We start from the raw sequence: 56,011 nt of genomic DNA on the forward strand, positions 1-56,011 counted from the left end.
GGGCATGGCGAAGCGGCGTCCGTATCCGAGTGATCTGTCCGATGCCCGCTGGGAGTTGATCGAGCCCGTGCTCTCGGCCTGGCGCTTCGAGCGCCGCGGCAGGGCCCTGGACTTCGGCCGGCCGCCCGGGCACGACCTGCGCGACATCATGGACGCGATCTTGTACGTGGACCGGACCGGCGTTCAGTGGCGTTACCTACCGCACGATTTTCCACACTGGAACACGGTCTACGGCTACTTCGCCAAGTGGGTGGACGAGGGCGTGTTCGCGCAGCTGGGCGGCTTGCTCCGGCAGTTGCTGCGGGAGAAGGAGGGGCGGGATGCCGAGCCGTCGGCCTGTGTGATCGACGCCCAGAGCGTCAAGACCTCCACCAGTGTCCCCGCCGCCGGCCAGGGCATCGACGCCGGGAAGAAGATCGTGGGCAGGAAGCGGAACATCGTCACCGACACCATCGGGCTCCTGCTTGCCGTGCTGGTCACCGCGGCGAGTGTGCAGGACTCCGTCGCCGGCACCAGACTCCTGGACCAGGTCGCGGCCGAACACCCCGGCATCCGCAAGGTGTGGGTCGACGGCGGCTACCGTCAGCACCTCGTCGAGCACGCGGCCACCCTCGGCATTGACATGGAAATCACTCAACGCAAGCCCGGGACCAGGGGATTCACCCCGATCCCGAAACGCTGGGCAGTCGAGCGGACCTACGGCTGGCTCATGCTCCACCGCCGACTGGCCCGCGATTACGAGACCCTGTCCGTCCGCTCCGAAGCCATGATCCACATCGCCATGACCGACCTCATGGCCTGCCGCCTCACCAGCGAGAACGCCATCTCCTGGCGCGACCCGACACCGCAGACCAAACAGCAGATCGGGATGAAAACAGCGGGAGAAAACGACCTCTTAAGGCGGCGTGGTCGTCCTGCCACTGTCTGGTCAGTCGGGTCACCGTGGCTGGGGACAGGCCGGCCGCGGAGCCGAGGAACTGCTCCAGCGCGGGCACAAAGTCCCCGGAGGACAGTCCGTGCAGGTAGAACAGAGGCAGCACCTCGGAGACCTTCGGGGACTTGAGGCACCACGGTGGCAGGATCTTCGAGGAGAACCGCTTGCGCTCGCCGGTGGCCTCGTCGACACGGCGGTCGTTCACGCGCGGGGCCCGGACCTCGACCGGCCCGGCCGCGGTGACCACGGTCCGGGGCAGGTGGTGGCCGTTGCGGACCACCAGCCGCCGCCCGTGATCGTCGGTCTCAGCCGCCAACTCGGCTATGTACTGGTTGACTTCCGCTTCCAAAGCGGCGGCCAGCATGCGGCGGGCGCCCTCGCGGACGATCTCGTCGATCAAGGAGCCGGACTGGGTGGAACCGTCGTCGGTGACTACGCTGAGCACGGGGCGTGCCTTCCCGACCCGCGCTGCGAACGCGGGCCTACTCGGTGACCATCACAGGATCATTCGGGAAGGTGCGCCTTCCGCGTGCCCTCCAGCGTGTCAGTTAGCCGCTGTGAGCCTGCTCGTACTTGAACTCTTTCTCTCCTCCCCCGCATGCGGAGTTGAACGGGTCATCCACGCTGCCGAATATGACCCACCCGTCATCGGAGCTGTGTTGCACGCCTACCTGGGCCTCGCTCTGATCACCCGGCGCGCGATCCTTGAACGGGATCGCAACCACGGGGTCACCGTCCTTGTTCGTGCCCTTGACATACGCGGCGGAGAAGTCGAGAACGTTGTCAAGTACGCCGCCACATGCCTTTTCCCGTGCCTGTACTGCTGCCACTGCTGCATCGCCATCGCTGCCGCTGGTGACCAGGGTCACGACCATGACCAGCGCAGCGATGGTCCGTATACGGATCACGTCGTAGGCGCGGACGACGGCCGTGCGGATGGAGCCGATGATCGCCTACGTCACCACGGGAGGACGACTGCCCGCTCCCGCAGCAACTGCTCTTCGCGCGGGTTCAGTTCGGCGTAGAGAACAATTTCTTCGACACTGGAAAAGAGCCCACCGACTCGCGCACGCGCCCCGACGATCCGAGAGGCTGCGTCCGCCGAAAGGCGGAACGCCCGGCTCAAGGTCTCCGCCTCCACGCCGTTGATGTCGATCAGTCCACCATCGTCGAAGCCGGCGTGCCGATTAGGATCTCCGATACCGAGTTCGAGTGCGAGACGGGGATTCTCCGATGCAATGCGCTTCCCCTCATCCCGCTTACGCATCTCCGCCTCGACCGCAGCAACCGTTGCGGCAGACACGCTCACCGACTGGGATGCCGTCGCACCAGCCGCGGTAACCGGAGCGGCGTCCGAGTGGACAGTGCTGGACAGACGGCCTACCCATACGCTGGACAGCGTGGTGAGATCAGGCTCGAGGTAGATTTTCGAGTCGAGCTCGACGTGGTCTCCCCACTTCTTCTTCGAAGCGAAGACGAAGTATCCCGCCAGACGCCGTCCCGGGTGGAGCACCACATCGAACAAGGCACCATCAAGAAGCTCCAGTGCCGTCGCCTGACGGGCCGGATCGCCGACGCGTGCGTAGTGGTACTGGTAGTGCAGGTCGAACTTCAACTTCTTTGAGCCGATGTTCTCCACAACGGCATCAATTTGGAAGAAATTGAGCGAATCCATCGATCCGTTCATTCCTTCATCCTTGGCTGTCCTCTTGAGGGTTTTTTCAGGAAGGTCGGGCGCCTGGATGTTCGTAAAGCTCAGCTGCAGCCCACAGTCAAAAGTATGTGTGTCGCCTACCTTCAGCAGGTCCGGCGCCGTCTCGTCACGCTTTCCCACGCACTATCCTCCTCCAGTATCGGGGCAGGGGCACTCGCCCTCTGATTGTTTGATCCCGAATGTGTACATGATCATGGGTGACGCCATGAACGGCCGGGGGATGATCGTGTCACCTTCCGTCATGTTCCGGCCCCGGGGTGGGCGACACAGGGATGTGTGCTGTGCCCAGTGCATGTAGGTCGACGGTGAGATCAGGCCGACGCCCCAGCGATCGGTGCAAGGCGCCCCTATCCGAGGGTTCCGCCGAACTCGCCATTCTCGGCTTCCTTCGAGGTGAGCTGTAGCGTGCCGCGGTGCGAGACTTCCACTTTGTAGAACTTCTCACCCCTAGGGACATCGGGGACGGCCACGTCGAAGGAGCAGTTGTAGGAGTCCTCGTCGTAGTGGGGAGTGCTCAGGGCTCCAGTGGCGACGACGCTCCCGGCGGCGTTATAGACGGTGACGGACGTGCCCTCGCGGATGTCGTCGTAGCCGCGGGTGCCGGCGCAGCCTCCGTCGCCGTCGGGCACCACGCTGTCGGTGAGTTCGAAGTTCCCCTTCAGCGTGAAGGTCTCAGGAGCGTCGGGCCCGCTGATCGCGGTGATGACCCACGCTGCACCGACGAGGCCCGCGCCCACAAGGAGTCCCAGCAGGGCGGCGGTGAGCGGCCTGAGGCGCTTCCATGCCGGCTCGGGTATGGGCCCGGTTGGGGCACCGCCGGAGGACGGCGGGGTGATGGACGGCGGGGTCGTCGGCTGCGGCCGAAGCTGGTCGGTCATGGTCTCCCCAGAAAATGATCGGAACGCGAAGGAGGCCCCGTCGGCCCGGGCAGGCGTGGGCGGGGTGTGTGGGACGCCTAGTCCCAGCTATCGAGCAGGCCCGAACTCAGCTGCGCGTCGCTGATGTTAGGCGGCGTGCCCCAGCCCTGCTGCGGGCCGCCCCATGGTCGAGGCTGCCCGGGCTGTTGCGGGCTGTTCCACCGGGCTGCAGGGGCTGCCGCGGGTAGTGGTTGCTCATGGTTTCCCCTGGGACGCGCTTGTGTCTTGCGGGTGTGTGACTTGCAAAGATGATGTGTGGTTGCCCTGGGCGAGTGACATACACTCAATCGTGATCAAAGTTGCCTTCAAGGCAAACTCGAGCAGCCGGCTGCCGCAGGCTGACACTCGATCGCTCCCGCTCAACCACTCCTGTCTGGCTCGGTAGACGACGTAGGCATCCGGGCCGGCCTTGCATGCCACCCAGGCGCATCTGAGCCGCAACGCTCTCGCTTCCTTCGGCGACAACTGATCTGGTCTTCGCGTCCGCGTTGGTGGGCGCCCGGTCAGCGCGGGCTGTTGATCGGGGTTGGTGGGATTGGTCGGTGGGGGTGGGGGATTGGCCTGTGTCGTTGTCGCGGTGGGCGCTGGCCAGGGGAGGGACGAGAGTGCGGGTTGAGATGTGGGTTGAGCCGGTTGCGGGGGAACTGCGTTCGTTGACGAGCTGCGCCAGCTGCTCCTGCGACAGCCGGGATGTGTCAGTGCGTCGGCTTACGCTCGATCGCATGACCGACGCCCCCCACAGACCGTTCAACGCGCTCGACTTCCCCGCCGACCTGCGGGCCGCCCAGCGCGTGGCCGCCGAGCTGTACGCCGCGCTCCACGCCTACCAGGCCGCGCTCCCGTGGTTCCGTGAGCCGCACCCCGGCTGGCCCGACGGCGTGTCCGTCGGCGTCGGATCGGCCGCCGGGTTCGTGGTCGCGGTGGCCGCCGGGTCCTGCCCGGGCGTGCCGCCGTCGGCCGCGTACGCCAGCGCCGGCGCGGCGAGGAGCGCGGCGCCCAGTGCGGCGGACACGGCCGCCGACACCAAAGAGCGTGATCTCACTGCTGGATTCCCCCCACGGGAATGGCGTGGCCTCGCTGCCCTGGATATCCGGAGACCGGCCGCGCTCTTTGTACGGTTGCTGTGAACATAACGCAACGCATCGGACTCTAGCGGCCGCCCCCGACACGGGAGCAAGGGGGTTTACGCAACCGGCCGATGACCTCAACTGCCCCTACCTGCACGGCTGTTAAGAATCCTGCCCGGAGCGGACCGCCGGTGTCAGGGCGCCCCGATGACGACCGCTCATGCTCAGTCGGGTGGTGCGTCCGGTACGTAGTCGGGATTTCCGCCATGGACGGCACGACGCCGCAGGGGGATGCGAACGGCGCTGCGCGGACCGGTCATCCAGGTGTATCCGGTGGCATGCTCGGGGCGAAACCGCTCTCGTCGAGGCTTCGGCTTGGGCGGCGGTTGTGACAGGTGTGGCTGCACCCATGGACGGCCACCACCCGCCCAGGTCTGCTCGGCCTGCCGTTCACGCGCTGGTCGGTGCGGAAACTCGCCGCCGGCCACGCGGGCCCAGCTGGAGGCTTTACGGCTTTACGGCTGGACGCGCACCGGGGCGTGAGGGACCTGCATGAAGGCGCCGTGTGCGCAACAGCCGCAGCGGTACCTGCGCCCAGTGCCACCCGCAATACGCCAGCGATGGTGACGCCAGCAAGCCCGGCTCCCCGAGCTGCTGTTGCGGCTGCTGCTCGCACCGACGCCGTGCTCCTCGCCACCATCGACTTCGCGGTGCACCGGCTGCTCGACGTCGTCACCCTGCCGCTCGCGGCGTCCGCGCTCATGCTGCTCGGAGGGGTGCCCGGAGCCGGCGGCAGCTGGAGGATCGCGCCGCTCGGCTTCCTCACGCTCGGCGCCGGCTATTTCGTGCCGTTCCTGATCAACCCCAGGGGCTTCGGCTTCGGCGATGTGAAACTCGCCCCTGCGCTCGGCGCAGTCCTGGGCTGGTACGGCTGGGGAATCCTGCTGATCGGCACCTTCGCCGGGTACTTCTTCGGTGCGCTGTACGGCGGCGGCCTCATCCTCGCGCGCCGCGCCGGACGCAAGTCCGCGATCCCGTTCGGCCCGTTCCTCATCGCCGGAGCGTTTGCCGGGTGCCCCTAGGCTCCTGCGCCCATTGAGTCCGGGCTCGCGAACCGAGGGGACGTTGGGTCGGGGTGCTCGGTGGCGTCAGGACCTGGCCGGGCTGCCGGCCGCGCGCGGTGCGGCGGACGGGTCCGCAGGGGTGGTGGCGCAGACGCTGCCGCGCGAAGTGCGGGCGCACGCCTTCGCGTCGTCGGGGTTGAGGGCCTCGACCATCGTGGTGTGGGCGTCGCGGCCCCATTGCTGGGTGTAGTGGCGGGTGCGCCCGGCATTGTTGGTGACGCGGACGACGTCGCCCTGCGATGTGCCGCTGATTTTCGCCCAGGCAGCCTGGCAACTGGGGCTGAAGCGAAGCTCGACGAGGACGCCGGGCCCTTGGCCCGTGTAGTACGTGTCCGCATCGTCCCGGCATGTGGAGTGCTCGGGGTCGATCCCGTAGCAGGACTCGCTCCTGCACTTGATCGGGGACATCGAGGGCGACGAGGCCGCGGAACTCGATGGGGAAGGGGTCGCTGAGGATCGTCCCGTCGCAGCCGCGTCATCGTTTTTGAATGCCGCGGGGACGATGAACCACAGGGCGCCCGCGACGACGAGTGCTGCGACAGCGAGCCAAGGCCACTTCCGGCGTGCGCCGGCGGTGACGGGAGCTGACGTCGTCTTGTCGGCGGGTTGAGCCCCGGTCGTCGAAGGCCGGCTGGCCTTGGCGTGCAGGTTCAGGGCCGCAGTGAGCTCTTCCGGTTTGCGGGCGAGGACCTCGTGCATCGCCCTGATCACGTCGACTCGGGCGAGGATCGGATCGGTCGGGGTCAGATAGCGGGACAGCATCGCCTGGCTGATCTTCACACCGCGCAGAGTGAGCTGACGAGCCAGCGCCTTCTGCGTGATCTTGTCTTGGTCCTCTTTCCACCAGGCTCTCAGTAGCTGGGCAAGTTCGTGTCGCGGAGTCGACTCCTGCCCGTCCTGCTGAGCTTCCATCTGATCAATTCCCTTTCATGACCCATGCATTAATGCAGGTCAGAAGCGTGCATGAGGGTTCACCGATGCATGAATGAGGTGACTCGCCGGAAGTGTAGGTGCCGGCAGAAATGTCGGGGCAGGGTTGAGCCATCCCCCCACTCGGTCGATCGACCTCCTCTTCCCATGTCTTCCACACCCATGTTCGAAGGAGACCCGACTATGCCTGCGCACTCGTCACGTGCTCGGCGCTTCACCGCCGTTGCCCTTGCGGCTGCGGCCCTGGCGGGCGGCGCTGTGGTCACGTCAGCGAACGAGAGTTCCGCCGCGTTACCGGCCACGTACGCCGTGAAAGGCGTCGACACCAGCCACCACAATCACGACGCGACCGGCCAGGACATTGACTGGAACCGTGTCGCCCAGAGGAACTCCTTCGCCTTCCTCAAGGCGACGCAAGGCGACCACTACCAGGACCCGTGGTTTGCGCGTGACTTCAAGGCGGTCTCCCGCACAAGCCTGCTGCGCGCGCCCTACCACTTCTTCGATCCGGGGAGCACCAAGGACGGTGCCGCCCAGGCCGACCACTTCATCCGGACCGCGCGGTCGGCTGGCTACACGGGACACGCCGCGGGCGAACTGCCGCCGGTCCTGGACGTGGAGAGCGTGCGGCGGAATGGAAAGGAGGTGTGCCCCACGCCGCTGCGTGCCGACCAGCTCGATGCCTTCCTCAGACGGGTGAAGGCGGCATTCCAGGTGACGCCGCTCGTTTATACGCGGGCCTCCTTCGTGCGTAACTGCATGGGCGGCATGCGGCAGGTCTTCAAGGACTATCCCCTGTGGCTGGCCAGGTACGGCAGCGGCGCCAGAGAGCCGCAGCCTGTGCCAGGGGCCGGCGCCTGGACGTTCTGGCAGTACACGGAGACCGAACCGGTCCCCGGCATCCCGGGTAAGGACGGCACGGTTGGCACCGCCGACCGCAACGTCTACCGCGGATCCCTCGCCCAGCAGCGGGCTCTGGCCAACGCGGGCGGCGCCCGGCTGCCGCAGCCCGGAACGTCCTGGCCGACGGTCAAGGCCGGCCGGCGTGGCCTTGACGCCGCGACGGTTCAGTGGCTGCTGACCGCCCACGGCTACACAACCATCCCTGATGGCGTGTTCGGTCCGCGCACCGTCGCGAAGGTGAAGGCTTTCCAGAAGGCCAACGGCCTGACCCCCGACGGCATCGTCGGCCCCCGCACGTGGGCCCAGCTCATCCTCACCGTCAAGTCCGGCTCGAGGGGAGCCGCGGTCAAGGCCGTGCAGCAGCAGCTCTCCGCCCACGGCTACCCCCTCACCGCCGACGGCCTCTTCGGCCGACGCACGACGGCGCAGGTCACCGCATTCCAGAAAGCCAACCGCTTGCGCGCTGACGGCATCGTCGGCCCCCACACCTGGGCCGCACTGATCCGCCACTGAGCCCCCTGTCCAACCCACTCTCACGGAAGCGATTCCGTTCACGAAAGGAAGCAAGCCCATGCGTACCTCCACGCAGAACCGACGCGTCGTCTCCACGGCCGTCTGGTCCGCCCTCCTTGCGGCCGGCGTCACAGCGACCGAGGCACCCGCCGCCCTGGCTCATCCCGTCACGACGACTGCGGCCGTATCGCAGGCCTCCTGGCCCACCGTCGAGGCTGGTCGGCGTGGCGTCGATGTGACAACGGTCCAACTGCTGCTGACCGCGCGCGGTTACGCGACGAATGCCGACGGCGTCTTCGGCTCGCGAACGACAGCGAAGGTCAGGGCCTTCCAGAAGGCCAAGGGCCTCACCCCCGACGGCATCGTCGGCGCCCGCACCTGGGCCCGGCTCATCCTGACCGTCAGGTCCGGCTCGAAGGGGGCCGCTGTCAAGGCCGTGCAGCGGCAGCTCACCGCCAACGGCTACGCGACGAACGCGGACGGCGTCGTCGGTCCGCGCACCGTGGTGAAGGTCAAGGCCTTCCAGAAGGCGAGGCGCCTCACCCCCGACGGCGTCGTCGGCGCCGGCACCTGGGCCGCGCTGGTCAGGGGCGGCAACGGCGGCAGCACCCCAGGAGGAGGCGGGGCCGTCTCCCTGAAGTTCGACAAGAATCCGAACGACGTGACCTCGGCCAGGCTCTATGTCATGCGAGGCAACCGGGTGGTCGCCAGCTACCGCGCCGGATCGGGCGTCAACAAGAAGGTGTGTACGACAGGACAGGGCTGGCTGCCCAACGCGACCTACACCCTCGGCCTGCACTCCCAGACCTACAACGGCCGGCTCATCAAGGGCTACGCGATCCGACTGGCCGACAAGCGCTGCAATAACAACGGCACCACCGGTCGTAAGCGGACAGAGCTGTTCATCCACAGCGAGATGACCAGGACCGGAGGCCAGGGCAGCGGTGAGCATCAGAAGTGGACCGAACGCAACCCGAACGACTTCTACTCCAACGGCTGCATCAAGCTGCGCCCGAACGACATCAAGAGCATGTTCCGTCTGCTCGACCAGATCGGATGGCCGAAGTCGCTGAAGGTCGTCAGCTAGACCCCACCGCGGTCGTGCTGACCAGGCCCGCGCGCCGGAAGCGGCGGTAGCCGCCGCCACGGCGTGCCAGGCCCGGAAGGCTCCGCAAACAGAAGGGGCCTCGTACCCGCGGATACGTCCGGGGGTACGGGGCCTGTCCGTGGCTGTGGGCCTATTCCGGCGTCCGGGCAGCATCGAGAAGCTTGTGGTCGCACGCCTTCATCCGGTCTTCGAAGACGGCATGGAGGGGACTGGCCGCAGGGGTTGATGAGGATTCCTGAATTGGCTCTGACCGCGTTTTCGTGAACAGGCGCGCTGGCAAGCCGGTGCTGTCCCTCACCTGTCAGTAGGCTCACGACGTGACGGATCACGGCATTGAGTTCCCGGTCTTCCGGCTTCGTGTTGTGCCAGCGGTTCTCGCCCTCGCGAGTCCCTCGTGGCAGCGCGATGTCCGGCTGCGGCCGGAGGAGTTCGGGGACCTGGACTACGTGGTCACCGTTCTGTTCGACGACTTCTGCAACGCAGACGATCCCGCGCCGTGGCTGGGCAAGAGCCCGCGGACCGAGGAGGAAGTCGCGCTCATCAAAAAGCTGGGCGAGGTCTACTAGGGCCTGTTCCGGGTTCGGATCATTGGTTTTGGGATTGAGCCGAAGCACGATGGTTGTCACCAAGGCAGGCTTGTTGTCATCAAGATCGACAGCGCAGTGTTGGGAGATCCGGAGCCGATGGCCTGGTCAGCTGCCTCCCGGCGTGCCGCGGTCTGCGTCGCGGGAAGATGAACCATGAAGTTCCTGAAGCGGCACAACCGCCGAGCCCAGCACAATGACTACGTTCCGGTTGACGATGATGATGAGGACGACGACGAATTCGCCCGCGGCGGCTACGTGATCAGCATCGAGCCGCAGGCGCCGACGATGACGCTCGTGGAGCCAATTCGAACCATGCGCTCGGAGGAATTCCCGGTCTCTGTACCTGCACAAGAGCTGAAGCCAGGCGTGAACTACCTACTTGGCGGACCCGGGGAGCCGACATGCGAGGTGGTTCAGGTCGCGGCAGGCGAACCGTTGCCGGGCAGGAGTCGGCGCATTCGGCGAGGCAGGTTTAGGACCGTCGCTTCTGCTCATCCGGCGGGCACGTTGGTCACACCGGTCACCGCTGAACGCATCGAGGACTGGTCGCAGTGGATTCAGGCGGGTCGGTGACAGCCACCCTACTGGCCGCGCTCTCGGTGACAGGTAGCGTGCCGATTCGATGACGACTGCGATGCTTCACCCACACGAAACAGCAGTTCAGCGAAGATATTGGTGACAACTGTCGTACGTCGGCACAGGGATTCGCCGGTGGCGGGCGGCTGGGCCTGGTAGTTGTCGAGGGTGGCGCGTGGTGATCTCTCGGATGTCGAGTGGGAGTTGGTCGAGCCGTTCTTGCCGTTGGGCGAGCGCGGCCCGGTCCCTGACCTGCGGCGGGCATCCAGCAGCTGCGGCCCCTCCTGGCACTCGAGCCCGCACGGCCCGTCGATGCCGCAGACCGGCTGCGGATCGTGGACGGCACGCTGGTCCCGGTCCGCGACCGCAAGGTCGGCGCCTCGAGCCGCAACTACCGGTTCTCCGCGAACGTGCAGGTCATCATCGACGCCGACACCCGCCTGGTCGTAGCCACCGCCCGCCCGGCCCCGGGCGACAGGGCCGACGCCCATGTATGGCGCGACTCCGGCCTGCCGCAGCAGTGCCAGGGCGTCACCGTGCTCGGCGACGGCGCCTACATCAACACCGGCCTGGTCGTCCCGCACCGCAAGCGACCCGGCCGGGCCCTCCTGGCCGGCGAGGAAGCCGACAACGCGGAGCATCGCCGGGTCCGTGCGCGGGTCGAGCATGCGATCGGCCGGCTGAAGAACTACAAGATCCTCCGCGATTGCCGACAGCACGGCGACGGCCTCCACCACGTAGTCCAAGCTCTCGCCCCCATGCACAACCTCGCCCTGGCCACGTGATCAGAACAGCCATGATCGCCCTCTGGCCTGCAAAAACACGGCCTTCTGCAACACCCTTTAGGGTGCGTTTCATAAGCGGCCGTCCGCTGATGTCCGCAGCATGATCGGCCAGTACAGTCACCCTCATGGCAACACCGGTACTGCGGGCGATTGAGTGGGACGGGACGTCATGGGACGACCCGTCTGACGAACAGCTGCACGATCTGCTGGCCGACCTGAGCCTGACCTGGCGATTTGTAGTTGTCCAGCGGCTCGACCTCGAACCTGTCGGCCAGCACTACATGCAGGTCTATCTCAACGACGACCTCAGCTACCGGGTTGAATACCGCGAGGGTGGCCCAGACAGGCACTTCCACGCCCGGGTGCCGCGCGAGCACGAGGTGTTCGCCGTGGAACCTGTAGCCGAAGTGCTTCAGGACTGGGCTCGGGGGCGGCCGGGCTGGCGTAAAGCTCTTCCCTGGGCTCCGTGGCCACCGATGGAACCAGCGCGATGAACCTCGTGCGGCGCGATGCGCGCCGCTCGGCCCTCACAGCCACTCGTTGATCGCCGCGATGACCACGGTGACTTCGTAGCGGACGGCGAGTTTGTCGTATCGAGTCGCGACGGCCCGGTGCCTCTTGAGGCGGTTGATTCCGCATTCGACAGCGTGGCGTTCGCGTTAGTCGGCCTTGTCGAACTTCGGTGGCCTGCCGCCGCGCATGCCACGCTTCTTTCGGTTGCGGATCTGGTCGGTCTTCTCCGGGATGGTGCAGCGGATGCCGCGGCTGCGCAGGTAGGCGCGGTTCGCGCGAGAGCCGCACGCCCTATCCGCGCGGACCTTGCGGGGCTTGGTGCGCGGGCGTCCCGGACCGATGCGCGGGACACTGACGCGGTCGAGCACATTCTGGAACTGCGGGCTGTCATGGCGGTGGCCGGCGGTGATGACCAGCGACAGCGGCTTCTGCCCCTGCTCGACCGCGAGGTGGAGCTTGGTCGTCAGTCCGCCCCGGGAGCGTCCGAGTCCGTGGTCGGCCGGTTCGGTGTCGACGCCGCCGGGCGGTTCTCGTTGGAGAGCCCCTTTTTTCGGGCGCCGGCGGCATGCTGGTGTGCGCGGGCGATGGTGGAGTCGACGCTGACGTCCCAGGTGATCAGCCCGTCGGCGTCGGCCCGGGTCTGGACCTGCTTGAGGATTCGCTTCCAGGTCCCATCGCGCTGCCAACGCCAGAACAACCCATAGACGGTTTCCCACTCGCCGTACCTGATCGGCACGTCCCGCCACGGCGCACCCGTCCGTGTCCGCCACCGAATGCCGTCTATCAGTTGCCGCTTGGACCAGACCGGAGGCCGTCCCGGCTTCTTCCCCACCGGTAACAACGGCTTTAGCCTGGCCCACTGTGCGCTCGTCAGATCCCCACGTCCCACGCGGTGATCATTACAGAGCTTGATCGACTTCTAAAACGCACCCTAGATGCTCCAGCATGGAGCAACGTGATCGCAGTCGCGGGCAGGTCGGCTCAGATGATGGTAACCAATGACCTCCAAGCTGCGGCTCTCCCGCATGGACAACTCAACCTTCCTCACCATCAGAGGCCCACTGAAGGGACATCGACGGCTGAATGAGGATGCGAGTGCGGAGGAGTTCGAACGAGGCCCGGCCATCCATGGCTCGCTTGAGGGTTTTCACCCGGTTCACGTGACCTTCGACAACGCCGGAACTACACGGGAGGGTGAGGCCGGCGGTGACGGCGTCGAGGTCCTGGCGGAGGGAGCCGGCGAAGTCCCGCATCGGCTTCGGGGCGCCCCGCTCGGCTTGGCGGATTCACTCCAGAAGAAGGTGTCCGCGCCGGTGAAGGACGAGATCGGCGAACGTGCGGGGGAGGTCGCAGGCCCAGGTGATGTCCGGTCAGGCGAGCGGGACTTCCAGCAGCTGCTTGTCCTGGCTTTCGGTGAGGGTGTCACTGGGTCGCATGATCCATGAGGTGATCTTGCGCGGGCTGGGGATGTCGGCCCGGCCCTGTGCGGCGGTGCCCGCCCGCAGTGCTCGCGCAACGGCAGCAGATCGGCGAGTTGATGGGAAAGCTCCGCGACCTCGACCAGATGGTTCCCGGGGAGTTGGTTCAGGCTATGGCCTCCGAGAACATCACACTCAAGCGCCGCGTCCAGCAGCTCACCCGGGAACACCGCACCTTGCAAGAACGCCTTGAAGGCGCCAGATCGAACCTGTGCCTCGCCGACTGGCGCATCGCTGACCTCGAAGCTCGGGTCCTCGAACTCCAGCAGACTTCCTGAAGGCTACCGCGGCAGCAACATCCTGACCCCGTGGACACCACAACTTGCAGCCGCCGGCGTCGGCGGCTGACCACCGGCCAAGGCACGTGAAGCGCCCGTCGCGTGGAGACACGCACGGCGGGCGGGTCGGGGAAACGGACTGGTCGCAAGGCCAGTACCGCGCCCCGGCCCGACCCAACCAGCGGCAGACGGGCGGTGTCACGTCCGGCGACGTGCGGCGGGGTTCTCACCCTCGTAGCCCTGATCACCTCGGCTCTGACGACTCCGCTGCTGCGCGCCATCGGCTTCGCCCCCGCCGGTGGCCGCTCCGCGCCGCCGAGCACCGCCCGGCAGCACGACGCTCACCTGCCCGCGCCGGCGCCCGAACCGCCGGGCGCAGTGTCGACGCCGTCAGGCATGCCCGAGGCGCCGCAAGACGGTGGTCACGAGGCCGGCGATCACCGGGCCGACGGATGCTGAGGGTCCGCTGGGGACGGACGCTCCAGCACCCCGGCCGCGCGGTGCCGACCGGGGTCCTGCCCACCAGCGGAGACGAAGCGGAAGAACTCCAGCGTCCACGCGCGCTGCTCCTCGGTGTCCGGCACTCTCGTCCCCCTGGCCCGTTCCATGGCCGCCCAGGCGGCCTCCGGCGCGAGGTCCAGGAGGATCATCAGGGAGACCGCGATCAGGGAGGACCGTCCGATGGCGCAGCGGCAGTGCGCCACGACATGGGCGCCGGCCCGCAGCTTTGCGGCGAGCTCCCGCAGCGCCGGCAGCACGACGGGGATCGACGGGACCGTGAAGTCGGGGACGGGCAGGGCGACGAACCGCAGCCCGGCGGCCTCGGCGAGGCGGGGCTCGTCGGTGAGCCCGAGTTCGGCGCGCTCGGCGTCGGGGAGGGCGCAGACGAGGGTGTCGGCGCCGGAGCCGCGCAGGGCCGCCATGTCGGCGGCCAGGAGCCCGTGACCGCGGGGCCGGACCATGGTGCTCAGGCGCCCCGGTCCCCGCGGACCGGCGACAGTGAACAGGACGGGGGCGGACGGCTCGGTCATCGGGCGGACGAGCCCGGCGGGAGCCAGCGGTAGCAGTCGCCGCACTCGTCGGCGAGCCAGCCGTTGAGGCTGCTCAGGCCCCGCTCGTTGATCTGCCCGTCGTGGATGCCGTAGGCCCGTTCCGGCTGGACGGCGCGGACGAAGTCGATGGCCTCGTCCGTCTTCATCCACGACCCCTGCAGGGGGACCAGCAGGGTCTCCACCGGTCGGTCGGGACCGTACAGGGAGTCCCCGGGGTGGTAGACGCGGTCCTCGACGAGGTATCCGAGGTTGGCGCAGTCCGGGAGGTCGCCGTAGATGCGCGCGTGCCGCCCGCCTTGGGCGGTCACCCGGAAGCTTGCCGCGGTGAACTCCTCGCCGGGGACGACGCCGGTGAAGTCCAGGCCCGGGATCCGCGCCGACTTGGGGGCGTAGACGGGCACGCCCAGCCCCTTCAGCCGCAACAGGTCGACGTGATCGTCGTGCTCATGGGTCACCAGGACCGCGTCCGCGCCGGCGAGTGCCTCGGGCTCGCTCCAGACGCCGGGATCGATGACCAGCGTGCCACCGCCGTCGTGCTCCAACCGGACACAGGAATGGGTGTACTTGATAATCCGCACCCGCGTGAGCATAGTCCGGAGGCTCTGCGAATTCGTTCGGCGAATGGCCGGAAAAGGTCGGCCGGGCGCATCCTGGGGTGTTCCTGGGTGAGCAGCGACAACCAGACGCCCCGTGCGTTCCGGGGAGTCGATATCTCGTCAACTTCCCTGTGTACACCAGGAGTTCACCTTGTGGTCAGAAGTGCTCGCTGTTAGCGTCGGAACATGGACAAAACTAACTCGAACGTCGAGGAGCTCGCCGACCTGGCCGAGCTGGAATTCTCTCCGATCACCCCGGAGGATGCCGCTGACCTGGACGACCGTGTATACCTGCTCGGTGTCCGCCCGGAGTTCGTGAGCCGTTAGATTCCGCTCGTCACCCGCCGCCCCGCCTGTGCCGGGGGCCTGTTGTCACACGAGGTTCACCACCGGAAAACGGTGCCGGGCCTCGCACTTGGGGGATGGGGATTCAGCGCGTGGTCATGGATCGTCCGCCGGTCGGTTTTTCCGCTGATTCAGTGCTGTGGCTGCCGGTCGACGCCGCTGACGACACCATTCATGAGGCGATCGTCGCGCTCGATCCCGACCGTCGCCTCGGGAGTGCGAAGCGCCCCGTCTTCCTGACAGCATGGCTTCCCTGCCTGAAGGGAAGCTGTCTGTCGTTTCTCGGTCTGAGCCCTGCCAGCCACCAGTGGCTGGCAGGGCTCGCCGGTGACGGCTTCGCCGCGGCACGCCGGGCCGAACTGAGCGCCGCGCTGGCCGTCGCGGACCCCGGCGCCGCGTTGCCGGACGACCCGCTCGAGCAAGTAACCGCCCTGGTGCGGGTGTTGACCAGGGCCGAGACCGGTCCGGCCCAATTCGGGCTCGGGCGACAGCCGCTGTGGTGCGGCCCCGAGGGAGGCAGCGGCCTCGCCTGCTCCTGCGATCCGTCGACCGGCCGGCCCGGCGTGACGGGCTCCTTTCTTGCCGGGGGATCAGGAGCCCAGCTGCTGACAGCGGGCGGCGCGGATCTCGCCGAACTGATCGACACGCAGCCCTGGGGCCCGCAGGTACGGGAGGCGGTCCACGCCGCCGAGGCCGAACTCGACTGGCCGGCGAGGGTGGAGTTCCTCGTCGAGGAGGGCAGGCCCCACATCGTCACAAGCACCCGAGCATCCCTGCGCGGTGCCGCTCTCCTGCACGCTGTGGCCACCCGGTACGAACGCGGCCGGCTCACCCCCGCGCAGGCGGTGTCGCTGGTGGAGCCGCTGGACGTCGAACGGGCGCGTTCCGGGGCGACGCAATCCCTGGATCTGCTCGTGGCGGCGCGCGGCCTCGGCGTGTCGCCCGGCATCGCCTCCGGCGCCGTCGTCTTCAGCGCGACCGACGCCGTCGCCGCGCGGGCGAACGGCGGGCAGCCGGTGCTGGTCCTCACCGAGTCGAGGCCGGAGGACCTTCCGGGCCTGCTGGCCGCGACGGCCGTCGTCACCGAGCGGGGTGGACAGACGTCGCACGCCGCGGTCGTGGCGCGCGGACTGGGACTGCCGGCCGTCGCCGCCCTCGTCGACGGTGTCCTGGACGCCGACGCCAAGGTCCTGCGCACCACGCACGGCGACACCGTCCACGCCGGCGACCTGGTCACGGTGGACGGCCACGCCGGAGTGATCCACCTCGGCGGCCGCGCGGGGCCCACCGCCGAACGGCAGGTCGCTCCGCAGCTGCCCGGCTGGCTGGACGAGGCACTGTCGGGACTGCCCGGCATCGCCGTGCGGGTGAACGCCGACACCGGCGCGGACGCCGCCGCCGGGCGGGCACTGGGCGCCGACGGGGTGGGACTGTGCCGGCTCGAGCACATGTTCCTCGGCGAGCGCCATCAGATGCTCCAACGGGTCCTGATGGCCCGGCCCGGCCCTGACATGACGGAGGACCTCGCCACCGTGCACGCCCTCCTGCGGGCGGAGATCACGGACGTACTTGCCGCGATGGACGGACGGCCTGTCACGATCCGTCTGCTCGACCCCCCGCGCCACGAGTTCCTCCCCGACCTGACCGAACTCTCCCTGACCACGGCGGCGACGGGCGCCCCCGCCGACCGGGACCGGCTCGACATCACCCGCCGCCTGCACGAGCACAACCCCATGCTGGGAGTGCGCGGCGTGCGGATGGGAGTCCTGCTCCCGGCGCTGACGGCCGTACAGATCAAGGCGCTGGTGGAAGCGACCCTCGCGTTGCGCCGCGCCGGCCGGGACCCGCGGCCCGAACTCCTGGTCCCCATGGTCAGCGCACCGGCGGAACTGGACTTCGTCCGGGGCATGCTCGACGACGTCTGCGCCCACCTGGGAACCTCACGGGCCCAGGCGGGCATCTCGCTGGGCGCCATGATCGAGACCCCGCGGGCCGCGCTGCTGGCTGGGTCGATCGCACGCCGTGCGGACTCCCTGTCCCTGGGCACCAACGACCTCACCGCACTTGTCTGGGGCCTGTCCCGCGACGACGCCGAACAGCACCTGCTGCCCGCCTACCGGGACGTGGGCCTCCTCGCCGAATCCCCCTTCGCCCGGCTGGACGTCGAGGCGGTCGGGACCCTGGCACGCCAGGTCGCCGCCGAGGCACGGGCCGTACGCCCCGACATCACGCTCGGCGTCTGCGGCGAGCAGGCGGCCGATGCGGTGGCCGTGCGGTTCTTCGCCGAGGCGGGCTTCGACCACGTCTCGTGCGCGCCGCCACGGATCCCACTGGCCAGACTCGCCGCCGCGCGGGCCGCCGTCGCACAAGGAGCGGCGGACGTTCATCCGACGGGGGCCGGGCGTTGAGCGAACCGGCGATCGTCGTGGAACGGCTCGGCCGTACCTTCATCGACCGCGGACGCGAACTCGTGGCCCTGCGGGACGTCAGTTTCCAGGTCGGGGCTGGCGAGATCGTGGGCCTGCTGGGCAGCAACGGCGCGGGCAAGACCACCCTCACCAAGATCCTCGCCACCCTGCTGCTGCCCACGGCCGGTGCCGCCCGGATCTTCGGCCACGACGTCACCCGCGATCTGCGCGAGGTACGCCGTATGACCGGCGTCGTGCTGGGCGGCGACCGTGGCCTCTACGCCAAGCTGAACGGCCGCGACAACCTGCGGTTCTTCGCCATGCTCGCCGGCGTGGGCCGGCGCGGCCTGAGCGCGAAGCTGGACGCCGCGCTGGAGGAGGTCGGCCTGGTCGGCGCGGCAGACCGCGCGGTGGAGACGTACTCCAAGGGCATGCGCCAGCGCCTCCACATCGCCATCGGCATGATCGCCGAGCCGCGCGTCCTGCTGCTCGACGAACCGACCGTGGGCCTCGATCCGGTCGAGGCCGAACGGCTGCGCGGCACCGTCGCCCGACTGCGGGACACCGGGGTCTCGGTCCTGCTCACGAGCCACTATCTGCTCGACATCGAACGCCTCGCCAGCCGGGTGATCATTCTCGCGGACGGCACTCTGGCGGCGGACCTGCCGGTCGAGGAGTTCGCCCGGCAGGCCGGCTACACCGCCACGGTGACCGTGCGCGGCACCGGCAGCCCGCCCGACAGCGACGCCCTGTCGTCGCCCGACATCGCCGTCGGCGGCGTCGAGGTGGCCGACGGGTCGTGGACCCTCCGGCTGCACGTCCGTGACTGGAGTGTCGGCTCGTTCGGCCTGCTGGAGCAGGCGCTGGCGCACGTCAGCGTGCTGGACGTGCGCATCGACCCGGTGCGACTGGAGGACGTCTACTCGCACGTGGCCGCGCGCCTGGCCGACGGCCGCCAGGTCGGTGGAGTGAAGTGAGGGGCGCCGCGTGGATGTTCCTGACCGCGTTCCGCATGGAGCAGCGGGCGATGCAACGCAATCCGCTGCTGCTGGTCAACTCCGGGATGCTGCCCGCCGTGTTCCTGGTCATCGCGGTGGAGACCGGCCGCCCCGCCTCCGACGGCGCGGCCGAACTCATCGTGGCCGTGATGCTGACCGCGCTGTGGGGCTCCACGGTGTGGATGAGCGGAGGAGTCCTGCGCCGCGAGCGCACCTTCGGCACCCTGGCCCGCTGTGTCTCCGGAGTCTGGTCGCCCTACCTGGTGCTGCTGGGCAAGAGCCTGGGCGCCACCGTCACCAGCGTCGGCGCGATCCTCGTCAGCACCGGCGTCACCGCGGCGGCGCTGGGGCTGCCGCTGAGCGTCTCGCACCCGGCGTGGGCCGTCGTGTCGCTCGTGGTGCTGGTGTGCTCGGGCACCGCTCTGGGGGCGCTGGTGTCCTGCCTCTTCCTGGTGACCCGCAACGGTCTGGTGTGGTCCCACGCGCTGATGTACCCGGTCTTCGCCCTGGGCGGACTGCTCATCCCCACGGACGCGCTGCCCGAGTGGCTGCGCTGGGCGCCCGAACTGCTCAGCCTGCACTGGATCAAGGACTGTCTGGTCGACGCGAGCACCGGGGGCGTCACGCTCGCCCCGCTGGGCGTCGCGATGCTGTTGACCCTCGCCTACCTCTCCGCCGCGGGCTTCGCCTACCGCCGGTCCGTCGAGAGGTCCCGGAAGGAGGGGACGCTTGACCTCGCATGACATCGCCCCCACGCGCGCCGCAGCCCCGGCCCACGCCTCCCTGGCCTGGCGGTCGGCCGAGGCGGCCCGCATGGGCTGGCTGGAGTACCGGGTGCTCCAGACACCCGCCGGTCTGCTCGGCGCGACCCTGCCGCGCGGGGTCCTGCAGATCCTGTTCTTCACGACGCTCGCGGGCGTCCTCGCGGGTCCCGGACATCGCGAGTACGCCTTCGCCGGATCGCTGGTGCTGGCGCTGAGCAGCACCAACGTCAACGGCGTGGTCGCCGTGCCCGTCCTGGACAAGCAGTACGCCACCTTCGCGCGGGTCCGCACCGGCGCGCTGTCGCCCACCGTCACCCAGATCGCCCGGGTGCTGCCCTACCCCGTCATGGGCTGGGTCCTCCTCGTCGTCCAGGGCGCAGTCGCGGCGCCCCTGCTCGGCATGACGGACTTCGCCCTGCGACTGCTGCCCTGGGCGTGGGTGTACGCGCTGATCGCGCTCACGCTCAGCGTGCTGGGGCTCGCCGGGGCGACGATGACGGTCGGCAAACGGGCCGACGTGGTGGCCCCGAACGTCCTGTCCTACCTGGTCATGCTGTGCAGCGGCGCGATCGTCCCGCCCGGCCGGGTGGGATGGGTGGACGCGATCGGCCAGGTGCTGCCGGCCCGGCACGGCCTGGACGCCGTCCGCGCGGGGATGGAGGGCCGGCCGTGGCTCGGCGACCTGGGCCTGGAGGTCGCCGCCGGTCTCGGGTTCACCGTCCTGGCGGCGCTGTCGATCCTCCTCCAGGCCCGGCGCGCGAGCAGACACGGCCACGACGACTTCGAGTGACTGATGTGCCCAGACCCGAGGGGAAACCGATGAGCATCATCCGCCCGCCCCTGGCCGTGCGGACCGAAGCGGACCACGCGGCGTCCACTTCACCGCCCGGCAAGGCTCTGCGTGTCGCCCTGGTCAACATGCCTTGGGCGCGCATCCACGCGCCCTCCATCCAGTGCGGACTCTTGCAGTCGATCACCCGCGAGGCCGGGCACGAGTGCGACAGCCACTACCTCAACATCGAGTTCGCCTCCTTCTTCGGCAGCAAGGCCTACGACACCATCGCCAACGTCGCCTCGGAACGGCTGCACCTGATGGGGGAGTGGCTCTTCTCCTACGCCGCGTTCGGCGAAGTGACCCCGGACGACGACTACTTCGCCGAATATCCGGAAGTGAAGTCCATCTGGGACGAGCTCACCGGAAAAGGCCTCGAGCACCTCGTGGAGATGCGCCGCGAGACGCTGCCGGACTGGGTCGCCGCATGCGCGGCCAAACCGGTGTGGGGGGAGTACGACGTCATCGGGTTCACCTCCACGTTCATGCAGAACACGGCGTCCCTCGCGCTGGGGAGGAAGATCAAGGAATTCCACCCCGGTGTGACCCTGGTCTACGGAGGCGCCAACTTCGACGGGGAGATGGGCGCCGAGTACGCGAGGAAGCTGCCCTGGCTCGACTACGTGGTGGCCGGCGAGGGCGACATCGCGTTCCCCGCCCTGCTGAAGAACATCGCCGACGGCACGGACACCCCGATTACCGGCGTCCTGCGGCATGCCACCACGCACGCGCCGCAGGCCGCCGACGCGCAGCGCCCGCAGGCCCTCGACGACCTTCCCACCCCGGACTACCGGGACTACTTCGCCTGGCTGGAGCGCTTCGACCGCGCCCGGCTGCTCGGCCGGGCGCCCGTACGACTGCCGGTCGAGTTCTCCCGGGGATGCTGGTGGGGCCAGAAACATCACTGCACCTTCTGCGGTCTCAACGCGCTCGGCATGGCGTACCGCTCCAAGTCCGGCGAGCGCGCGTTCACCGAGCTCAGCGCGCTGCTGCGCGACTACCCGGTGGTGCACGTCGACACCGTCGACAACATCCTGGACATGGGGTACTTCTCGTCGCTCTGCACGCTGCTGGCCCAAGAGCACTGGGACGTGAACCTCTTCTTCGAGGTGAAGGCCAATCTCACCCGGGAGCAGCTCGCGACCCTGAGAAGCGCCGGGATCCTCCGCATCCAGCCCGGCATCGAGAGCCTCAGCACCCATGTGCTGCGACTGATGCGCAAGGGCGCGAGCAAGCTGATCAACATCCGGCTCCTGAAGTGGGCCGGTTACTACGGGATCGACGTGGCCTGGAACATCCTGGCGGGATTCCCGGGGGAGACCGAGGAAGACTACGCCGAGCAGCTGCGCCTGCTCCCGCTTCTGCACCATCTGCAGCCGCCCGGGGGCTGCGGAAGGATCTGGCTGGAACGCTTCAGCCCCTATTTCACCGACCCGTCCTTCCCCATCGACAAGGTCCGGCCCCGGGCCAGCTACGGCCACGTCTACCCGGCCTCGTTGGACCCCGAGAAGATCGCGTACTTCTTCGACTACGAGGCGTCCGGCACCGTGTCCCACGAGACGGTCGCCGCGCTGAACGCCGCTGTCTCCACATGGCAGACCCGCTTCGCCGAGTCGAAGCCCAGCCTCGTCTACCAGCGGCTGCCCGGGAAGCTGACGCTGATCGACCGCAGGACCGACCAGCCCAAGCGGGCCGTCCTCGCGGGCTGGAAGGCGGAGGCCTACGAGTCCTGCGGAGAAGCGCCCCGTTCAGCGGCGGCGATCGCCCGCCTGCTGGCGGCACAGGACGTGTCAGTCTCCGAGGACGAGGTGACGGCCTTCCTCGAACAGTGCTGTCGCGCCGACGTGATGGTGTCGGACGACGGCAAGTACCTCGGGCTCGCGCTGCCGGAGAACCCCGGCTGGTAGCCGTCGTGGCCCCGTGCCAAGGAGGGATGAGCGCATGACAGCAGTCGCATCGGCCCGGGACAGGGTGCGCCTGGGCAGGAGCATAGCGTCCCGCCTGGCCGCGTCGACACGGGCGGACGCCGCGTTCCTCGCCGGGAGTTCGGCGGTCGGGCTGGGCAGTGCCACCAGCGACATCGACGTCTATCTGGTCGGCGCCCCGGTGGGAGAGAAACGGCAGCAGATGTTCGCCGACGACATCCGTGTCGACGTACAGCATCTCTCCCTGGCCACCCTGGAGTCGCTCGTCGACCGAGTCCTTGGCACGGGACTGCACTCGGACCCGGCGGGGGAGACGCTGTCGGACCGTGAGATCGCGCTGACCGTCCGGCTGCGCACCGGTGACATCGTGACCGACTCGGGCACGCTGGCCGCGCTGCGTAAGCGGCTCGACGAGCATCCTCTGCGGCTCTCCCGACTGGTCATGAACAACTGGATGCTCGCCGCGTTCTTCGCGGCCGAGGACTGCCTCGGACTGCGCCAGTCGGACGACCCGTCCGACCTGGACGCGGCCGCGCTCGCCGGTCGGCGCGCCCTCGTGTGCGCGGGGAAGGCGCTGGCCGCGGCAGGCGGGGACCTCTACTTCGGCGAGAAATGGGTGTGGCGGCAGCTCGCCCGCAGCGGCCCCGACGGGTTCCCTTTCCCGGAGTTCCAACGGCTCTTGCGGGACGACCCCCTGGCCGTCGACCCCTCCGCGGGCCTGACCGCGCTGACGACGTTCGCTCAGACCTGCCTGATCGCCACGGCCACGCTCGGCTGGCAGGGCGTCGACCTCTCCCGCTGGCCCGCCTGGCCGGCGGGGAGCGGTCCCCTGCGCAGGTCCCCAGCGTTCCTCCCGCGCGCCTACGACGACATGGTGACACTGGTCCAGCCCGCCGGCCGGCACTTCCGCCTGTCGCCCGAGGCGGCGCTGGTCTGGGGCCTGAGCGACGGGCGTTCCGCGCAGACCGTCACCGAGCACTCGCTGCGCCTGTCGAAGGAGGCGCCCGCGTTCGCCGGACTGACCGACGAGCGGTGCCGGCGCATCACGACCGAGTTGCGGGAAGCGGGTCTGCTCACCGAGCCGGGCGGACAGTGGGGAGCGATGTGAAGTTCCGTCAGAAGCGCAGCACCACCCTCGACCTCGCACTCGCCCTGCAGCGCGAGCTGATCGGCCGCACCGGCTCCTGGGAGCCCAACTTCCTGCCCCGGCCGGTCACCCCCCAGACGGACGCGTTCCTTGACGGACTGCGGTCATGGGCGCGGACCGTCGGCTCCGGCCTGCCCGCCTTCCTGGCCGCCGCCCGCCAGCCGGAGGACCTCATCGCCCTCGTCGACGACGACCGCCTCCGTCCCGGAACGGAACTCGTCACCACCGCGCTGACCGCCGCGGCGCCGACCCTCGCCGAAGCGCTCCCCCTGTTCGAGGAGGTCCGCAAGCAGGCGACTGCGGAGATCAACGATTTCCTCCCGCCCGAGCGTTACCTGGCTCCCCTCTGCGCGGCGCTGGGCACCAACGAGACCGAGCGGACGCTGGACCTCCACCTCGTGCCGCTCGCGCCCGCCCCGCCGGCCACGGGCTTCCTGATCGACAGGGGCAAAGCCACGGGCGTCTACGTTGACTGCCGCCGCTTCCGTGGATCGACGCTCGCGGACGCCGTCCTGACCATGCTGGGCTGGGCGCAGCTGAAATCCGGGGCCGTCCCCGACGGCCACCTGTCCACCGAGCTGGTCCGCCGCCTGCCCGGTAGCTCTCCGTACCAACGTCGGCTGCGGGTTCTCCTCACCAAGATCCTCGTGGAAATGACCGCCGGCCATCTGGCACGCGCGGTGGACTTTGCCCACCGTCCCTGTGCCGACGTACTCGGCACCAAGTGGCGCTACGCGCGCCTGTATTCCGTAGCCGAACGGCACTGGCCCCGATACCTCGACGGTGACGTCGACCGCGCCGAGGCCCTGACCCTGATGGCCGCGGACCTCGCCGCACACAGCCCGCGCTGGTTCGTCGACTCCGTCGACCCCTCCTCGCTCGCCGCCGACTTCTACCTGCTGGAATGGCTGACCGCGGCGGGAGACAGCACGGCCAGAACACGGCTGTTCCGCTGGCTGCCCCATCTGTGCGCTGAGCTGGCGGGGCATCTGGACAACGTGATCGGCAACGAGCTCGGACACTACGAACGAGCCAGAACGCACCACCATCCGCCGGAACTGGCGGACTTCATCACGGAGATCAACCAGGGCGACAGCCGTGTCACATGGCAACGGCTGCGCCGCGAGATGGGCCACGGTCAGGCGCTGCAACTCGCCACGGAGGCATTCGCCGGTCCGGGCGTCGAGTTCGGCGGAGAAGCGTGGGCACCGGTGGCCGCCATGGTGCGGCGCTACGTCCGTCACGAGCTGCCCGACCGGGTCTTCGTCGACCAGTGCTTCACTCTGGAGCACAACAACGGCTCGCTCTTCGACAAGTACCACGACACAACGACCATGCGTGAGGTGCTGGACGCCCAAGCGGCGACCGATCTCGACACCCTGCTGACCCACGCCTCGGCCGAAGTACGGGAACTGTGGCAGGCACAGCGCCTCGACTCGGCGGAGGGCCATCCGCTGTGGCTCGGGTCGCTCCCGGCCGCGCCGGCCGAGGTCCGTACCGACCCATCGGGATGGAGCGCAACCGGCCTGCACGCAAACGCACCGGGCACGGTCGGATGCGGCGACGGCAGCGACCGGGGCGCGTTCGCCCCCCTGAGCGACCCGCTGCGCGACTCCCCAGTACGGATTCGCCGGACGCCTGCCCGCCGTCCCTTCTCCTCCTCCTTGAGGACCTACCGATCCCTTGCCGCGGTCCTGCACACCGAGCTCGGCGACATCCACCTCGAACTGCGCCCCGACGAAGCCCCCTACACCGCGGACAACTTCGTGGGCCTGGCTACCGGAACCCGCACCTGGACCGACCCCCTGACCGGAGCCACCGGAGAGGGCGGTTTCTACGACGGCACGGTCTTCCACCGCCGTGTGCCGGGCTTTGTCGTCCAGGGCGGCGATCGGCTGGGCACTGGGCAAGGCAACGCCGGATACCGGATACCCGACGAAATCCATCCGGACCGTTCATTTGAGCGGCCGTTCCAACTGGCCATGGCGAATCTGGGCCGGGACAGCACCGGCTCCCAGTTCTTCGTCACCCTTGCTCCGGCGCCCCATCTGAACGGGCAGTACACGATCTTCGGAGAGGTGGCGGACGACCGGTCGAAGGACGCGGTCGGCGCCATCGCCTCGTCGCCGACGGCTGTCCGGCTCGACCACGTGACGATCTTGACCACCTGACAGCGTCTCTGGTGCCGACCGCCAGGCGTTCACGGACGAGGAGAGTCGCGACCTTGCGGTCGAGTACCTGGAGGACATGCCAGACCTCGTGGCCCGATGAGACCGTGCCGCTTGGCCTCGGCCGGCTGGGGGGATGTGTCGCTTGTGAAGGAGCGCTTGCAGGATGTGCTGCTTACGCTGAGTGCGGTGGTCGGCGGTGAACTCAGCGAGCGGGACCTGGACCGGCTCCTGTTGTCCCGGTCCGGACTCGAGGACGCCATGGGCGACTACGACCTATCCATGCCCGCAGGCCTGCCCGCGGATTCCTGGGCTCCGATGCCCCCGATCCGAGCACGTCCCGAACGCTTACGTGACGCGTTGGACCAGGTCAGCATCGATACCGCCAGTCTCCCGTTTGGAAAACAGGACCATGACGTCCTGATGCTGTCCGACGACTCCCTTGACGGTGTCGAGGACAGTGGCAGCGGCGTGAACCAGGCCTGGGGGATGGTCAACCTCGCGCGCGAAGGGGTGTTCCATTTGGGGGAGATCACGGGTTGAGGTCGCGACCCGCGAGATCTTGTACGAGGTGCCCGGGATGGAGAACAGTGCGCCCGCACGCCGGGGCCGCTCTCCGAGCCCTCGGACCGTCGACGGGGAACTGACGAGTCGCCAGTCGGCCATCGTCCGCTACGTCTCGGAGTCGGTCGCCCGGCAGGGCTACCCACCGTCGATGCGCGAGATCGGCCAGGCCGTGAACCTCGCCGGCACGTCCTCGGTCGCCCACCAGCTGATGGCACTGGAGCGGAGGGGAGTTTTCTCCCGCGACCCGCACCTTCCCCGGTTGCGCCTGGGCTGAGGGCCTTGTCCCACCGCGAGTCGGCGGGGATCATGACCGCGTGCCACACCGAGAGAAACTCCACGAACTGCTCCCATGCGCCGGACTCACGGTCCTCGAGGACGTGCGCCCTGGCAGCCTGTTCCCGCCGGAGGCCGGCTGGCGGATCGCGCGGGGGATCGCGGCGCCGGACGGCGCGGTCCGGGAAGCGCTCGACGCCGCGTGGTGGCGCCGCCTTGCAGATGCCGACGGCGAGTTCCTGGTGGCCGTCCTCGGACATCGGATCGGCGGCAACGACGCCTGGTGGACCCGGGTCCGCTACGCCGGCGGCGGTGTGCCGGAGCTGACCGGCGACCCTGGGTTCGTGGCGCTCTCCCTCGACGGGCAGGTGCTGCTGGCGGCGGTGCCCGGCGCGGACGGGCCTCGGGTGACGGCCCTCGACCGACTTCCGGAGCGGCTGGAGGATGCCGCCGCGGCCGCCGGGCGCGAGACGGAGGTGGAGCGCGCCGAGGTGTGGGCGGCGGTGCCCGGCCGGCCAACATGGCCTTTGCACTGGGCGGAGGGGATCGGGTCCAATCCGGCCGCGCCGGACGAGCTGCTGATCCGGCTGCTGGATGTGGAGGTGGGCTTCTTGGACGGCTGCGACCGGGCCGCCGTACTCGACGCCGCCGTGGCGCATCCCGATCCGCGGGTGCGCTCGAGGCCCGCGGACACCTTCCGGCCCAAGCTCACGTCCGATCAGTGGCTACGCATGGTCCGCGCCGAACCGTCGCCGAGCCGGCGCGTGTTCTGGGCCGAGCGCGCCCGCGCCTGGGGCGTCGAACTCCCCGGGGACCTGTACGACGACCTCCTCGCCGGCCCGTCCCGCCCTCAGGCCGCCGGACTCCCGGGGCTCCCCGCACACCACCTCCCCAGCCTCGCGGCCGACGCCGATGCCCGGGTGCGGGCGACTGCCTGCGCCCGGTGGGAAGACCTCGCCGCGCCGCTGCGGGCGCGACTGCTGACCGACACCGACGACGCGGTGCGTACGGCGGCGCTGCTCGCCCACCACAGCGACGTCCCCATGCCTCGCGACGTCTTTGCCGCGCTGCCCGCGCCCCGGCGCGCGCTCGAACAGTGCCGTCTCTCGCCCGAGCTGGAGGCGGAGCTCGTCCGGGACGGGGACGCGGAAGTACGCCGAGCGCTGGCCGCCAACCCGCGGCTCAGTGCACACAGCGTCGCCGTCCTGGGGGAGGACCCGTACGACGACATCCGCTCGGCGGTGGCACTGCGGGCCGACCTCAACGAGGAGCAGCGTGCCGCGGTGCGCCACGACTTCGACCCGACGTCGATGTCGCGCACTGTGCCCTGGGTCGAGGGCCTGCACGGTGACGCCGACGCGATGCGCCGCCTGGCCGTATCGTCCCATCCGCTCATCCGCCGAAGCGTGGCCCGTGCCCGGCATCTTCCACCGGACGTGGTGGAGCGTCTGGCGCGGGACGAGGACCGGACGGTCCGCCTGTTCCTCGCCGAATCGTGCGATGACGCGCCGGCCGAGATGCTGCTGGAGGTCTGGCGCTGGTGGGACGGCAGCTTCAGTCACCCCGACCGCCCCCGCAGCCACCCCAACTTCCCCCGAGCGGGCCTGCTGCGCTACGTCGACGATCCCAGCGGGCGGATGCGCCGCCTGGCCCTGGACGATACGGAGTCCACGCCGGCCGACGTCGCACGCCTGGCCCGCGACCCAGAAGCCGAGGTGCGCCGCCGTGCGGCCGAGGACCCCCGGCTGTCACCGGCCGACGCGGTGCGGCTGCTGGACGACCCGGCGGACCACGTCCGCTGGACCGCGATGCGCAATCCGCGGCTGCCGGCCCGCGTCCTGACCGGGCTGCTGCACGACCGCGACACGGCATGCACAGCGGTCACCAATCCGGCGATCCCGGTCCCCGTCCTGCACCGCATCCTGGCCGCGGCCGCGGCAGCCGTGGCAGCCCGGAGCTGAACACCGCCACCCCGCCGGGCGGCCGCGGCGGTCTGACTCCTAACTCCGGCACACCCCCGCCCGGGCGGCTCGAGTTGGCCCCACTGGTGCAGCAGACCCTTTCGACGTGAGCTCGGGAGTCACTCGAGGCGCCTTGCCATGATCAACGTCGATAAGTATTGAGGTCACTGGGCTGCCGCAGCGTGAGGGGGACGCGAGCATGCGCATCGGCCGGGTCCGCCGGCCTGAGCATGATGAGAGCCGGTCTCAATCTCGATTGGCTGCGGTCAGGTTGTGTTCCCAGGTGAGCAGGTCGTAGGTCCGGCCCTTGTCAGTGACGGTCTCGTGGGGCGAGTTCGATGGGCGGAAGCCAGCAGATCGTGCGACGGTGATGCTGGGGTGATGGTCCAGTTCGATCTCCAGGATCACTCTCGGCAGACCGGCAGTCGTGTGGGCGAAGTCGGTCATCATTCGGAGAGCGCGTGCTGCGAGCCCTTGTCCGCGGTGAGGGGCGCCGACGATGTAGCCGATGCCGCCGGTAGTCCGATTGAGCAGGATTTCTCCCAGTGCCTGGCATCCATCGGTGGTGATGGCCAGGTGGATCCGGTCGTTGTCCCGCCGAGCTCGTTGTGCGCTGTGCAGGTATCGCACTGCGGCTGCCTGGTCGAACGGTGACTCTAAAGGGGTTCGGTATGCGACATCGGGGTCGTCAAACAGCTCTTGCATGACGGCGAGATCGTCACTTGTCCATTCACGAAGCAACAGGCCGTCAGCGAAGAACCGGAGAGGATGTGTGTCCATGACGACATCATGCTGGTCGTCGGGTGGCCCCTCCTGTGCGGCGCCCCGGTTCAGTCGGTGACGGCCTTGTCGGCCAGGGCTTCTGTGTGGGCGGGACGGTAGGACTCGGTGCTGGTCTGGATGATCGCGCCGTTGAAGGTCAGTCGGTCGACGATGGCCGCGCAGAGTCGTGGGTCTGTGAATGTCGAAGGGTTCCCGGAGGGCTTTGGACTCGTTGAGGATCCGGCTCTGCTTCACGAGTAGAGCCCGACACGCCTGTGGAGCTGAGCGAAGCCGGCGCGGCCGAACAACTGGCGCTTGAGCATCTTGATCCGGTGGACGTGTCGTTCGATGACGTCGGGATCCCAGGGGGGTGAGTCCCGTGACGACGGCGTCGAGGTCGCGATCGCCTGGGCTGACTCCGTCAAGAAGAACTGCACCCCCGCCAGGGCCGCACTGCTCGGCCGCTGGGTGAGGATCCGCTCAGGAGCAGTTCCACTGGCGTGCCAGGGCTACGGGCGCGAATCGCGAGCAGTCATCGGTGGCCGGAAAAGCGTCGGAGCCGACGAACCACCACCCGGCGCTGGGGGTGAACTGGAAGAACTGCAGGCCCGAGCCCTCGTCCTGGAGTTGGACCCGGTCGTCGCCTGTCGCGCCGGCACCACCTTCGAAGCGGGCGGCTGCATATAGCGTGGTGCCGCAGCTGCCGTAGTAGAAGTTGCCGGGCTTCGGCTGGATGTGGCTGACCCTCTTGGCGTGCTCCCAGGTTTGGGTCACTGCAGACTTCACGTCGGCGTGGGCCGCCAGGTTCTTACACGCGGCAGGGACGGCGGCGGCGGCACTCGGCGTTGCCGTCGGCCGGGAGGCGTCGGCCATCGCTTTGGCGGTGGGGGCCGGAGAGGTGCTCGCCACCGCGGTCGGGCTGATGGATGCCGTCACCGACTGCGAGTCGGTCGGTGTGGGCGAGGCCGAGGACGACGTTGCGGATCCCGACGCACTCCGGGCAGCCGTAGCCGCGGCGCTCGCACTCGCTGCCGAGCCGGAACCGTCGTTGCAGGCCGCCAGGCCCGAACAGGCTACGAGTGCCAGTGCGGTGGTGGCCGCGGCCCGTCCGTAGTCGAAGGTCATGAGTCCCCCACTCCCGACGCGATCTCTCGCGCTCCCGCTTCTCGCCGCAGACTATAGCCCCGGGCTTCACCCACGGTTCGCCTCGGACCGCATGAGGGTGTGCCTCACGTGTCTCAACGACCGAGACCATCGCTGAACTGCGCAGATGTCCGGCGACCACTAGATATCGGCGGCTCCCCGGCGGCATCAACGGTCTTGCGCTGCCCGCGACGTCGCGTACGCAGCGTCACGCTCCACACAACGAGAGCCAGAGCCGGTTCTCGTGAACAAAACCAGCCCGCGGTCCGTCCCGCGTGCTGATTTCTTGAGTTGTCCCGCAGAAGGGCTGGCCCTCGTTCTCACCCGCGGGGTTGTGAGCCGCCGGACGCGTGCACGAACAGGCTGCATAGGATCCCCGGATGGCAGTCACCAGTTACCTCCTACAAGGGCCGCGAGTGGCCATACGCCACGTCCGCCGTCAGGACTACGACGAGCTCACCGTGCTGGCCCAGGAGAGCGCCGAGATGCTTCGCCGCTGGCTGGGCGCACGCGAGAACACGGTCGAGGCGTTTGAGAGCTATCTTGCGCGGTTTGAGCAGCCCACCCATGAGGGCTTTGTGATCTGCCTGCGCAGCACCGGCGCGATCGTGGGTGGAATCAACATCAACAACATCGTCCGGGGCACCCTCCAGAGCGGGACCCTTGGCTATACCTCCTACGCCTCCACAACCGGCCGTGGCTACATGACCGAAGGACTGGGACTCGTGGTTCAGCTCGCCTTCGGCCAGCTGGACCTGCACCGGCTAGAGGCGAACATCCAGCCGAACAACACCTCTTCGCTGAATCTCGTCAAACGCCTGGGCTTCCAGCACGAGGGCTCCTCGACTGCCTTCCAGTACATAAACGGCGCGTGGAGGGATCACGAACGCTGGGCCATCACCGCCGAGATGGCACGCGGAACAGCACAGTTCACGAACTCCCCGACGCCCCGCGGGTGAGGTAGCGGACAAGCCCTCCGGCGGGCCAACCCTGACAACCCAGTCGCCCCACGTCGACCGCTCACGGGCATCACGAAACACGGGAAGGGCCCCGAGATCGTTTTGTGCCTGACGAACGAGCACCTCGAAACCCTCCTCACCGGACTGTATGTGAAGATCGACGACGAGATCGGAGAGACCCGGTGTCTGGGCAGGCCACCGCAGTTGAGCGACTCCGAACTGGTCTGTCTGGCCGTCGCGCAGGCGCTGCTGGGCTTCGCTTCGGAGGCCCGCTGGCTGCGCTTCGCCCGCACCAGTCTGGGTGCGATGTTCCCGTACCTTCCCGAGCGGCCGGGATACAACAAGCGCCTGCGGGCCGCGTTGCCGCTGGTCAAGAAGGCGGTACGGCTGCTGGCCACCGACACCGACTTCTGGTTCGACAACCACTGGGTTGTCGACTCCACCCCCGTGCCGTGCGGCATGTCGCGCCCGACGGTGAAACGGTCGGAGATGGCTGGCTGGGCCGGATATGGGTACTGCGCCTCGCACTCGCGGTTCTTCTGGGGCCTGTCCAGTCGACTGGACCCTTGGCGCGACGTGGTCAACCAGTACTGGAACGCCGGTGTGACCAATGCTCAGGAAATCACCACCGAACTGCGCGTCCTGGGCTTCACCGGCAGCGTCCAGATCGTCCGCCGCTACCTGAGGCCACTGCGTCCGCACGGCGACGGACGCAAACGCGGCCCCGGAAAGTCCGCGCCGACCACACCGGCGATCCCCAAACCGCGCCAGGTCAGCCGCTGGATGCTCACCCATCCCGACCACCTCGACCAGGACGATGCGCTCGGGCTGAAAACCGCCGTGTCCAGCTGCGAGCATCTGGAACGCCTGCACAGCCACATCCGCACGTTCGCCACCATCATGAAACAGCGACGTGGCGCCAACCTTCCTGCCTGGCTGGACACCGTGGACGCCGACGATCTCCCGGAACTACACACGCTCGCCACCGGCTTGCGCCGCGACCTGGACGCCGTCATCAACGGGCTGACCCTGGAACACAACTCAGGAGCTGTCGAGGGTGCCGTGACGCGCATCAAGGCCCTCAAACGCCAGTGCTACGGGCGAACCAACTTCGACCTCCTTAGACTTCGGATACTGCTGACGCCTTGACCACGTCACGTGATCGTCGCCAGAGCCGAAATACGTGAACGTCCACAGGGGTGGAACCCGGAACGTCCGGCCGGGTTCGTCATACAGGTCGACGGCCAGGAGCGGATGCTCCTCGCCGGTCATGGTGGTCGCGCCAGCGAGGAACACGTGACACAGCTTGTCGTCGTCATCAGCGGCAGCATCCGCGTCGACCAGCGCCTGAACACTGACATCAGTGAAGGAGGAGTCACTGAAGAAAGTCGCGTTGCGGTAGTCGCCCGAGTTGTTGATCGCTGCTTGCAGCGTCTCCCATGCCGCCTCGCTGCTGAAGTCGGTACGCAGGACCAGCGAGGTCAGATCATCAGGTTGAGGCAAGTCCATGCACGTCATCCTTCCATCCCGGACGAGGCGCTTCTCAAGCGGCTCCAGAAGTGACAGGCCCAAGGCCGGAGGGCAGATGACGCACGGCTGTCGACACGGCGTCCGCCACCGTGATCGTGTCGGCAAGGATGTCACCCATGAAGCTGGCACTGAGGGTGTAGCGGTTGTCCCGATGCGCGTCCAAGCAAAGCGGAATAACCGTGAGCCGAGGGCGAGTACTCGTGGAGAATCGCAGCGTCCAGTGGCTCGTGAACGGGTAGAGCCCCCGCAGCGCCGGTTCGGCGTATGCCGCCTTCACAAGCGCGCGATACTCGGGCCAGTCCACCTCGTCTGCCTCCGTGAGCAGGTGCTGCCACTCGGACTCGGCCAGCCGCACCGGATCGTGGTCGCCCACCTCGAAGCGGCCGGTGAGGTGCACGAACGACGCGGCTTGGGAGATGTCGGCCAGCGCTGCCCCGTCGTGCCAGGCTTGCGCCGCCCTGGCGACCTGGGCCAGATCCTGCGTGGTTCCGTCGATCAGCGCCATGCCTTGGAATGACTCGCAGCCGCGGATTGACCACCGCCGTTCGGCTACCCACGCGGTAATTTCCAAGGTCGTCCGTTGTGGAACGGTGCTCGCGACGGCGGCGTGACGTAGTGGGTTGGATTCCGAGGCGGTGAACGGGATCGAGAAGCCGTCCTTAATTGCGGCGGATCGAAGCGCCGCGGCCAGGCTCCCTTCTGAAGCAACGTCGGGATACAAGGCAGCGGAATCAGTTGACGTGGCCATGGATCTGATTCTGCCGCAGCGATCATCCGATCGGTCTCGCGAACCAGGCACCATCACTCATGGCCCGGGAACGGCCCAGTATGACTGGTCATCACAAGTAGCCTATTGAGATCAGGCGGTGGTCAAACCGTAGTCCGGATAATCGTCCCGCATCGTCTTCCGGGCGACGTCCGGGCGGCGCAGCAGATCCATGGTCACCTGCTGGGCGACGGTGTCATCCCTCGACGGCACCGACCACCCGACCCACAAGGCCCAGGGCAGTATGATCCGCCGACACATCATCTGGCGGAACAAGAACGCCGCCGACAAGCGCCTCACTGCCCTCGTCCACAGGGCGAACGCCGCCTGACCCGCGTCGCCAGCGTCTGTCTTGGGCCGTCAGGGCCGGATCGGTGACGCACTCATCGCTGCCGTCAGGAACGTGATCGCCCATCGCCGGGCCGCCTCGCCCGCTACCGGGGACTCGCAGCCGGGGGAGGGCTGCTGGTGGACCTGGAGGCGGTCGACGGCCGTCACGGCAAAGATCCCCCGCATCCGGAACCACAGCTCCTCCGGGGAAAGGCCGGGCAGTACGCGCGCGAAGGCTGCGAAGTAGCGCTCACGGACCGAGTCCTCGGCCGGGCCGGTCCAGCTGCGTACCTCCTCGGCCGGGTCGCTGAGGATCGTCACGATCAGCCGGGACGTCCGGGCGCCGCCCTCGTCGCCGGCCGGCATCTCGTCGAACAGCGGCCCCGCGAATGCCTCCACCAGTTCGCTGACCGGTGGGTCGGGGGTCCGGGCGAGCAGTTTGTCGAGCCCGGCGCACTGGGCAGCGGTGATGGGCTCGACCACGCGGCGGGCGACTGCGGCCATCAGCTCCGCCTTCGAGCCGAAGTGGTAGCCGACGGCGGCCAGGTTCGCTCCGGCGAGTTTGGTGATCGCGCGGACCGAGGTGCCGCGGTATCCGTGCTCGGCGAAGAGGTGCTCGGCCGCGTCGAGGATCTGGGTGCGGGTGTCTGGGGTCGCCACACGAGGGACTATACATATGTTTGAATGAAACGAACGTATGAATCAAACGAACGTATGAAAGAGGACTGTCATGAAGCTGCTCGTGTACGGCGCCGGGGTTTGCGGCAGCCTGTTCGCCACCCGCATGCACGAGGCCGGCCACGACGTCTCGCTCCTCGCCCGGGGCGAACGCCTGACCGCCCTGCGCCGGCAGGGAGTGCAGCTCGCCGAGGAAGACGGCCCTGTCAGGCGGGTGCCGGTACCGGTGATAGAGCACCCGGACGGCGGGTACGACCTGATCACCGTTTTCGTCCGCACCCACCAGGTGGATGCAGTGCTGGAATCACTCGCCGGTGTCCAAGGTGACGTGCTGTTCCTGCTCAACTGGGCAGCCGGCCCGGAGACGCTGGGTGCGGTGATCGGCCACGAGCGGGTGCTGCTCGGCTTCCCCACGACTGGCGGCACGATGGACGGCGACGTGGTCCGCTACCGCAAGACCAATTTCATCACCCGCCGGGTCGCGATGCCGATCGGCGAGCCCGACGGCCGTACCACCCCGCGACTGGTACGGATCGTGGAGACGTTCCGTACTGCCGGGATCAATACCAAGGCCGAGCCGCAGATGGATGCCTGGCTCAGGACGCACGCCGCGTTCGAGGTCCCGCTCGGTCAGGCGGTACACGCGGCGGGCGGCCCGGTAGCGCTGGCCGACGCCCCGGACGCGGTACGCGGCATGCTCCACCTCATGCGGCAGAACCTCGCCGCGATGGAGACGCCGCCGGTACCTCGCGCGTTCGCCGCGTTGCGGGCTCTGCCGCAAGGGCTCCTTGTGGCCGTGCTCCGGCGCTTCCTGAAGAGCCCCACGGCCGTGCACAGCGGACTCAACGACTCCTCGCCTGCCACGGCGGCCGAACTCGAGCGGCTGGCCGAACAACTCCGTGCCCCGGCGGGAGCCCGCAAAGCGACCCAGGACGGCGAAAACCTCACCACGCACACCACCGCCAGTCCCACAGTCCTCGGCCCCACCTCTGCTGGCTCCACGGACGGCAACCGCTGACCTCATGACCGTTTCGGTAGCAATGGAGCGTCCGGCCTTCGGAGTTGGCGTGGTTTTCTCCCCCCTTGGGGCCACGTCCTTCAAATAGCGCGGCACTACAGGGCGAACGTTGGTTGATGCGGCACTAGTGTCCTGCGCCTGAAATTCCTAGGTAGTTCCGGCTGAGTTGCGGACGGTCAACATGCCTGACCGACGACCGAAGTTGGGCCGCCAGGACGAGGCGGATCTACCGACGGATTACTGGCGCGGGACACTAGTGCAGCGCCGGGTTGATCCTTCGGGGGTTCATGCGGCTTTGAGTGGGCTGCCGTCGTAGGTCCAGCGGTATGGCTTGGCGTCGTGTTCGTCGTAGGCCAAGACGAAGGTGGCGCTCGACGATGCCGGCGAACGGAACCCCGCGCCGCACGACATAGTCCCGGCGGATGACTCCGGTACCTCGCGGGGACTACGAACGACACACATCTATGGGCTGATTCGATACGGAGCTGCGGAACCTAGCGTCGGTCCCATGAAACGCAATCGCCGTATCAGCGCTGTCGCGGTGCTGGCGCTCGCCGCCCTCGTCACCGGAACCGGCGCCGGGTTCGCCGCCACGACCACACCGTCGGCCACACCGGTGGCCACGCACGCGTTCGACACCGCACCGGCCACGGCAACCGCGTCACCGCGGTCCTTCCAAGGCACGCTCCCTGCGCCGACCGGCCCCTACGCCGCCGGCGAGGACGTCATCCACCTCACCGACGCGAGCCGTCCCGACCCGTGGGTGCCGTCATCCGGCCCCCGCCAACTGACCGTCACGATGGTCTACCCGGCCGTCCCCGGGACCGGGACTCCGGCCCCTTATATGACCCTCGCCGAGGCAGCCGGATCCATCCAGCACCGGAAGTTGCCGGCGAGCTCCGGCGTCACCCCGCAGAACCTTTCCAGCGTCACCACTCACGCCTTCGACGGCGCGCGGCCGCAGAGGGGCAAGTATCCGCTGGTGGTCCTCTCACCCGCGTACGAGGACCCGCGCATGGTGCTCACCTCGCTCGCGACCGACCTGGCCAGTCACGGCTACGTCGTCGCGCTCGTCGGCCACACCTTCGAGGACAGCGGCGAGACGCTGGCGAACGGCCAGACGCCGCCGTGCGCGATCTGCGATGACCCGGCGCGGCTCGACTTCGACTCCGTCGCCGCCAGCCGCGCGCTGGACGTGTCCTTCGTGATCGACCAGTTGAGGCATGGCAATACCGCGTGGCGCCTGGCACACCTCATCGACAAGCACGAGATCGGCATGGCCGGACACTCCCTCGGCGGAGCGGCGGCCGCCGCCACGATGATCGCCGACCCGCGAGTACTGGCCGGAGTGAACATGGACGGCGCCTTCCACCCGGCCCCGATGCCCGGCCAGATCAACCGGCCGTTCCTCATGCTGGGTGCGGCCGCCAACCACCCAGCCGGCGGCGACGACACCACGTGGGGGCAGACCTGGGCCGCCCTCGGCGGCTACAAGAAGTGGCTGACGGTCGCCGGCGCCGACCACTTCAGCTTCAGCGACCTGGACCTGCTTCTGGAGGAGGCCGGGTTCCCGACGCCGCCCCTCTCCCCGGAACGCGGGGTGGTGATCACCCGCGAGTACGTGACAGCGTTCTTCGACCAGACGCTGAAGGGGATCCACAGTCCGCTGCTGGACGGCCCCTCGCCGAACAATCCGGAAGTACTCTTCCAGTACTAGCCTCCGTGTTTCGCTTCGCGTGGCTGAGCTGGTCGGATGGCGGGGAAGCGGTGGTTTCGGTTGCGAGTGGCCGGGTGGGCATGGCCGGGGCCCGACGCGCGGGTCGGGTTCTCCAGGGTTCCTCGGGTCGTGGGTGGTCAGGGGCGGTGCTGCGGTTCAGGTGGCCGGCCGTGGCAGGGCCGTGAGGCGGGCGAATGCGCTGATCAGCTCGTTTCGCCAGGGCCAGGTTGCGGAGATCCGCAGGTGAAGGCGGCGACCGCCGCGGGTGATGTGGGCGGCTGCGTGCAGCAGTCGGTAGCGGAGCTTCTTCGGCTCGGCGGTGGCCAGTTCGCCTTCCAGCAGCAGAGTGCGCATCCAGGCGAGCAGGTCGAGGGCGGTCAGGGACAGCTCCAGCCAGGCGGTGTTGATGGCGAAGTGGCGGGAGGGGAAGCGGCCGAAGCCGGTGGTCTTGCCGCAGCGGATGCGGTCCTCGACGTGGGCGTGCGCCCGGTGGCGTACTTCCAGATGCTGCAAGGAGCCTTCGCCGTAGGGGGCGTCGGTGAGGAAGAGCTGGTGGCGCATGCCTTCGTCGAGGTCGAACAGGGTCAGTTGGGCGCCGGGATGCGGGCGCTCACGCCGCACGATGATCCGCGTGCCCTCGGGGTAGCCGTCCAGGTCCACAAGGCCGGTCAGCTCGGCGACCTCCGCGCCGGTGCGCAGGGAGCCGTCCTGCTCCAGCGCGGGATGCAAGACGTGCTCGGGCAGGGCGCGGATCGCGCGGCAGACCGGTTCGGTGACGGGATAACCGACCGAGAAAAGCGTGTGGATGCCACGCTCACGCAGGGCACGTATGTGGTGCAGGAATGCCTCCTCCGGCGCTGTCGGTGCGGATGAGGATGTCGGTGCCGTGGCGGTGGGCGTCGGGGATCTGCAACAGGGCCTGCTCGAGGACGGCGATGTGATCGACGGCGGTGTTGGCCCCGGCGTTGCCCGGCCGCAGCACTCCGGCCAGGGCTTCTGTGGTGTTGTCCAGGAAGCACAGCAGCGGGTGGTAACCGAAGCCGCGCTTATAGGTGGCCGCCGCCTGCTCCTTCTCTGAGTGGCAGGTGACGAGTGTGGCGTCAATGTCCAGGACCAGGCCCGCAAGGTCGCGTCCCCCCGCGTGAGCCGCGGGTATCCCAGGGCCGGTGTCGGCGGCCTGCATCCAGGCGACTTCGCGCGCGGCGGCGCGGGCCGCCCGCAGTGCCGCGAGGGCGGCAGGATCAATGCCCGCCAGCAGCCGCCAGGCGGTCGGAGTGGAGGCCACCGGACCGAACACCTCGGCCTGATCGCGCAGTAGAGCCAGGTCCGTGATGGCCTCGCCGCCGTCGGCGAGCATCACCGCCAGATCCACCGCGATCCTGCCCGCACTGTGGCCCGTCCCCCGTGGCCGCAGCCGACGCAACGCGTCGGTGAAGGATGCGGTCAGGCCGGTGGCATCGGCGAGGTCGACCAGCAGACGGGACCCAGCGTGGTTGATCACCCCGCGTCCGTCGGACGAGACGACGAACTTGGGGCGCGACCCGGTAGTGTGCACGTAGAAGGCGCCTTCCCGCTGGAACGACGGAGACCTTAGACAAGCCTCATCGTCCCAGCTCAGAAGGCACTTTCGTGTTTCCGCTCAAGATCCGGACACCGTGTTCAAGTGAAAAGCGCAGGCTAGGCCCCGCCGTTCGGATCAGGCCGTGGGGTGACGGCGAGCGCGGAACCAGTGGACGCCCTTCACGGCGTAGACAGCGGACATGAGTGAGAAGCCTGCGAGGGCGAGCCAGAACCAGGATTCCCCCACCATGGAACTCAGCAGCGAGCCGCCGAAGAGCAGCAGGGAGCCAACGACCTCCAGCAGGTCGAGGCGCGCCTTCAAACGCAGCGCGGAGTTGGCTTCTCGCGGTCGATGGATGACGGCGACGAGACCGAGGGCTTGCCAGAAGAACAGAACGAGAAAGATCCAGACGAACCAACCGGGTATGCCCACGGCTCGCACTCTATCGGCCGCCCGGAACCTTACGAGGGAAGATCCGAAAGAAGCACCCTACTCGAAGGGCCCGGAGAGTAAGGGCGGAGCGAGCCGACGAGCGGAGCGGCGGCACCGTATGGCCGCAGCATCGGAAAGTGACAGCGGGTGCTGGCCAGGGGCACACGGTCGGTTCAGTCAAGGTTGACTGCGCCGGGCGGCAGCTTCCGAGGGTGTGGGCCTTGCTGCTGGTCCGTGGTCACGATGTTGCGATCGTCGTCATCCACCTCGAATAGGTGCTCTACTGAGTGGATGACTTCTTTGGCCGTCTCAAACACCTGACCAGCGGTCTCCACGGCATCCTTGCCGGCATCGACTATGTCGCTGATCGTTTTCTCCGAGGTCCTGAGTGGGTCTCGGGCGAAGTCCTTTACGGCGCTTGCGGCGAACGATGTCACTCCGGCCATTGGATTCGGTCCGCTAATCGTGATCAGGGGAAGCTTGAGCGTGCTTGTGGGCCCCCACTCGATACCTAGCTCTGCCTTGAGGCCGATCTCCCCGCCGGTACCGTAAGTCTGACCGCCGATCGTTATTTGGACTTGGCCGCCGAGCTTCCCTACAGACGCGCCGAATTCCACGCCTGCTCCATCGGTTCCTATCTCTCCGGAGGCATGGACCGAAGGCCCTTCGGCGTGTCCCATAGCACCGCCTGAGACACCTGGCGCATCCACCGAGGCTGATGCGTCTACGCTGCCCGTGACGATCTCGGCGTGGCCCTTGGCGGTTAGAGTTTTTCCATCGACCGAGCCGTTGATGGTTACAGTTGCGACCTGTATGCGGCCCTCAGTCGTAGCGGCTATTTCCCCTGTGCGCGCTCTCAGTGCTCCGGTCTCATCGACAAAGCTGTACCTGTAAGAGAAGCTCTCTCCGGGGATATTCAGGGCTCCGATCGGCACGGGGGTATCTGTGGCTAGTGCCTCCCCTTCGTGCTCTCTTAGGACCCCGTCCGCGTCGAGGCGACGGATTCGGTAATAGATCACACTGGACGGCATCACTGCATGACGCCGAGCAAGGGAGTGAGCGCTACTGCCGAAGACGGTGCTGTAGACGTTCCAGCCGGTGCCGACCAGGTTTCCGCCTTCGCCGGTGGTCCAGCGCACGGTGCCGTCGGTCCATCCGTCGTGGCGGTACCACCGCAGCTCGCCCTCCGGCGTGATCCCGTAAATAGCTGGCGCAATGTCACCCGCCATGACTCCTCCGGTTTGGAATTCTTATGTAACACCTACCGTGGCCCCATTCGGCGACCCGCCCCATCAGAAACTATGCCCGCACTGATGGTTTCCGGTGTGCCCGAGTATTAGTCGGCAGGTAACGCCGTCAGTTGGGCATACCTGTCCGCACGTGGGCAGCCGTGGCGGTTTGGGTATGGGAATGTCAGAAGGGCTGGCCTGAGACCATTCATCTCCATAGGGGCACCGGTGATCACCATCATGACCCCGTAAAAGCGTACATGGGCTTGACATCTGCCGTTCGTCGCTGCAAACCGGACACGGTCCGCAATCGCATGGCACTTGTTCCGGCGCCCCGCCTATCGGCAGGCCACCGTCCAGACTGTCCTCGCTCATGGCGCCTCCGCAGATATTAGGGAGTAGACGCGTGTACGCGTGAAGGGTTTTACTTCGTGCCGAATGCCTTAAAAGGCTCCTATTTAGCGCAAGGGTGTGCTTCTCTTGGCGAAAATAGGGGAGGGGCTGGGGTGGAGGGGAAGCTCCCCATCAATCAGCCCTTTGGTGTGGCGCTTCAACGACGTGCCGCTGTAATGCGGATCAACCACCGCCCGTCTCCCAGGCTCGCCCCTGGTGCGCAGTGATCGCAACTCGGCCCGTGCTCTGGCAGGCACAACCTGACGGAGATGGGGCGGAATCCGGTGCTCAACATATCTTGGCTTGTTTGGAGAACCTCTTGTAGCGTCTGGTTATGTCGAGCCTGTACCGCCGGGCCGCCTTGTTTCACCCAGATCGACGCGAACCTAGCATCACTCGCTGGCGCCATCGCTGAGACTCCTCCCGCCTCTGGCCGGCTCGCCAAAAGAGTCGCCATAGGGGGGCCACTACAGGAAGAACGTCAACTCACCGAGTACGACAGATGCACACGGTCCGGGTGGGCTACGAAGATCCGTAGATAGTAGACGAAATCGCTACCCACGGTCGTAGAGGAGATGCACTCATCTGTGAGCACATGGCTGAAGCTGATGTGGGTAGGGGAAGAAGGGTTGCCTATCTCACTGAGCCTTTTCCCACCTGTTCGCCGCGAGCGTGGTGCTCGGCTGGTCATGCACCTTCGGTGTCAAGTCGCTCCGCGGACTGGAGCAGGTACTCGGGCAGTTTTGAACTGGCCGCCAACACCTCGATGCCGATGAGGCGGCCCTGCTCGTCGAAGTCGAGGTTGATCATGCCGTCGACGTCCACCGGATCGCAGGGATACATGCGCGCGGACTTCACGCGGGCCTGCGGTTCGGTGAGGTATACGTACGCTGCGTTGACGGTCTTGTCGTAGGTGACTCTGACGTCTGTCACGGTGAGCGGTCTCCCTTGCGGTCATGGACGGTGGCGCTGTCCTTGTCCATGCCTCCGGCCGCAGCGATCTCAGGCTGCCGTGGCGAGGTGCAAGGCCAGGACGGCCTTGACGATGTCGGTGATGCGGGTGGTGCTGCAACGGAGTTTGCGCAGGAGCCGCCAACTCTTCAGGGTGGCGTGCTCCAGCGGCCCCGGTAAGGCACCCGGATCGTCCCCAGAGCTCCCTGATATCCCTTGTCGGCCCACGTCGGGATGCCGGCTTGGGTGAGAGCTTCGATGATGCCGTGGGTGCGTGCGGCCTTGATGTCGTGGACGGCACCTGGCAGGGCAGGTGAGGCCCAGAGCAGGCGCCCGAACGCGTCGGCGATGACCTGGACGTTCATGCCCCGTGGCGCTTGTGCTTTCCAGAGTAGTAGGGGCGGTCGGCGGCAATGCGGTCGATGCGCAGCAGGGCGATCCGGAAGCCGGCCGCGAGCTGGGCGTACGTGTGCCCGCAACGCAGATGGGCCAGCGCGAGCAGAGCCTGTCGGTCCGCGGTCAGGCGGCGCCGGCGCGTGCCGCGCTCACGCCGCCGGGCTCTCAGCACGTCGGACAGGTAGCGCAGGGTCGAGTTGGACTGATCGATCCCCGATGGGTAGACAAGCACGTGAAGCTCCGGGCGGACAGGTTGATCTTGGTCGACAACCCATCTGCCAGGAGCTTCACCTTTTCCTCAACGCGGCCTTCAGCCAACCGACGTGCTACGCAACCAGGTTGGAAAAGCCTCACTGACTTCCTGACTGGTCAGCTTAGAGTCGACAACCGAACAGCACTGAACTAGCTCAACACCGAATTTCTCCAGACGCGAGTCACTATCGCCGGATGCAAACCTTGCTGAGACGTCCACGTTGACGGTTCTCCCTTTCGGAGCGTGGCAAGCTCTCGAAAGGCGCTCGCCAACCGCTGATTGGAAGCTTCCGGTGACGCTCAGCGCAGTGGAGTCGCTGCAAATTCCCATGCCTTCAGCCTAGAAATTGCACACTCTCCGCGCACCTCGTCTAAATCACCGGTGCGACGAAGTCGTGGGTGCCGCCGGCGGAGTCGGTGCGGATCAGCGTCCGCCGTCCGCGCCGGTACTTCTTCGGCAGCTGGGCCAGGGCCAGTTGGGTGGTGGTGACGTGGTCTGCGGCCGTGTTCGAGCCCGCGTTCCCCGGTCGTAGGAGGGTTGCGACCGGTTCTCCGGTTCCGCCGGGGCCGTGGTCGACGAAGGCTGTCAGGGGGTGATGGCCGTAGGTCTTCTTCCAGGTCGCGGCTGCGTCCTGCTTGTCGGAGTGCGCGATGACGAGGACACCGTCGAGGTCGACCGTGACCTGTCGATCAGCGTCCGGGGCCTTGTTGCCCGCCAACAACCAGACTCTGTTGCGGACTTCGGCCCGTGCGGACCGGATGGCCTGCAGCGCCCTTTCGCCGGAGGCGGCGAGGGTGTCGATCAGCGGGAGACCGTCGGGTCGGAAGCCACCGGCCCGAAGACGGCAGGCTCGCACTGCAGCATCGCGACTTCCGCGAGACAGTCCCTGCCCAGCGCGACCGCCAGCGCGAGGTCCAGGAAGATCTTTCCGGGATCGTGGACGGCCCGCGGCTTTCGCCAAGGCGTCAGTGTTGCGGATATCGCACGGTCAAGGCCGGTCTTGCGGACCGTGTCCAGCAGCAGGACCGTACCGGCCGGGCGAGACCACCTGCCGACCGTCTCCCAGGACACGAACACGCGGGTACGACGGGATAGGCTCTCTCACCTGGAATGTGCTCTTTTATTTGCATCCAACAGGACCCTCGGCAAGTCCCATCGTTGCAGGTCAAGGGCGCTTTCCGTGTTTCTGATCAACTCCTGGACAGCTCACCTCATGAAAGCGCGAGTCTAGTGTCCTGCGCCTGAAATTCCTAGGTAGTTCCGGCTGAGTTGCGGACGGTCAACATGCCTTGCCGACGACCGAAGTTGCGCCGCCAGGACGAGGCGGATCTACCGACGGATTACTGGCGCGGGACACTAGAGATCTTTAAGGGTGCGGGTTACGCGGAGGCGTGACGGCTGTCGTGGGCCGCGCTATGCCGGGAGGATGAGGTATCCCGATGGCGGTGGATTGACGGCCGAGGAACGGGCTCGTCGTGAGAGAGTCCGGCTCGCTGCCGCTGACCTGATCGAAGCTGGGGCCAGTGACTGGGAGGTGGCCCGGCGGTTTAGGGTGACCCGGGTGTCGGCGAATCGCTGGCGGCGGGCGTTGGCTTCGGGCGGTCGGCAGGCCCTGGCTTCCAAGGGCCCTGGCGGCGCCCGCTGCAAGCTCGACGCGGGACAACTCCGCGTTTTGCAGGCAGTGTTGGATGCTGGCCCGGCTGCTTCCGGCTGGGCCGACCAGTGCTGGACGCTGTCGAGAATCGCCGAGATCGCGCGCCGCCGGTGCGGCGTCACTTACACCCTGGCCGGGCTGGATCTGCTGCTGCACCGCATCGGCTGGAGCGTGCAGGTCCCCTCTCGCAAGGCCACGGAGCGGGACGAGGCGAAGATCGCGGCCTGGAAGGACGAGCAGTGGCCCGTCATAAAGAGAGTGCGGCGGACTTGGGCGCCTGGGTCTGTTTTGAAGACGAGGCCGGCCAGGGCCTGAGGCCGCCCAAGGGCCGTACCTGGGGCCGCCGAGGCCGCACCCCGGTGGTGCGGGTCACCGCCGCAGGCACCAAACGAGTCTCCATGGCGGCACTGATCTGCACCAAAGACGGTCATAGGCCTCGGCTGATTTACCGGATCCACCTGGACCGTGGTCCCGCCAGGGGCCGGCGCAAGGGTTTCACTGAGACCGACTATGCCCGCCTGCTGGATGCCGCGCACCAGCAGCTCGGCGGCCCCATCGTTTTGGTGTGGGACAACTTGAACACGCACGTCAGCCGCACTATGCACGAGCTGATCGGCGCCCGATTATGGTTGACCGTCTACCAGCTGCCGCCGTACGCTCCCGAGCTCAATCCCGTCGAGGGCGTGTGGTCTCACTTGAAGAGGTCACTGGCCAATCTCACCAAACACAGCCTCGACCAGCTCACTGCGCTGGTGAAGACGCGGCTGAAGCGGATGCAGTACCGCCCCCGCCTCATCGAGGGTCTCATCGCCAAGACCGGACTGGACCTGCAACCGCCGTAACCTCAGCCGTTGCAAACGGCCACGCCCGATACCGCTGCCTGCCACAGGCTTGGCGCCCGCTGGGGCACGGTGACAGCTGAGTACGCATACTCATGCGACCTCTCCCTCCCGCCGTCCACAGTGGTCATGGACACGGGAGGGGGCGAACAGCGGTGGGGCATCGACGTCGTACCAGAGCCATGCTGGGCATGGTGTGCAGCGTGGCGCTGCTGGCCGTATCCGCCTGTTCGCAGGACGGCGCCACCAGCCCGAAGACTGTCCGCAAACTCGCTGGAAGCGCCGAGGCGGTCAAGGCCCGAGAGCAGGTGGAGCAAGAGATCCGGAAGACCATCATCGACTGGGATGCCCACACCGCGCTCACGCTTGGGCTGGTCACCGTGGACGACTTATGCGTGGGTGGTCGGGCGAAGGAGTTGTTCTTCCAAGACGGGGACGACCGGTACAAAATCCGCTGCACGATGTACGTCAACGCCTACTTCGGCGCCAGCCCACAGCATGTGTCCGACACGATCGACAGCATCCTCACCGCAGGCGACCCCGACGGCTCCCCGATTCCCTTCGGCCACGACTTCATCTACGCGACCAAGGTCGTTGACTACTACCGGGGCAAGACAGGTGACCCGCAGGGTCCAGGCACTGGTGAGCCGAACGAACTATTCAGCGCGGCTACGGTCACGCTCAACTGGGACCAGGTCCGCCAGAACGGAAAGCGTGAGCTGATCGAGGAACTACCTGCATGCTCCCCCAGCGATCCACCTGTCCATCGGTGCCTGCGTGAGCCAGCCTCCACCAGCGTCACGAACCTGCGACGCAAGTACGGCATGGTGTTCAAGCTCACCTTCCCCGCCAGGGACTACTTCATCGTGTACAAAGACGGCCGAACAGTCAGCCACTGATGCGGGAACCGATCGCCTAAAACTCGAGCGGGCAGCTCCTCACGGCATGCACGAAAGCCGTCCCGCCCCGACGTAACCCACACCGTTAAAGATCTCTAGTGCAGCGCCGGGTTGATCCTTCGGGGGTTCATGCGGCTTTGAGTGGGCTGCCGTCGTAGGTCCAGCGGGAGGCCTTGGCGTCGTGTTCGTCGTAGGCCAAGACGAAGGTGTCGATGGCCGCGGCCAGTTCGTCGCGGGAGGCGAACTGGCCGCGGCGTAGTAGACGTCGGGTCAGGGTGGAGAAGAACAGATCGACTTGGTTGAGCCAGCTGGCGTGTTTGGGGGTGTGGTGGATGTTGAAGCGGGGACGGGTGGCCAGCCGGGCCTTCGTCTTCTTCGCGACGTGGGATGAGCCGTTGTCTATGACCAGGTGGATGCTGGTGCCGGCGGGGATGGACTCGTTGAGTTGGCGTAGGAAGCCGATGAAGGTGTCGGCGTTGTTGCGGTCGATGCTCTCGGTGAGGACTTGGCCGGTGTGGACGTTCAGGGCGGCGATGATTGAGACGGCGCCGGGGCGGATGTACTCGAACTCCCGGCGGGTGCGCTGCCCGGGGCGGCCGGGCTGGTCGGGGTGTTTGCGGGAGCGTGCGCCAGGATCCGTCCGACCCGGGAGGCGGAGACCGCTAGGCCGGAACGGCGCAGGTGATCGGATAGCAGTCGGTGGGTCCACACGGTGTCGGCGGTCGGCGGTTGGCCGGTCGCGGCGGCGATGACCTGCAGCTTGTCCTCGGCGGACAACCGGGGCCGCCCCAGCGGCCGGGGCCGGTCGACGAGCGCAGCCAGCCGCTCGGCGGTGAACCGCTTGCGCCAGGAGCGGACGGTGTCCACATGCCGCCCGGCCGCGCGGGCCGTGGCGGCGTTCGACATTCCCTCGGCCAGTGCCAGGATCACCGAAGCCCGCTGCACCTGCCCGAACGGCGCGGTGCGGTGCGCGAGTCTGCCAGGCGTTCAAGCACCTCACGCTCGGCCTGGGTCAGTTCGATCGTGAACGGACTGGTCAGCCGCATCGCCCCACCCCGAGATCAGCTTATTGAACCGCTGATCATTGCGTGGTCAGGGTGGTGCGTGCCGTCGCCGGGGGGCGGATCAGGCAAGCTGGGCGGCATGGCCAGCTCGAACACCGTCAAGGCGGCAGCCTTGCAGCAGCGTCTGACTGCCCATGCCGCCCGCTGGCCACAGATCACCGAGATCAAGGTCCGCTGGCGGGCCGGATACGCCTACATCGACGCCGTCATCGCCTCCGCGCCCGCGATCAACTGCTGTGCGGGATCGGGGTCGTCGGCGTTGCACTGCTCCTCGCCGCCGTCCACGCCGTCGAAGACGCGCAGTTCCTTGTAGGTCGAACCGGCGGCCTCGAACGCCTGCTCCGCGTCGGACATCGCGCTTCTGCGACAACACGTCGTCCTGATCGCGTACTTGAGGCGACACTGTTCCGATCAGACCGGATCAGACCGCGTTCCCGTGGTGATCTCCGGCTACGCGAATCATGCCGGCCCCTTCAGCTCCCCAGCCGGGTACGGATGAAGCGTACCCAGTCGTGAGGAGTCTCGGGTTGCCGGTCCGAGGTCACAAAATTGTCCCCGCCAGGGGGGTGTTTCTGTTGGGCCGCAGCACCGGATCCGGGGTGCGCAGGGGGCCGGTCAGGCGGCTCAGCGCGGCGACGGCCAGAGCGCAGGCGAAGGCGATGATGTGGCCGAGGTCCCAGATGGTGTGGCTGGTGACCATCGGGGTGAGGAGGATGGCCAGCAGGAGCACGGCGGCGATCATCCGGACCCGCCCGCACATGGCCAGGACGGCGGCCGCCATCCCCGCCACGAGCATGTAGCTCACGCCCACGTCGGTGGCGTAGATGAGCTTCTGCGGAGCGTTGCCGTGATTGATCGCGTGCCGCAGTACGGCCTGGGTGAGCAGGGAGCCGAAGACGTGACCGGATGCCGCGATGACGAGCAGGCGCGGAGTGCCGTAGCGGCGCTCGGCCCAAGCCACGACGCCGGCGAAGCCGACGACGCACACGATGAGGCCGTCGCCGTGGTCGGCGACCCAGAAGGCGCTGGTGGCCAGGACGCTGACCGTGTGGTTGCTGAGGTGGTAAAGGTTGGTGCTGTCGACCGTGGTCATGATGTCGATGAGGCGTGGCGGGGCCGTCTTCTGGACGAGGGTGAAGCAGGTGAAGACGGCGATGTAGCCGAAGGTCGCGGGGGCCGACAGGACCCAGGCGTGCAGCCCCCGGGTCCACGGCGTGAGCCGGTCCACGAGGCGTTGTGCGGCGGGGTGGCGGTGGCCGACGGCCTTGAGGAGGTACCACAGGACGGCGGCTGCCAGGAGGGTGCGGGTCATGTGCTTTCTGTTGGTGGCGCGTTGGTAGGCAGGCGGACCGTGAAGGTGGCGCCGCGCTCGTGTCCGTCGTGGTCGCAGGTGGTGTGGGTGATGGTGATGGTGCCGCCGTGGGCGGTCGAGATGTCGCGGGCGATGGACAGGCCCAGGCCTGTGCCGGTGCTCTCGCCGGCGTGGCGGGTGCGGGCGGCCTGCAGGCGCACGAAGCGGTCGAAGACGCGGTCGCGGTCGGCGGGCGCGATACCGGGACCGTCGTCGGCCACGGTCAGGACGGCGGTGTCCGGGTCGTCCTGGGCTACGGTCACCTCAATGTGGTGGTTGCCGTGACGGTCGGCGTTGTCGAGCAAGTTGCGGATCAGGCGGGCTAGTTGGTCGGGGTCGCCGGTGACATGTACCGGCCTGGCTGCACGGAGTTCGACGGGGACACGGGTCGGTGCGGCGCTGATCGCGGTACGGGCGAGGGCTGCGAGGTCGACCGGCTCACGGTGGCGCAGCAGGGTGTTGTCGTCGGAGCGGGCCAGCAGCAGGAGTGCTTCGACGAGGCGTTGCAGCCGGGTGGTCTCGGTGACGGCGCGGGTGGCCAGTTCGGGCCAGGGGGCACGGTCGGGGTGGGCGAGCCCGACTTCCATCGAGGTGCGTACGGCGGCCAGGGGGGTGCGCAGTTCGTGGGAGGCGTCGGCGACGAAGCGGCGTTGCCGGTCGGCGGACGCCTCCAGGCGGTCGAGCATGCCGTTCAGGGTGTGGGTGAGGCGGCCGATCTCGTCGTCGCTGCCGGATTCGGGGATGCGGCGGTGCAGGTCGCTGCCGGTGATCTCGGCGGCCTCGGCGCGGATGCGTTCGACCGGGCGCAGGGTGCGGCCGATCAGCAGCCAGGAGACGCCGATCGCGCCGAGGAGGATCAGGGGCAGGACGTACAGCAGATGCCCCTGGATGTCCTGGTCCAGGTATGCGAGCAACTGGGTGGAGCCGCCGACATAGATGACAACGGGCTCGCGTCGGGTCGCATAGCGCTGGGCGATGACCCGTTCGTCCCCGCGCCCCGGCGCACCGGGTGCGGACTGGGGTGTGGTGCTGCCGGCGGGGAGCATGTACAGGGCGGGCTGGCCCGCGACATTGACGGTCGAGGTGACCACGGTGCCGGAGGAGTCGACGACCTGGGCCCAGATGCTGGAGTCACCGGGGGCGGCCGGCAGGGGGTTGGGGAGTGTGCCTGCGGTGGCGGACTGTCCGATGGAGTCCCCGTAGGCGTTGAGTGTGGTCAGGACGTTCGACCGCACCGAACTGACCATCGTGAACGCGAGGACGGCCGTGACCAGCGCGACGGTCACCGTGATGGCGAGGGTGGCCAGGAGGGTGAGCCGCAGGCGCAGCGAGCGGTTAGGGACGGTGCGGGTCAATGCGGTACCCCGATCCTCTGACCGTCTCGACGGTGCGGACGCCGAACGGCTGGTCGACCTTGCGGCGCAGGTGGTGGATGCGGACCTCGACGACGGCCGGGTCGGCCTGGGAGGCCATGTCCCAGCAGTGCTCGAGCAGTTCGGTCTTGGAAACCACGCGGCCGTCCGCGCGCAGCAGGTACTCCAGGACGGCCAGTTCGCCGGGGGTCAGTGCGATGGACTGAGCGGCGCGGCGCACCGTGCGGGTGGCGGGATCCAGGGTAAGGTCGCCGGCCTGCAGCAGGGCGGGGCGCGGGGGTGCCGCACGCCGCAGCAGGGAGCGGATGTGGGCGAGCAGGACGGGGTACTCGAAGGGTTTGGTGAGGTAGCCGTCGGCGCCCAGGTCCAGGCCCTCGGCCTGGTCGAGGGGTGCGTCCATCGCGGTGAGCATGAGGATCGGCGTCCAGTTGCCGGCCTCACGCAGCCGGGTGCAGATCTGGTAGCCGTCCAGGCCAGGGAGCATGACGTCGAGGACGATCAGGTCGAAGTCGTGCGCGGTGGCCTGCCACAGCCCTTCGGCGCCGTCGGTCGCCAGGTGCACGGTGTAGCCCTCGGCCCGCAGTCCCCAGGTCAGGGACGCGCCGAGGGCTTCGTCGTCTTCGATCACGAGAAGGTGCATGCGGTTACGCCTTGGTGTTGGAGCAGCGTGCTCCGGTGGTCGCCGGGGTCCCGGCGCTCTTGGACAGGCTGGTGGTGCGGGGGACGGAGAACTGGAGAACGAGTCCCCTGCCGTTGGGGTGCGCGGCGGTGAGCCGGGCGTGGGCGGGCAGGTCGGGGAGGCGGACGGTCCGGGCCTTGAGGCTGGTGGCAAGGCCGGTGGCGCCGGGCATCGACGACAGGTCGCTGACCGGTATGGCCTGGCCGAGCGAGGAGACGCTGGTCGGGGTGATGGTGAGGCTGTCCGCTGTGGTGGTGATGCCGGTGTGGACGGTGATGGGCAGTCCGAAGTGTCCGGTGGTGCCGGTGAGGGTGAGCCCGCTCCTGTCGGCGCCCACGGTCATGCCCGATGCGGTGGTGCCCAGGTGCTGTTGGAGTGCGGTGTAGGCAATGATGGCGGTGGCCGATCCGCCGTCGGTGGCGCCGTGGGTGGTGACGTGGTGCAGGACGGCGTCCACGTTCATGTCGGTGTCGGCGCTGTGGATGCCGTCGGCGGTGATGTGGACCGTCCCGAGGTTCCCGTCCAGGACCTGCAGGCCCGCGAGGGTGTCGGTGAGTTCGGCGGTGACCGGCCCGGTGGGGTGCAGGCGGCAGGTGATGGCCCGCACGACGCGCTGCTGAGCGGTGTGCCCGACCGCGGCATCCGCAAGGGCTGCGGCGGCCACCGTTGCGGTGAGGCAGATCGTGATGATCAGAGGTGTGCGGCGGATTCTCACGAGGTGGCGCTTCCGTTTCTGGGCGGGCGGTGGAGTCAGGGGACCGGCGCGGTGGTCGGGACCCGCGGCGGCTGTGCCCTTCCGGTCGCGCCCCATGGGCCGTGTTGGGCCGAGAGCGCCGGCCGAGCGGGGCGAGGCCCTCGGCGCGACTTCCCCGGGGGTGGCGGGAGGCGCCGAGGGCCTCGTCGGCCTCGATCACGAGGGTGCACATGGCTCAAGCATGCGCGGACGGGCGGAGGTCCGCCGGGATGAGTGCGTTGTCGTCCCTGTCGTGGTCGTGGCGTTGTGGTTCCTCGCCGGGGACGGTGGGCTTGATCCGCAGCAGGCGGGCGGCCCAGGTGGGCAGGTACCAGTTGGCCTTGCCGAACAGCACCACCAGGGCGGGCGTGAGCAGGGTGCGTACGACCAGGGCGTCGATCAGGATGCCCGCGGCCATGCCGGTGGCCATCATCTTGATGGTCACGTCCGGGGTGGAGGACAGCGAGAGCAGGGCGAGGAAGAGGATCAGGGCGGCACTGGTGACCAGGCGTCCGGTGCGGCTGACCCCTTCGATCACGGCGTTGTTGGTGTGTCGGGTCCGGTCGTAGGCCTCGCGGACGCGGGCCAGGATGAACACCTCGTAGTCCATCGAGACGCCGAAGAGGAATCCGAAGAGCAGCATGGGGACGAAGGGACTGATCGACCCGGTGGCAGGGATGCCCCACAGAGCCTGGGAGCCCCAGCCGTGCTGCCAGATGATCACCAGTACTCCGTAGGCGGCGCCGACCGAGAGCAGGTTCAGGGCGACGGCCTTGGCGGGCAGGAGCAGCGAGCGCATTCCGCGGGCCAGCAGCAGGAAGGTCACCAGGGCGACCACGGCGAACAGCACGGGGAACCAGCTGGACATGATGTGGCTGACATCCGTGGACTGGACGAGGTTGCCACCGATCCGGGCGTTGTGTGGCACCGCGCCGCGCAGATCGGAAAGGGCGGATCCGGCGTGCGCGGTGCCGATCTCACTCTTCGGCAGCGCCATGATCACCGAGCTGCCGGGGTGGTGCCAGGACGGGGTGTCGGCGACCAGGACGCCGTGGATGTCGGGCAGGCCGCGCAGCGTCGCGGCGGTGGCCGACGGGTCGGTGCCCGCCGGGAGCTGGATGGGGACGGAGGTGAGCACCCCGGTGGGGAACCCATCGTGCTGGAGGGCGAGCAGTCCCTGCTCGGCGGGGCCGTTGGCGGCCAGCGAAGTGGAGGCGGGGGCGGCGCTGTTGAGGGTCAGCCCGAACGCGCACAGGGTGCCCAGGATCGCCGTGCCCAGCAGAGCCGCGGCCTTGGGCCGGGCCACGATGGTGCGCGCGGTGCGGGTCCACATCGCGCCGGGGCCGGTGCTCTTGCGGCGGCGCAGGCGGATCTTGTCCAGGCGCGGGCCGATCGTGGAGAGCAGCAGCGGAATGGTGGTGAGCGCGACCAGGGCCGCGATGGAGGGGATGAACAGGCCAGACAGGCCGACCCCTTGGAGGAAGGAGACGGGCACAACGATCAGCGCGAACAGGCCGAGTGAAGCGATCAGTGCGCTGAAGGCGACCGAGTGCCCGGCGCGGTGCAGCGACCGCAGTACGGCCTGCTGGTTGTCGGCGCCCTGGTCGCGTTCCTCGCGCCAGCGGTTGACCAGCAGGAGCGCGTAGTCGACCGAGAGCCCGAGTCCGAGCAGGGCGACGATGAACTGCACTGAGGGGTTGATGGCGGTGTTCGTGGCGTACGTCAGGCCCCAGATGGCCAGTTGCATGGTCAGTACGGACACGATGGCCGACAGCAGCGGCAGCACGGCCAGCGCCGAGCCGAAGACCCAGGCAAGGACCAGCAGCGCGAGGCCGACACCGACCAGCATCTCGGTCAGCACGCTCGAACCGGAGCTGGTCCCGCCGGAGCTGAGCTGCTCGATGCCGGTCTGGTGCACCGTGGCGCCCGGCACCGCGCGGGTGATCGCGCCACTCATGGCGTCGAGGACCTGCGGGGCGGCCGGGTCACCGGCCTGCGGCGGGTAGACCATCACCAGGGTGGAGGTTCCGCCGGTGCCGACCAGGGCGCGGTCCGCGGTATTGGCGTACGAGAGCTCGCGCACCCCCGGCACGGACACGGCGACCTTGCCCGCCGCATCAAGACCCGCCTTCACCGCGGAGTTGTCCGCGGTGGTTCCCTTGGGCAGATCGACGACGAGGACGCTGGGGTTGGCGCCTGCTCCGCCGTACTCCTTCTGCAGCGCGACGTTGGCGTGGTAGCTGGCGGTGTTCACGGTCGTGCCGCTCTTGAGGCGACCGGCCACATGCGGCGCCATCAGCACGCCCACCACGGTGAGCGCGACCCAGGCCAGGGCCACCCAGATCCGATGCCGCATGACGAATGCGGCGAAGCGTTCCACGAGATCCACCTCCACGAGCGGGCCGGACACACACGAGGCCGGCGACGTTTCAGAAGGTAGGAACGCCAACCTTTCGATTCGCTTAACCACCGGCTCTCGCGCAGCGGCGCTGTTTCGGGAAGGTTGGAGGCAGATCGCCGAGGGGTTTCGCAAGTCTTGACACCCCCAATCACCAGTGCTGCCATAGCAAACACCAAAAGCCAGGCCACTTTGCTCACTCCAGGCGAGTCTCACGGCTCTTCTGCTATAGCAAATAGAATACTCCGAAAGAGGTCATCATGCGTGCCCGCACCTCCCGCTCCGCCGTCCGCCTGGCCATCGCCGCCGCAGCGCTCGGCTCCGTGCTCGTCGGCTGTTCGTCCGCCGGCACCAGCAGCACTCCGGCCGCCACGTACCAGAAGCCCGCCGCTCCGGCGGCCGTGGCCGACCTGGTGGCCAAGTCGCACCATGAGTCCGGGCTGATCATCTACGGCAATACGCCTGCCGCCGTCATCAAGCCGCTGCTCAATTCGTTCACCAAGGCCTACCCGTGGATCAAGCCCGGGTACTCGCAGCTCTCGGACAACCAGGTCTACAGCAAGTACCAGTCCGAGCATGCCCAGGGCGCCCACACCGCCGACCTGCTGATCTCCGACTCGATCCAGCAGGTCCTGCAGGGCACGAAGAACGGCCTGTTCGCAGGCGTCACCCCGCAGGGCCTGGCCGACTTCCCGGCCTTCACCAACCAGGGCCACGGCGTGTACGTGATGTCGCCCGACCCGGTGTTGGTGTCCTGGAACACCAAGCTGCTGTCCGGACCCAAGGTCCCCACCAGCTACGCGGAGCTCGCCGCGAGCGTCAAGAACGACCCGGCCCACTACCCGCTCGTCAGCTACTCGCCCAACAACCCGCTGGGCTATGAGGCGGTCTACGGTCTGGTCCACATCCTGGGCGCGGACACCGTCTACGCACACCTCGACGCCTACGGCCGGCACACCAAGACCCTGGACGAGGGCCTGGATGGACTGCAGTACATGGTGCAGGGCGGAGCCTCGGTCGGCTGGCTCTCCAGCGGACTGGCCCAGGCGATCATCCCGCAGTACAAGGGCCTGGCCGCCTACGGCTACATGAGCGACGCCACCCCGCTCACCCCGCGCCTGATCACCCAGACCACCGGCGCGGCCTCCCCGACCTCCGCCCAGTTGTTCCTGGACTACGTCTTCAGCACCGCCGGGCAGCAGGTCATGTGCGCGTCCGGGATGGAGGCGTCCATGAACAACTTCAAGCCCGCCACAGGCTGCACCGCGAGCCTGACCGAGCTGGCCAAGCACGTACCCGCCAAGACCACGTACCTCGTGCCGGTCTCCCAGGACGTCATCGACCAGCAGAAGGCCATCACAGACCGTTGGAACAAGGCCCTGGGGCGCTGAGCACCATGTCCCCGCACACGCTCGCCGCCGCCCCGGCCGCCCCGCGCGACCGTCGCCGCCGCCACCTCCCCGCCAGTCCCGGGCAGTACGCCGTGTGGGCCGCGGTCGCCGTGCTGACCCTGGCCCCGCTCGTCCCGCTCGTCGTCACCTCCCTGCGCTCACAGCCCTACTACCTGCCCGGCGGCGTGTTCAGCATCGACGCCTACCGCCAGCTGTTCGCCGATCCGGCCTTCCGTGAGGCCGCCTGGAACACCGTCGTCTTCGCGCTGTGCGCCACCGCTCTGGCCCTGCTGCTCGGCGCTGCCTTCGCCGTCCTGGTCGCCCGCACCAACCTGCCCGGCCGGCGCCGGCTGGGCCCGGCACTCCTCGCCCCGCTGCTGATCCCGCCGCTGGGACTGATCGTGGGTTGGGAGTCGCTCTACGGACCAGCCGGCTATCTGACCCAGCTGTGGTCGACGAACCTGCATCTGCCCGCCTGGAACCTCACCTCACTGCCCGGCATGTCCATACTCGGCGCCGTCGTCACCCTGCCCATCGCCTACCTGACGTGCAAGGCCGTCCTCGACGGCGCGGACGGCACCCTGGAGGACGCCGTCCGCGCCTGCGGCGGCGGCACGCTGCGGATCCTGCGCACGGTGACGCTGCCGATGCTGCGCACCGCGCTGCTCGACAGCGGCATGCTCATCTTCACGCTCTGCCTGGAGGTCCTGGGGATCCCACTGTTCCTGGGCCGCCCGGCGAACATCCAGTTCATCGCCAGCTACCTCTACGACACCTGGTCCAGCAGCACCGTGCCCGACCCTCCGATCGTCTCGGTCGGCGCGATCCTGCTGCTCGTGGTGGCCTCGGTCCTGTTGGTCATACGCGGCCGACTGCTGCGGCACGCGGCGCGCTACACGAGCGGCACCCGGGCCACCCCGCCCGCACGTCCCCTGGACCTGGGCCGCTGGCGCATCCCGGCGGCCGTGAGCATGACCGGCTTCGTCGCCCTGACCTGTGTGATCCCGCTGCTCGGCCTGGCGTTGATGTCGTCGGTCACCGACCTGACC

General features: G+C 68.1%; 53 protein-coding genes and 11 pseudogenes (1 of these 64 running past the window's edge). 32 read left to right on the forward strand and 32 right to left on the reverse strand.

Translation table 11 applies throughout. From position 1 onward, the window contains the following. Positions 1-4 precede the first annotated feature (4 nt). Positions 5-835, forward strand: a pseudogene (locus tag ACIQTP_RS26515) (IS5 family transposase); the annotation flags it as partial. Positions 836-881: 46 nt separating this feature from the next. On the opposite strand, the pseudogene ACIQTP_RS26520 reads toward ACIQTP_RS26515, so the two are convergent. The 4 genes and pseudogenes from ACIQTP_RS26520 to ACIQTP_RS26535 form a co-directional block, all read right to left on the reverse strand. Beyond that, a pseudogene (locus tag ACIQTP_RS26520) lies at positions 882-1,379 on the reverse strand (transposase); the annotation flags it as partial. A 103-nt stretch (positions 1,380-1,482) separates the two neighbouring features. Then, complete coding sequence (locus ACIQTP_RS26525) at positions 1,483-1,803, reverse strand: hypothetical protein (protein ID WP_403403919.1); 321 nt, start codon at positions 1,801-1,803, stop codon at positions 1,483-1,485. 89 nt (positions 1,804-1,892) lie between these two features. Further along, complete coding sequence (locus ACIQTP_RS26530; RefSeq protein ID WP_403403922.1) at positions 1,893-2,768, reverse strand: hypothetical protein; 876 nt, start codon at positions 2,766-2,768, stop codon at positions 1,893-1,895. Between the two features lie 227 nt (positions 2,769-2,995). Further along, complete coding sequence (locus ACIQTP_RS26535) at positions 2,996-3,526, reverse strand: hypothetical protein (RefSeq protein WP_403403925.1); 531 nt, start codon at positions 3,524-3,526, stop codon at positions 2,996-2,998. 761 nt (positions 3,527-4,287) lie between these two features. Between ACIQTP_RS26535 and ACIQTP_RS26540 the strand changes: the two genes are divergently transcribed. Beyond that, positions 4,288-4,692, forward strand: a complete 405-nt coding sequence (locus ACIQTP_RS26540) for a hypothetical protein (protein WP_403403928.1) — start codon at positions 4,288-4,290, stop codon at positions 4,690-4,692. Between the two features lie 623 nt (positions 4,693-5,315). Next, entirely contained in the window at positions 5,316-5,714 is a 399-nt protein-coding gene (locus tag ACIQTP_RS26545; protein ID WP_403403931.1) for a prepilin peptidase, read from the forward strand. Between the two features lie 66 nt (positions 5,715-5,780). Here the strand turns inward: ACIQTP_RS26545 and ACIQTP_RS26550 are convergent, their stop codons facing one another. After that, positions 5,781-6,668 (reverse strand): DUF2690 domain-containing protein, encoded by an 888-nt coding sequence (locus ACIQTP_RS26550; RefSeq protein WP_403403934.1) that lies wholly within the window; start codon positions 6,666-6,668, stop codon positions 5,781-5,783. Between the two features lie 201 nt (positions 6,669-6,869). Here ACIQTP_RS26550 and ACIQTP_RS26555 point away from each other — a divergent pair, with 201 nt between their 5' ends. The 6 genes and pseudogenes from ACIQTP_RS26555 (at position 6,870) to ACIQTP_RS26580 (ending at position 11,652) form a co-directional block, all read left to right on the forward strand. Further along, on the forward strand, positions 6,870-8,102 hold the full coding sequence (locus tag ACIQTP_RS26555; protein ID WP_403403937.1) for a GH25 family lysozyme: 1,233 nt from the start codon (positions 6,870-6,872) through the stop codon (positions 8,100-8,102). A gap of 58 nt (positions 8,103-8,160) precedes the next feature. Continuing rightward, positions 8,161-9,189 carry a peptidoglycan-binding protein gene (locus tag ACIQTP_RS26560; protein ID WP_403403939.1) on the forward strand — a complete coding sequence of 343 codons (1,029 nt, stop codon included), beginning with the start codon at positions 8,161-8,163 and terminating at the stop codon, positions 9,187-9,189. Between the two features lie 338 nt (positions 9,190-9,527). After that, positions 9,528-9,776: a hypothetical protein gene (locus ACIQTP_RS26565; protein ID WP_403403942.1), complete on the forward strand. Its 249-nt coding sequence runs from the start codon at positions 9,528-9,530 to the stop codon at positions 9,774-9,776. 174 nt (positions 9,777-9,950) lie between these two features. After that, on the forward strand, positions 9,951-10,370 hold the full coding sequence (locus ACIQTP_RS26570) for a hypothetical protein (RefSeq protein WP_075033256.1): 420 nt from the start codon (positions 9,951-9,953) through the stop codon (positions 10,368-10,370). A gap of 266 nt (positions 10,371-10,636) precedes the next feature. Beyond that, positions 10,637-11,158 (forward strand): annotated as a pseudogene (locus ACIQTP_RS26575) (transposase family protein); the annotation flags it as partial. 125 nt (positions 11,159-11,283) lie between these two features. Then, positions 11,284-11,652, forward strand: a complete 369-nt coding sequence (locus tag ACIQTP_RS26580; protein ID WP_403403945.1) for a hypothetical protein — start codon at positions 11,284-11,286, stop codon at positions 11,650-11,652. 33 nt (positions 11,653-11,685) lie between these two features. Here ACIQTP_RS26580 and ACIQTP_RS26585 read toward each other — a convergent pair. Both ACIQTP_RS26585 and ACIQTP_RS26590 read right to left on the reverse strand, forming a co-directional pair. After that, a pseudogene (locus ACIQTP_RS26585) lies at positions 11,686-12,560 on the reverse strand (IS5 family transposase). A 145-nt stretch (positions 12,561-12,705) separates the two neighbouring features. Continuing rightward, positions 12,706-12,924 (reverse strand): hypothetical protein, encoded by a 219-nt coding sequence (locus tag ACIQTP_RS26590; protein ID WP_403403948.1) that lies wholly within the window; start codon positions 12,922-12,924, stop codon positions 12,706-12,708. Between the two features lie 251 nt (positions 12,925-13,175). Between ACIQTP_RS26590 and ACIQTP_RS26595 the strand changes: the two genes are divergently transcribed. Continuing rightward, positions 13,176-13,427, forward strand: a complete 252-nt coding sequence (locus ACIQTP_RS26595) for a hypothetical protein (protein ID WP_403403951.1) — start codon at positions 13,176-13,178, stop codon at positions 13,425-13,427. Positions 13,428-13,864: 437 nt separating this feature from the next. Here ACIQTP_RS26595 and ACIQTP_RS26600 read toward each other — a convergent pair whose 3' ends face one another. Together ACIQTP_RS26600 and ACIQTP_RS26605 are read right to left on the reverse strand one after the other, a co-directional pair. Next, positions 13,865-14,458: a tyrosine protein phosphatase gene (locus tag ACIQTP_RS26600; RefSeq protein ID WP_403403953.1), complete on the reverse strand. Its 594-nt coding sequence runs from the start codon at positions 14,456-14,458 to the stop codon at positions 13,865-13,867. After that, a complete protein-coding gene (locus ACIQTP_RS26605) occupies positions 14,455-15,069 on the reverse strand; it encodes an MBL fold metallo-hydrolase (RefSeq protein ID WP_403403956.1) in 615 nt (204 codons plus the stop codon). Before ACIQTP_RS26605 ends, ACIQTP_RS26600 begins: the two co-directional genes overlap by 4 nt. A gap of 192 nt (positions 15,070-15,261) precedes the next feature. On the opposite strand from ACIQTP_RS26605, the gene ACIQTP_RS26610 reads away from it, so the two are divergent. The 11 genes and pseudogenes from ACIQTP_RS26610 (at position 15,262) to ACIQTP_RS26660 (ending at position 28,463) form a co-directional block, all read left to right on the forward strand. Beyond that, a complete protein-coding gene (locus ACIQTP_RS26610) occupies positions 15,262-15,402 on the forward strand; it encodes a hypothetical protein (RefSeq protein WP_402052331.1) in 141 nt (46 codons plus the stop codon). Positions 15,403-15,554: 152 nt separating this feature from the next. After that, entirely contained in the window at positions 15,555-17,828 is a 2,274-nt protein-coding gene (locus tag ACIQTP_RS26615) for a putative PEP-binding protein (protein ID WP_403403959.1), read from the forward strand. After that, complete coding sequence (locus ACIQTP_RS26620; protein ID WP_403403962.1) at positions 17,825-18,805, forward strand: ABC transporter ATP-binding protein; 981 nt, start codon at positions 17,825-17,827, stop codon at positions 18,803-18,805. Before ACIQTP_RS26615 ends, ACIQTP_RS26620 begins: the two co-directional genes overlap by 4 nt. A 14-nt stretch (positions 18,806-18,819) precedes the next feature. Next, positions 18,820-19,569, forward strand: a complete 750-nt coding sequence (locus ACIQTP_RS26625) for an ABC transporter permease (RefSeq protein WP_403403965.1) — start codon at positions 18,820-18,822, stop codon at positions 19,567-19,569. After that, positions 19,556-20,380, forward strand: coding sequence for an ABC transporter permease (locus ACIQTP_RS26630; protein ID WP_403403968.1), 825 nt, complete (start codon positions 19,556-19,558; stop codon positions 20,378-20,380). The genes ACIQTP_RS26625 and ACIQTP_RS26630 overlap by 14 nt, the downstream gene beginning before the upstream one ends. Before the next feature lie 29 nt (positions 20,381-20,409). After that, positions 20,410-22,329: a RiPP maturation radical SAM C-methyltransferase gene (locus ACIQTP_RS26635; protein WP_403403971.1), complete on the forward strand. Its 1,920-nt coding sequence runs from the start codon at positions 20,410-20,412 to the stop codon at positions 22,327-22,329. Between the two features lie 34 nt (positions 22,330-22,363). Next, positions 22,364-23,455: a hypothetical protein gene (locus ACIQTP_RS26640; RefSeq protein ID WP_403403974.1), complete on the forward strand. Its 1,092-nt coding sequence runs from the start codon at positions 22,364-22,366 to the stop codon at positions 23,453-23,455. Continuing rightward, positions 23,452-25,665 carry a peptidylprolyl isomerase gene (locus ACIQTP_RS26645; protein ID WP_403403977.1) on the forward strand — a complete coding sequence of 738 codons (2,214 nt, stop codon included), beginning with the start codon at positions 23,452-23,454 and terminating at the stop codon, positions 25,663-25,665. The genes ACIQTP_RS26640 and ACIQTP_RS26645 overlap by 4 nt, the downstream gene beginning before the upstream one ends. A 156-nt stretch (positions 25,666-25,821) precedes the next feature. Further along, positions 25,822-26,205, forward strand: coding sequence for a hypothetical protein (locus tag ACIQTP_RS26650; RefSeq protein ID WP_403403980.1), 384 nt, complete (start codon positions 25,822-25,824; stop codon positions 26,203-26,205). Between the two features lie 37 nt (positions 26,206-26,242). Next, a pseudogene (locus ACIQTP_RS26655) lies at positions 26,243-26,488 on the forward strand (repressor LexA); the annotation flags it as partial. Positions 26,489-26,543: 55 nt separating this feature from the next. After that, positions 26,544-28,463, forward strand: a complete 1,920-nt coding sequence (locus ACIQTP_RS26660) for a hypothetical protein (protein ID WP_403403983.1) — start codon at positions 26,544-26,546, stop codon at positions 28,461-28,463. A 246-nt stretch (positions 28,464-28,709) separates the two neighbouring features. On the opposite strand, the gene ACIQTP_RS26665 is transcribed toward ACIQTP_RS26660, so the two are convergent. The 4 genes and pseudogenes from ACIQTP_RS26665 to ACIQTP_RS26680 form a co-directional block, all read right to left on the reverse strand. Further along, complete coding sequence (locus ACIQTP_RS26665; protein ID WP_403403986.1) at positions 28,710-29,243, reverse strand: GNAT family N-acetyltransferase; 534 nt, start codon at positions 29,241-29,243, stop codon at positions 28,710-28,712. A gap of 50 nt (positions 29,244-29,293) precedes the next feature. After that, positions 29,294-29,440, reverse strand: a pseudogene (locus tag ACIQTP_RS26670) (AAA family ATPase); the annotation flags it as partial. Between the two features lie 36 nt (positions 29,441-29,476). Beyond that, a complete protein-coding gene (locus ACIQTP_RS26675; RefSeq protein ID WP_403403989.1) occupies positions 29,477-29,650 on the reverse strand; it encodes a hypothetical protein in 174 nt (57 codons plus the stop codon). Positions 29,651-29,705: 55 nt separating this feature from the next. After that, complete coding sequence (locus ACIQTP_RS26680; RefSeq protein ID WP_403403992.1) at positions 29,706-29,999, reverse strand: hypothetical protein; 294 nt, start codon at positions 29,997-29,999, stop codon at positions 29,706-29,708. A gap of 109 nt (positions 30,000-30,108) precedes the next feature. Here ACIQTP_RS26680 and ACIQTP_RS26685 point away from each other — a divergent pair, with 109 nt between their 5' ends. The 3 genes from ACIQTP_RS26685 to ACIQTP_RS26695 all read left to right on the forward strand — a co-directional run bounded on the left by ACIQTP_RS26685 (position 30,109) and on the right by ACIQTP_RS26695 (position 32,476). Beyond that, on the forward strand, positions 30,109-30,339 hold the full coding sequence (locus ACIQTP_RS26685) for a hypothetical protein (RefSeq protein WP_403403995.1): 231 nt from the start codon (positions 30,109-30,111) through the stop codon (positions 30,337-30,339). Between the two features lie 409 nt (positions 30,340-30,748). Further along, positions 30,749-31,327, forward strand: a complete 579-nt coding sequence (locus ACIQTP_RS26690) for a GNAT family N-acetyltransferase (RefSeq protein WP_403403998.1) — start codon at positions 30,749-30,751, stop codon at positions 31,325-31,327. Between the two features lie 108 nt (positions 31,328-31,435). Further along, entirely contained in the window at positions 31,436-32,476 is a 1,041-nt protein-coding gene (locus ACIQTP_RS26695) for a transposase (protein ID WP_403404143.1), read from the forward strand. Here ACIQTP_RS26695 and ACIQTP_RS26700 read toward each other — a convergent pair. From ACIQTP_RS26700 to ACIQTP_RS26710, 3 genes are all read right to left on the reverse strand, one after another. Then, the gene (locus tag ACIQTP_RS26700; RefSeq protein WP_403404001.1) at positions 32,369-32,836 is read right to left on the reverse strand and encodes a DUF6924 domain-containing protein; all 468 of its coding nucleotides are present in this window, start codon (positions 32,834-32,836) and stop codon (positions 32,369-32,371) included. The genes ACIQTP_RS26695 and ACIQTP_RS26700 overlap by 108 nt on opposite strands. A 34-nt stretch (positions 32,837-32,870) precedes the next feature. Further along, positions 32,871-33,605 (reverse strand): DUF6193 family natural product biosynthesis protein, encoded by a 735-nt coding sequence (locus ACIQTP_RS26705; protein ID WP_403404004.1) that lies wholly within the window; start codon positions 33,603-33,605, stop codon positions 32,871-32,873. A gap of 111 nt (positions 33,606-33,716) precedes the next feature. Beyond that, complete coding sequence (locus ACIQTP_RS26710) at positions 33,717-33,884, reverse strand: DUF6192 family protein (RefSeq protein ID WP_403404007.1); 168 nt, start codon at positions 33,882-33,884, stop codon at positions 33,717-33,719. Between ACIQTP_RS26710 and ACIQTP_RS26715 the strand changes: the two are divergent. After that, a pseudogene (locus tag ACIQTP_RS26715) lies at positions 33,823-33,954 on the forward strand (transposase); the annotation flags it as partial. The gene ACIQTP_RS26710 and the pseudogene ACIQTP_RS26715 overlap by 62 nt on opposite strands. 29 nt (positions 33,955-33,983) lie before the next feature. On the opposite strand, the gene ACIQTP_RS26720 reads toward ACIQTP_RS26715, so the two are convergent. Further along, positions 33,984-34,613: a TetR/AcrR family transcriptional regulator gene (locus tag ACIQTP_RS26720; RefSeq protein ID WP_403404010.1), complete on the reverse strand. Its 630-nt coding sequence runs from the start codon at positions 34,611-34,613 to the stop codon at positions 33,984-33,986. 70 nt (positions 34,614-34,683) lie between these two features. Between ACIQTP_RS26720 and ACIQTP_RS26725 the strand changes: the two genes are divergently transcribed. Together ACIQTP_RS26725 and ACIQTP_RS26730 are read left to right on the forward strand one after the other, a co-directional pair. After that, entirely contained in the window at positions 34,684-35,649 is a 966-nt protein-coding gene (locus tag ACIQTP_RS26725) for a ketopantoate reductase family protein (RefSeq protein WP_403404013.1), read from the forward strand. A gap of 508 nt (positions 35,650-36,157) precedes the next feature. Continuing rightward, positions 36,158-37,366: an alpha/beta hydrolase family protein gene (locus tag ACIQTP_RS26730; protein WP_403404016.1), complete on the forward strand. Its 1,209-nt coding sequence runs from the start codon at positions 36,158-36,160 to the stop codon at positions 37,364-37,366. Positions 37,367-37,522: 156 nt separating this feature from the next. On the opposite strand, the pseudogene ACIQTP_RS26735 reads toward ACIQTP_RS26730, so the two are convergent. The 7 genes and pseudogenes from ACIQTP_RS26735 to ACIQTP_RS26765 form a co-directional block, all read right to left on the reverse strand. Beyond that, positions 37,523-38,984, reverse strand: a pseudogene (locus ACIQTP_RS26735) (IS1380 family transposase). Positions 38,985-39,062: 78 nt separating this feature from the next. After that, entirely contained in the window at positions 39,063-39,359 is a 297-nt protein-coding gene (locus tag ACIQTP_RS26740; RefSeq protein WP_403404019.1) for a hypothetical protein, read from the reverse strand. Positions 39,360-39,532: 173 nt separating this feature from the next. Continuing rightward, a complete protein-coding gene (locus ACIQTP_RS26745) occupies positions 39,533-40,588 on the reverse strand; it encodes a hypothetical protein (protein WP_403404022.1) in 1,056 nt (351 codons plus the stop codon). A gap of 550 nt (positions 40,589-41,138) precedes the next feature. Next, entirely contained in the window at positions 41,139-41,438 is a 300-nt protein-coding gene (locus ACIQTP_RS26750) for a hypothetical protein (RefSeq protein ID WP_403404025.1), read from the reverse strand. A 230-nt stretch (positions 41,439-41,668) separates the two neighbouring features. Then, complete coding sequence (locus tag ACIQTP_RS26755) at positions 41,669-41,914, reverse strand: DUF2283 domain-containing protein (RefSeq protein ID WP_010988952.1); 246 nt, start codon at positions 41,912-41,914, stop codon at positions 41,669-41,671. Between the two features lie 69 nt (positions 41,915-41,983). Further along, positions 41,984-42,560: pseudogene (locus tag ACIQTP_RS26760) on the reverse strand (transposase family protein). 403 nt (positions 42,561-42,963) lie between these two features. Next, a pseudogene (locus ACIQTP_RS26765) lies at positions 42,964-43,686 on the reverse strand (transposase); the annotation flags it as partial. 321 nt (positions 43,687-44,007) lie between these two features. On the opposite strand from ACIQTP_RS26765, the gene ACIQTP_RS26770 reads away from it, so the two are divergent. The 3 genes from ACIQTP_RS26770 (at position 44,008) to ACIQTP_RS26780 (ending at position 45,973) form a co-directional block, all read left to right on the forward strand. Further along, positions 44,008-44,550: a winged helix-turn-helix domain-containing protein gene (locus tag ACIQTP_RS26770; protein ID WP_403404028.1), complete on the forward strand. Its 543-nt coding sequence runs from the start codon at positions 44,008-44,010 to the stop codon at positions 44,548-44,550. After that, a complete protein-coding gene (locus ACIQTP_RS26775; RefSeq protein WP_403404030.1) occupies positions 44,505-45,077 on the forward strand; it encodes a transposase in 573 nt (190 codons plus the stop codon). Before ACIQTP_RS26770 ends, ACIQTP_RS26775 begins: the two co-directional genes overlap by 46 nt. Before the next feature lie 200 nt (positions 45,078-45,277). Next, on the forward strand, positions 45,278-45,973 hold the full coding sequence (locus ACIQTP_RS26780; RefSeq protein ID WP_403404033.1) for a hypothetical protein: 696 nt from the start codon (positions 45,278-45,280) through the stop codon (positions 45,971-45,973). A gap of 127 nt (positions 45,974-46,100) precedes the next feature. On the opposite strand, the gene ACIQTP_RS26785 is transcribed toward ACIQTP_RS26780, so the two are convergent. The 8 genes and pseudogenes from ACIQTP_RS26785 to ACIQTP_RS26820 all read right to left on the reverse strand — a co-directional run bounded on the left by ACIQTP_RS26785 (position 46,101) and on the right by ACIQTP_RS26820 (position 53,553). Next, the gene (locus ACIQTP_RS26785; protein WP_403404036.1) at positions 46,101-46,682 is read right to left on the reverse strand and encodes an IS630 family transposase; all 582 of its coding nucleotides are present in this window, start codon (positions 46,680-46,682) and stop codon (positions 46,101-46,103) included. Beyond that, a pseudogene (locus tag ACIQTP_RS26790) lies at positions 46,664-46,918 on the reverse strand (helix-turn-helix domain-containing protein); the annotation flags it as partial. The gene ACIQTP_RS26785 and the pseudogene ACIQTP_RS26790, both read right to left, overlap by 19 nt. 311 nt (positions 46,919-47,229) lie before the next feature. After that, on the reverse strand, positions 47,230-47,391 hold the full coding sequence (locus tag ACIQTP_RS26795; RefSeq protein ID WP_403404039.1) for a hypothetical protein: 162 nt from the start codon (positions 47,389-47,391) through the stop codon (positions 47,230-47,232). 187 nt (positions 47,392-47,578) lie between these two features. Continuing rightward, positions 47,579-48,349, reverse strand: coding sequence for a rhomboid-like protein (locus ACIQTP_RS26800; RefSeq protein ID WP_403404042.1), 771 nt, complete (start codon positions 48,347-48,349; stop codon positions 47,579-47,581). After that, positions 48,346-49,743, reverse strand: a complete 1,398-nt coding sequence (locus ACIQTP_RS26805; protein WP_403404045.1) for an ATP-binding protein — start codon at positions 49,741-49,743, stop codon at positions 48,346-48,348. Before ACIQTP_RS26805 ends, ACIQTP_RS26800 begins: the two co-directional genes overlap by 4 nt. Next, positions 49,724-50,401, reverse strand: a complete 678-nt coding sequence (locus ACIQTP_RS26810; RefSeq protein WP_403404048.1) for a response regulator transcription factor — start codon at positions 50,399-50,401, stop codon at positions 49,724-49,726. Before ACIQTP_RS26810 ends, ACIQTP_RS26805 begins: the two co-directional genes overlap by 20 nt. A gap of 4 nt (positions 50,402-50,405) precedes the next feature. Beyond that, on the reverse strand, positions 50,406-51,155 hold the full coding sequence (locus tag ACIQTP_RS26815) for an LmeA family phospholipid-binding protein (protein WP_403404051.1): 750 nt from the start codon (positions 51,153-51,155) through the stop codon (positions 50,406-50,408). A 214-nt stretch (positions 51,156-51,369) separates the two neighbouring features. Beyond that, on the reverse strand, positions 51,370-53,553 hold the full coding sequence (locus ACIQTP_RS26820; RefSeq protein ID WP_403404054.1) for an MMPL family transporter: 2,184 nt from the start codon (positions 53,551-53,553) through the stop codon (positions 51,370-51,372). 278 nt (positions 53,554-53,831) lie between these two features. Between ACIQTP_RS26820 and ACIQTP_RS26825 the strand changes: the two genes are divergently transcribed. After that, entirely contained in the window at positions 53,832-54,962 is a 1,131-nt protein-coding gene (locus ACIQTP_RS26825) for an ABC transporter substrate-binding protein (protein WP_403404059.1), read from the forward strand. Between the two features lie 5 nt (positions 54,963-54,967). Next, a protein-coding gene (locus tag ACIQTP_RS26830) for an ABC transporter permease (protein ID WP_403404062.1) crosses the window boundary here: on the forward strand, positions 54,968-56,011 show its 5' portion. The gene runs 699 nt beyond the window's last position; 1,044 of the gene's 1,743 nt are visible here — the first part of the coding sequence; it begins with the start codon at positions 54,968-54,970; its stop codon lies beyond the right edge, outside the window.

The organism is Streptomyces sp. NPDC090798 (assembly GCF_044768965.1).
Taxonomy (GTDB): Bacteria; Actinomycetota; Actinomycetes; order Streptomycetales; family Streptomycetaceae; genus Streptomyces.

Excerpts from the sequence above, each read along its gene's own strand:
- ACIQTP_RS26535 (WP_403403925.1), bottom strand. The coding sequence starts at position 3,526 with ATGACCGACCAGCTTCGGCCGCAGCCGACGACCCCGCCGTCCATCACC.
- ACIQTP_RS26540 (WP_403403928.1), top strand. The coding sequence starts at position 4,288 with ATGACCGACGCCCCCCACAGACCGTTCAACGCGCTCGACTTCCCCGCC.
- ACIQTP_RS26550 (WP_403403934.1), bottom strand. The coding sequence starts at position 6,668 with ATGGAAGCTCAGCAGGACGGGCAGGAGTCGACTCCGCGACACGAACTT.
- ACIQTP_RS26555 (WP_403403937.1), top strand. The coding sequence starts at position 6,870 with ATGCCTGCGCACTCGTCACGTGCTCGGCGCTTCACCGCCGTTGCCCTT.
- ACIQTP_RS26560 (WP_403403939.1), top strand. The coding sequence starts at position 8,161 with ATGCGTACCTCCACGCAGAACCGACGCGTCGTCTCCACGGCCGTCTGG.
- ACIQTP_RS26570 (WP_075033256.1), top strand. The coding sequence starts at position 9,951 with ATGAAGTTCCTGAAGCGGCACAACCGCCGAGCCCAGCACAATGACTAC.
- ACIQTP_RS26580 (WP_403403945.1), top strand. The coding sequence starts at position 11,284 with ATGGCAACACCGGTACTGCGGGCGATTGAGTGGGACGGGACGTCATGG.
- ACIQTP_RS26590 (WP_403403948.1), bottom strand. The coding sequence starts at position 12,924 with ATGCGGGACTTCGCCGGCTCCCTCCGCCAGGACCTCGACGCCGTCACC.
- ACIQTP_RS26600 (WP_403403953.1), bottom strand. The coding sequence starts at position 14,458 with ATGACCGAGCCGTCCGCCCCCGTCCTGTTCACTGTCGCCGGTCCGCGG.
- ACIQTP_RS26605 (WP_403403956.1), bottom strand. The coding sequence starts at position 15,069 with ATGCTCACGCGGGTGCGGATTATCAAGTACACCCATTCCTGTGTCCGG.
- ACIQTP_RS26610 (WP_402052331.1), top strand. The coding sequence starts at position 15,262 with ATGGACAAAACTAACTCGAACGTCGAGGAGCTCGCCGACCTGGCCGAG.
- ACIQTP_RS26625 (WP_403403965.1), top strand. The coding sequence starts at position 18,820 with ATGTTCCTGACCGCGTTCCGCATGGAGCAGCGGGCGATGCAACGCAAT.
- ACIQTP_RS26635 (WP_403403971.1), top strand. The coding sequence starts at position 20,410 with ATGAGCATCATCCGCCCGCCCCTGGCCGTGCGGACCGAAGCGGACCAC.
- ACIQTP_RS26640 (WP_403403974.1), top strand. The coding sequence starts at position 22,364 with ATGACAGCAGTCGCATCGGCCCGGGACAGGGTGCGCCTGGGCAGGAGC.
- ACIQTP_RS26665 (WP_403403986.1), bottom strand. The coding sequence starts at position 29,243 with ATGGACACACATCCTCTCCGGTTCTTCGCTGACGGCCTGTTGCTTCGT.
- ACIQTP_RS26690 (WP_403403998.1), top strand. The coding sequence starts at position 30,749 with ATGGCAGTCACCAGTTACCTCCTACAAGGGCCGCGAGTGGCCATACGC.
- ACIQTP_RS26700 (WP_403404001.1), bottom strand. The coding sequence starts at position 32,836 with ATGGACTTGCCTCAACCTGATGATCTGACCTCGCTGGTCCTGCGTACC.
- ACIQTP_RS26705 (WP_403404004.1), bottom strand. The coding sequence starts at position 33,605 with ATGGCCACGTCAACTGATTCCGCTGCCTTGTATCCCGACGTTGCTTCA.
- ACIQTP_RS26710 (WP_403404007.1), bottom strand. The coding sequence starts at position 33,884 with ATGTGTCGGCGGATCATACTGCCCTGGGCCTTGTGGGTCGGGTGGTCG.
- ACIQTP_RS26725 (WP_403404013.1), top strand. The coding sequence starts at position 34,684 with ATGAAGCTGCTCGTGTACGGCGCCGGGGTTTGCGGCAGCCTGTTCGCC.
- ACIQTP_RS26730 (WP_403404016.1), top strand. The coding sequence starts at position 36,158 with ATGAAACGCAATCGCCGTATCAGCGCTGTCGCGGTGCTGGCGCTCGCC.
- ACIQTP_RS26745 (WP_403404022.1), bottom strand. The coding sequence starts at position 40,588 with ATGGCGGGTGACATTGCGCCAGCTATTTACGGGATCACGCCGGAGGGC.
- ACIQTP_RS26750 (WP_403404025.1), bottom strand. The coding sequence starts at position 41,438 with ATGGCGACTCTTTTGGCGAGCCGGCCAGAGGCGGGAGGAGTCTCAGCG.
- ACIQTP_RS26770 (WP_403404028.1), top strand. The coding sequence starts at position 44,008 with ATGAGGTATCCCGATGGCGGTGGATTGACGGCCGAGGAACGGGCTCGT.
- ACIQTP_RS26795 (WP_403404039.1), bottom strand. The coding sequence starts at position 47,391 with ATGTCCGACGCGGAGCAGGCGTTCGAGGCCGCCGGTTCGACCTACAAG.
- ACIQTP_RS26800 (WP_403404042.1), bottom strand. The coding sequence starts at position 48,349 with ATGACCCGCACCCTCCTGGCAGCCGCCGTCCTGTGGTACCTCCTCAAG.
- ACIQTP_RS26810 (WP_403404048.1), bottom strand. The coding sequence starts at position 50,401 with ATGCACCTTCTCGTGATCGAAGACGACGAAGCCCTCGGCGCGTCCCTG.
- ACIQTP_RS26825 (WP_403404059.1), top strand. The coding sequence starts at position 53,832 with ATGCGTGCCCGCACCTCCCGCTCCGCCGTCCGCCTGGCCATCGCCGCC.